The sequence below is a fragment of the uncultured Acidaminococcus sp. genome (genome assembly GCA_900538365.1).
Lineage (GTDB): Bacteria > Bacillota > Negativicutes > Acidaminococcales > Acidaminococcaceae > Acidaminococcus.
In genome coordinates this window covers 1-50350 of record UPXT01000012.1, presented here as the reverse complement: position 1 = coordinate 50350, position 50350 = coordinate 1, and the positions used below count along the sequence as shown (strand labels likewise).

General features: G+C 50.5%; 43 protein-coding genes, 1 other RNA gene and 2 pseudogenes. 44 read left to right on the top strand and 2 right to left on the bottom strand.

Annotation, left to right across the window (positions count from 1 at the left end):
- The first annotated feature begins 148 nt into the window (after nt 1–148).
- The 41 genes and pseudogenes from lpxB (at nt 149) to QZQ08_RS09745 (ending at nt 46845) form a co-directional block, all read left to right on the top strand.
- A complete protein-coding gene (lpxB, locus tag QZQ08_RS04105) occupies nt 149–1282 on the top strand; it encodes a lipid-A-disaccharide synthase (RefSeq protein WP_296328257.1) in 1134 nt (377 codons plus the stop codon).
- A complete protein-coding gene (locus QZQ08_RS04100) occupies nt 1279–3048 on the top strand; it encodes an ABC transporter ATP-binding protein (protein ID WP_296328254.1) in 1770 nt (589 codons plus the stop codon). The genes lpxB and QZQ08_RS04100 overlap by 4 nt, the downstream gene beginning before the upstream one ends.
- A 47-nt stretch (nt 3049–3095) precedes the next feature.
- Nucleotides 3096–5627: a tetraacyldisaccharide 4'-kinase gene (lpxK, locus tag QZQ08_RS04095; protein ID WP_296328252.1), complete on the top strand. Its 2532-nt coding sequence runs from the start codon at nt 3096–3098 to the stop codon at nt 5625–5627.
- Complete coding sequence (kdsB, locus tag QZQ08_RS04090) at nt 5624–6403, top strand: 3-deoxy-manno-octulosonate cytidylyltransferase (RefSeq protein WP_296328248.1); 780 nt, start codon at nt 5624–5626, stop codon at nt 6401–6403. Before lpxK ends, kdsB begins: the two co-directional genes overlap by 4 nt.
- A gap of 2 nt (nt 6404–6405) precedes the next feature.
- Nucleotides 6406–7227, top strand: a complete 822-nt coding sequence (gene kdsA / locus QZQ08_RS04085) for a 3-deoxy-8-phosphooctulonate synthase (protein WP_296328244.1) — start codon at nt 6406–6408, stop codon at nt 7225–7227.
- 4 nt (nt 7228–7231) lie between these two features.
- Nucleotides 7232–8197 (top strand): SIS domain-containing protein, encoded by a 966-nt coding sequence (locus tag QZQ08_RS04080; RefSeq protein WP_296328241.1) that lies wholly within the window; start codon nt 7232–7234, stop codon nt 8195–8197.
- Nucleotides 8198–8740 carry an HAD family hydrolase gene (locus QZQ08_RS04075; protein WP_296328238.1) on the top strand — a complete coding sequence of 181 codons (543 nt, stop codon included), beginning with the start codon at nt 8198–8200 and terminating at the stop codon, nt 8738–8740.
- A complete protein-coding gene (locus QZQ08_RS04070; RefSeq protein ID WP_296328232.1) occupies nt 8740–9609 on the top strand; it encodes a lysophospholipid acyltransferase family protein in 870 nt (289 codons plus the stop codon). Before QZQ08_RS04075 ends, QZQ08_RS04070 begins: the two co-directional genes overlap by 1 nt.
- A 16-nt stretch (nt 9610–9625) precedes the next feature.
- Nucleotides 9626–10174: an LPS export ABC transporter periplasmic protein LptC gene (gene lptC, locus QZQ08_RS04065; protein WP_296328231.1), complete on the top strand. Its 549-nt coding sequence runs from the start codon at nt 9626–9628 to the stop codon at nt 10172–10174.
- Complete coding sequence (locus tag QZQ08_RS04060; RefSeq protein WP_296328229.1) at nt 10175–11023, top strand: LptA/OstA family protein; 849 nt, start codon at nt 10175–10177, stop codon at nt 11021–11023.
- Nucleotides 11024–11037: 14 nt separating this feature from the next.
- Entirely contained in the window at nt 11038–11757 is a 720-nt protein-coding gene (gene lptB / locus QZQ08_RS04055) for an LPS export ABC transporter ATP-binding protein (RefSeq protein ID WP_296328226.1), read from the top strand.
- 8 nt (nt 11758–11765) lie between these two features.
- Nucleotides 11766–12854: an LptF/LptG family permease gene (locus QZQ08_RS04050; protein WP_296328222.1), complete on the top strand. Its 1089-nt coding sequence runs from the start codon at nt 11766–11768 to the stop codon at nt 12852–12854.
- 365 nt (nt 12855–13219) lie between these two features.
- Nucleotides 13220–13486 (top strand): YdbC family protein, encoded by a 267-nt coding sequence (locus QZQ08_RS04045; protein WP_296328220.1) that lies wholly within the window; start codon nt 13220–13222, stop codon nt 13484–13486.
- Nucleotides 13487–13844: 358 nt separating this feature from the next.
- Complete coding sequence (locus QZQ08_RS04040) at nt 13845–14786, top strand: D-2-hydroxyacid dehydrogenase (RefSeq protein WP_296328216.1); 942 nt, start codon at nt 13845–13847, stop codon at nt 14784–14786.
- Between the two features lie 91 nt (nt 14787–14877).
- Complete coding sequence (locus tag QZQ08_RS04035; RefSeq protein WP_296328213.1) at nt 14878–15240, top strand: lipopolysaccharide assembly LapA domain-containing protein; 363 nt, start codon at nt 14878–14880, stop codon at nt 15238–15240.
- A gap of 11 nt (nt 15241–15251) precedes the next feature.
- Nucleotides 15252–17588, top strand: coding sequence for a single-stranded-DNA-specific exonuclease RecJ (recJ, locus tag QZQ08_RS04030; RefSeq protein WP_296328212.1), 2337 nt, complete (start codon nt 15252–15254; stop codon nt 17586–17588).
- 13 nt (nt 17589–17601) lie between these two features.
- Nucleotides 17602–19824: a bifunctional (p)ppGpp synthetase/guanosine-3',5'-bis(diphosphate) 3'-pyrophosphohydrolase gene (locus tag QZQ08_RS04025; protein WP_296328210.1), complete on the top strand. Its 2223-nt coding sequence runs from the start codon at nt 17602–17604 to the stop codon at nt 19822–19824.
- Between the two features lie 9 nt (nt 19825–19833).
- A complete protein-coding gene (dtd, locus tag QZQ08_RS04020) occupies nt 19834–20283 on the top strand; it encodes a D-aminoacyl-tRNA deacylase (protein ID WP_296328208.1) in 450 nt (149 codons plus the stop codon).
- A gap of 13 nt (nt 20284–20296) precedes the next feature.
- Nucleotides 20297–20920, top strand: coding sequence for an MBL fold metallo-hydrolase (locus tag QZQ08_RS04015; RefSeq protein WP_296328206.1), 624 nt, complete (start codon nt 20297–20299; stop codon nt 20918–20920).
- 12 nt (nt 20921–20932) lie between these two features.
- Nucleotides 20933–22003 (top strand): AI-2E family transporter, encoded by a 1071-nt coding sequence (locus tag QZQ08_RS04010; protein ID WP_296328204.1) that lies wholly within the window; start codon nt 20933–20935, stop codon nt 22001–22003.
- Nucleotides 22004–22094: 91 nt separating this feature from the next.
- Nucleotides 22095–23357, top strand: a complete 1263-nt coding sequence (hisS, locus tag QZQ08_RS04005; protein WP_296328202.1) for a histidine--tRNA ligase — start codon at nt 22095–22097, stop codon at nt 23355–23357.
- Between the two features lie 6 nt (nt 23358–23363).
- Complete coding sequence (gene aspS / locus QZQ08_RS04000) at nt 23364–25154, top strand: aspartate--tRNA ligase (RefSeq protein ID WP_296328197.1); 1791 nt, start codon at nt 23364–23366, stop codon at nt 25152–25154.
- Nucleotides 25155–25464: 310 nt separating this feature from the next.
- Nucleotides 25465–25646: non-coding RNA, 6S RNA (ssrS, locus tag QZQ08_RS03995), on the top strand.
- Between the two features lie 46 nt (nt 25647–25692).
- The gene (lspA, locus tag QZQ08_RS03990) at nt 25693–26148 is read left to right on the top strand and encodes a signal peptidase II (RefSeq protein ID WP_009015580.1); all 456 of its coding nucleotides are present in this window, start codon (nt 25693–25695) and stop codon (nt 26146–26148) included.
- The gene (locus QZQ08_RS03985; protein WP_035224064.1) at nt 26100–27056 is read left to right on the top strand and encodes an RluA family pseudouridine synthase; all 957 of its coding nucleotides are present in this window, start codon (nt 26100–26102) and stop codon (nt 27054–27056) included. The genes lspA and QZQ08_RS03985 overlap by 49 nt, the downstream gene beginning before the upstream one ends.
- A 12-nt stretch (nt 27057–27068) precedes the next feature.
- On the top strand, nt 27069–27623 hold the full coding sequence (gene pyrR, locus QZQ08_RS03980; protein ID WP_296328186.1) for a bifunctional pyr operon transcriptional regulator/uracil phosphoribosyltransferase PyrR: 555 nt from the start codon (nt 27069–27071) through the stop codon (nt 27621–27623).
- A gap of 15 nt (nt 27624–27638) precedes the next feature.
- Nucleotides 27639–31199, top strand: coding sequence for a chromosome segregation protein SMC (gene smc, locus QZQ08_RS03975; RefSeq protein ID WP_296328184.1), 3561 nt, complete (start codon nt 27639–27641; stop codon nt 31197–31199).
- Nucleotides 31196–32110: a signal recognition particle-docking protein FtsY gene (ftsY, locus tag QZQ08_RS03970; RefSeq protein WP_296328181.1), complete on the top strand. Its 915-nt coding sequence runs from the start codon at nt 31196–31198 to the stop codon at nt 32108–32110. The genes smc and ftsY overlap by 4 nt, the downstream gene beginning before the upstream one ends.
- A 394-nt stretch (nt 32111–32504) precedes the next feature.
- Nucleotides 32505–32831 (top strand): co-chaperone YbbN, encoded by a 327-nt coding sequence (locus QZQ08_RS03965; protein ID WP_296328178.1) that lies wholly within the window; start codon nt 32505–32507, stop codon nt 32829–32831.
- 90 nt (nt 32832–32921) lie between these two features.
- Complete coding sequence (locus QZQ08_RS03960) at nt 32922–33416, top strand: Rrf2 family transcriptional regulator (protein WP_296328173.1); 495 nt, start codon at nt 32922–32924, stop codon at nt 33414–33416.
- A gap of 230 nt (nt 33417–33646) precedes the next feature.
- Nucleotides 33647–34369: an SIMPL domain-containing protein gene (locus QZQ08_RS03955; protein WP_296328170.1), complete on the top strand. Its 723-nt coding sequence runs from the start codon at nt 33647–33649 to the stop codon at nt 34367–34369.
- Between the two features lie 3 nt (nt 34370–34372).
- Nucleotides 34373–35116, top strand: coding sequence for a 5'-methylthioadenosine/S-adenosylhomocysteine nucleosidase (locus QZQ08_RS03950; RefSeq protein ID WP_296328168.1), 744 nt, complete (start codon nt 34373–34375; stop codon nt 35114–35116).
- 677 nt (nt 35117–35793) lie between these two features.
- Nucleotides 35794–39207, top strand: a complete 3414-nt coding sequence (locus tag QZQ08_RS03945; RefSeq protein ID WP_296328166.1) for an autotransporter outer membrane beta-barrel domain-containing protein — start codon at nt 35794–35796, stop codon at nt 39205–39207.
- Between the two features lie 246 nt (nt 39208–39453).
- Complete coding sequence (locus QZQ08_RS03940; protein ID WP_296328163.1) at nt 39454–42633, top strand: autotransporter outer membrane beta-barrel domain-containing protein; 3180 nt, start codon at nt 39454–39456, stop codon at nt 42631–42633.
- 166 nt (nt 42634–42799) lie between these two features.
- Nucleotides 42800–43312 carry a nitroreductase family protein gene (locus QZQ08_RS03935; RefSeq protein ID WP_009015528.1) on the top strand — a complete coding sequence of 171 codons (513 nt, stop codon included), beginning with the start codon at nt 42800–42802 and terminating at the stop codon, nt 43310–43312.
- A 17-nt stretch (nt 43313–43329) separates the two neighbouring features.
- Complete coding sequence (locus QZQ08_RS03930) at nt 43330–43809, top strand: flavodoxin (RefSeq protein WP_016459678.1); 480 nt, start codon at nt 43330–43332, stop codon at nt 43807–43809.
- A 16-nt stretch (nt 43810–43825) separates the two neighbouring features.
- Entirely contained in the window at nt 43826–44455 is a 630-nt protein-coding gene (locus QZQ08_RS03925; protein WP_296328155.1) for a flavodoxin, read from the top strand.
- Nucleotides 44456–44639: 184 nt separating this feature from the next.
- Nucleotides 44640–45326 (top strand): aspartate/glutamate racemase family protein, encoded by a 687-nt coding sequence (locus QZQ08_RS03920; protein WP_296328152.1) that lies wholly within the window; start codon nt 44640–44642, stop codon nt 45324–45326.
- 585 nt (nt 45327–45911) lie between these two features.
- Nucleotides 45912–46343 carry an 8-oxo-dGTP diphosphatase MutT gene (gene mutT, locus QZQ08_RS03915; protein ID WP_296328149.1) on the top strand — a complete coding sequence of 144 codons (432 nt, stop codon included), beginning with the start codon at nt 45912–45914 and terminating at the stop codon, nt 46341–46343.
- A gap of 24 nt (nt 46344–46367) precedes the next feature.
- Nucleotides 46368–46616, top strand: a pseudogene (locus tag QZQ08_RS03910) (ATP-binding protein); the annotation flags it as partial.
- A gap of 55 nt (nt 46617–46671) precedes the next feature.
- The gene (locus QZQ08_RS09745; RefSeq protein WP_366140925.1) at nt 46672–46845 is read left to right on the top strand and encodes an ATP-binding protein; all 174 of its coding nucleotides are present in this window, start codon (nt 46672–46674) and stop codon (nt 46843–46845) included.
- Nucleotides 46846–46982: 137 nt separating this feature from the next.
- On the opposite strand, the gene QZQ08_RS03905 is transcribed toward QZQ08_RS09745, so the two are convergent.
- Together QZQ08_RS03905 and QZQ08_RS03900 are read right to left on the bottom strand one after the other, a co-directional pair.
- Nucleotides 46983–47609: a MunI family type II restriction endonuclease gene (locus QZQ08_RS03905; RefSeq protein ID WP_296328146.1), complete on the bottom strand. Its 627-nt coding sequence runs from the start codon at nt 47607–47609 to the stop codon at nt 46983–46985.
- Nucleotides 47610–47629: 20 nt separating this feature from the next.
- On the bottom strand, nt 47630–47836 hold the full coding sequence (locus QZQ08_RS03900) for a helix-turn-helix domain-containing protein (protein WP_296328143.1): 207 nt from the start codon (nt 47834–47836) through the stop codon (nt 47630–47632).
- Nucleotides 47837–47964: 128 nt separating this feature from the next.
- Between QZQ08_RS03900 and QZQ08_RS03895 the strand changes: the two genes are divergently transcribed.
- The 3 genes and pseudogenes from QZQ08_RS03895 to QZQ08_RS03885 form a co-directional block, all read left to right on the top strand.
- Entirely contained in the window at nt 47965–48780 is an 816-nt protein-coding gene (locus QZQ08_RS03895) for an MT-A70 family methyltransferase (RefSeq protein WP_296328139.1), read from the top strand.
- A gap of 506 nt (nt 48781–49286) precedes the next feature.
- Complete coding sequence (locus tag QZQ08_RS03890; RefSeq protein WP_296328136.1) at nt 49287–49490, top strand: excisionase; 204 nt, start codon at nt 49287–49289, stop codon at nt 49488–49490.
- A gap of 64 nt (nt 49491–49554) precedes the next feature.
- A pseudogene (locus QZQ08_RS03885) lies at nt 49555–50295 on the top strand (integrase DNA-binding domain-containing protein); the annotation flags it as partial.
- Nucleotides 50296–50350: the final 55 nt, after the last annotated feature.

Genomic DNA, 50350 nt, shown 5'->3' with positions numbered 1-50350 from the left:
AATTAAGCTGCAACACAATCTTATAGGGGTCTCCCGAGAAAATGTTGACACATACCCCATACTCCAAAGCTACAGCAAAAATTCCTCCAATATGATATAATAAACTGTCAAACTGTCATTTAATCCTACGTGAGGAGGGTTCCATAGGATGCGTATCTTCATCTCAGCCGGCGAAGCCTCCGGCGACCTGCATGCCGCAGCCCTGACGAGGGAAATCCTTTCCCTTGCGCCTGATGCCGAAGTGTTTGGCATGGGCGGCGATGCGCTCCGGTCTGCTGGCGGAGAGGTTATTTTTGATTATAAAGACAACAGCGTCATGGGTTTTGTTGAGGTCCTCCGGAAGCTCCCAGCCCTGTTTCGGCTCCGGGATGCTTTTCGCCAGGTTATGGTGGAACGGAAACCGGATATTTTTGTGACTGTCGATTATCCTGATTTTAATATGCGTGTGGCCAAGGTCGCAAAGCAGTTGGGCATTCCCGTTTTCTGCTTCATTCCGCCTTCGGCGTGGGCCTGGCGGCGGGGGCGGGCCAAGATGGTGGCTCGTCTGGCAGCCCGTGTGGCCTGCATCTATCCTTTTGCTTATGAGGTCTATAAGGAAGCCGGCGCCCCTGTTGAATTTGTGGGCAATCCCCTTGTTGATATCGTAAAACCTACGATGAGCCAAGCTGAAGCCCAAAAGGCGGTCGGTAAAAGGACTGGCCATCCGCTCATCCTGCTGCTTCCGGGAAGCCGCCAGGGTGAACTTCGAGGCGTCCTTCCCGTGATGCTTGAAGCACTGCCGCTTATTAAAAAGGCCCGGCCTGATGCGGATTTTATCCTCCAAAAGGCGCCCAATGTGGACCGCCGGAAGCTTGAAGCAGCCCTTGCTGCGTCCAAGGTTCCCGTCCCCATTGTCGAAGATCATCCCTATGACACCATGGGTGCCTGCGACGCGGCCCTTGCTACAAGCGGAACGGTCGTCCTGGAAGCGGCCCTCATGAATCTTCCCAGCGTCATCTGCTACAAGGCAAGTCCCCTCAGCATGGCCATTGCTAAAGCTCTCGTCAAAGTGAAATATGCAGGTCTGCCCAATCTTTTGGCGGGTCGGGAAATCCTGCCCGAACTCATTCAGGAAAAGATGACACCCGAAAATATGGCCCGTCACGTCCTGCGCTTTTTGGATCCTTCCGAAGGGACCAAGGTTCATCAGGATCTTCGGGAGGCCATCTGTAAACTCGGAGCTCCGGGCGCTGTCAAGCGGACAGCTGCCCTTATACTTGAAACTGCCAAGGAGAAGAAATGAACCTATATCTTAGAATCCTTAAATTCATCCGTCCATACCTGGGGCGCCTCATTGCTGCCGGTTTCTGTACGGTCATGACGGCCGCTGCCAACCTTTATGTGCCGTGGATTGTCCGCGACGTCATCGATAAGGTTTTCCAGAATAAGGACAGTGATCTCCTCAACTTGATTTCCCTTGGAATCGTGGTTATTTTCTTTGCTCGCGGCATTTTCTACTATGGTCAGAGCTACCTCATGAACTATGTCGGCGAAAGCATCGTCATCGACGTGCGGGGAATCGTCTACCGCAAGCTCATGACCCTGTCGACTCATTTTTTTGACACGAACAAGCTGGGAACCATCATGAGTTATGTCACAAACGATGTGGCAGCCCTCCAAGGCGCCATGGTGGCCAATTCCATTGAAATCATCACGGAAACGAGCGTCCTTATCGGGAGCGTCGGCGCTATGGTCTACCTCGACTGGAAGCTGACCCTTTTCACGTTCTGCACGTTCCCGGTGGTTCTTTTCTTCATGGATTTCTTCGGCAAGAAGATCCGCAAGAGCGGGCACCGCATCCAGCAGGCAACGGCGGATATTACATCCATCCTGCAGGAAACCTTGGCTGCTACACGGGTTGTGAAGAGCTTTGTCCGTGAACCTTATGAAATTGCCCGCTTCGATCAGCAGAACAAGGCCAATTTCTATGCCAATATGAAAAGTGCCAAGCTCATGGGGACCTTGTCTCCTGTCATTGAGTTTATTGCGGCCCTTGGGGTAACGGCTATCATTTGGTTTGGCGGCCGTTCCGTTATCGACGGTGACATTACGGCTGGGTCCCTTGTAGCCTTCCTCGTCTATGCCATCAATATTTCCAACCCCATCAAGCGGATTGCCCGTGTCATGGGAAGCATCCAAAAGGCGCTTGCTGCGGCTGAACGTGTCTTTTACATCATGGACCTGACAGATACGATTCCGCAAAAGCCGGATGCCATCACGCTGCCCAGTGTTGAGGGAAATGTGGAATTCCGTCATGTATCTTTTGCCTACAATAAAGGCGAGACCATCCTCCACGATGTGAGTTTTTCTGCAAAGCCCGGTCAAGCCATTGCCCTTGTGGGGCCTTCCGGCGCCGGTAAGTCAACGGTAGCAAGTCTGTTGCCCCGTTTTTATGACGTGACGGAAGGAGCCATCCTTGTTGATGGTCACGATGTTCGGGATGTGACGCTTGCGAGCCTGCGCGAACAGGTCGGCATTGTACCCCAGGAAACAAACCTCTTTAACGATACGGTCTATAACAACATTCTTTACGGACGGCTGGATGCAACGCGGGATGAGGTCATTGCAGCGGCCAAAGCCGCAAATGCCGATGAATTCATCCAGCAGCTGCCCAAGGGCTATGACACGCAGCTTGGCGACCGGGGCGTCAATATTTCCGGAGGTCAGCGCCAGCGTATTTCTATTGCCCGGGCCATCCTCAAGAACCCGCGTATCCTGATCCTTGACGAGGCAACAAGTGCCCTTGATACGGAAAGCGAACGCATTGTCCAGGAGGCCTTGGATCGCCTGATGGTGGGCCGCACAAGCTTTGTCATTGCCCACCGGCTGTCGACGATCCAAAACGCTGCCAAAATCATTGTCCTTGACAAGGGCTCCATTGTAGAAGAAGGAACCCATCAGCAGCTCATGGCAAAACATGGTCTTTATGCCCATCTGCATGATATCCAATTCAAGGAGAACCAGACGGCATCCGGCACTTTTGGGGATGACGCAAGTGAAGACGCCTAAAAGGCACGGGAGATAGGTTTCCCGATAAAGTGAAACGAGGGTGACTCATGTATTATCTGTATAACTTCCTGGCAGTGATGCTGCTGATCTTTTTTGTACTGCCTTATTTCATCTGGCGCTATTTCCGGGAAAAGGGATTTCCCCGCCGCTTCCGCCAGAGCATGGGCTTTATCCGTGACGATGAAATCGCAGCAGTCGCGCACCAGAACTGTATCTGGATCCACGGGGCCAGCGTGGGTGAAATTGTGGCCACAAGCCCCCTTGTAAAGGAAATCCGCAAGGCTATGCCTGATGCCAAGATCCTGGTTTCCGCCGTGACGACGGGGGGCTACAACATGGCCCACCAAATTATTCCCGAAGCGGATGCCATCATCTATTTCCCGCTTGATATGCCTTTTGTATCGGAGTCCTTTGTCAAGCGCATCATGCCGCGTATCTTTATGCCTGTGGAAACGGAGCTGTGGCCGAATTTCCTGCGTGCCATCAAGCGCCGCCGCATTCCTGTCATGATGGTAAACGGCCGTATTTCCGATAAATCAGTCAAAAGTTACCGGTACCTTTACGGCATCCTTGACGATATGATGGGAAGCGTGACCCGTTTTTGTATGCAAAGCTCCATTGACGCTGAATATATTGAGCATTTGGGCGCAGAAAAGCGCCGCATCTACATAACGGGCAATACGAAATTTGACCAGACCTATGCGGAAGTGACGCCGAAAGACCTTAAGACCTACAAGGAAGAACTCGGTCTTTACGATGATTATCCAATCATTGTTGCAGGCAGTACCCATCCGACGGAAGAAGAAAAGCTTTTTGAAGCGTTTACTGAAGTCCAAAAGGAATTTCTTAAGGCAAGGCTTCTCATTGCCCCGAGAAAGCCGGGACGGACGCATGAAATCACGCGTCTTGCTGAACGTTTCGGACTCACAGTGGGCCTGCGCTCCGTCCTTCGCGACGAAAAAGGCCAGCGGCCGCGTTACCCTGTCATCCTCATCGATACGATTGGGGAATTGGGGCGCATCTATGCCGTAGGTGATGTCGTCTTTGTCGGCGGCAGCCTCATCAACCATGGCGGACACAATGTCCTTGAGCCGGCGGCTCACGCCAAACCAATCATTGTGGGCCCGAGCATGTCAAACTTCAAGGATTCCTTCTCCCTTTTGAGCAAGGTGGGGGCCTGTGTCCAGATCCGGGATACCAAGGAACTGACCGCTATGATCCTTAAGATCCTGCGTGATGACGCACTCCGCAAAAAGATGGGCGACGCGTCCATCCAGGTCATCCGCGAAAACCGCGGTGCCGCCGTCCGTACCATTGGTTATCTTAAGGAGCTCCTGCGGCTTACCGCCACAGAGAGTATGGTCAATACCCACTATAAGATCAGCACGCGCAACATCAACGACGAGGTATCGCCCCGCATGCGTCCAGGAGATGCAGTGACGCAGTATTTGATCCAGCTTTCCCATGGCGAGGACAATACTGTGCTGGACTGGTTGGTCCTTTCCTTGCTCCGCGTCCTGTCCGTACTTTACGAAGTGGGGGTCCGCCTCAAACTGAGCTGCTACAACCATCATCTCCTGCCGACGACCAAGCTGGACTGCTGTGTCATCAGCATTGGCAATATTACGGTTGGCGGAACGGGAAAGACCCCAACTGCCCAGAAGGTCGCTCTGATGATCCGCGACATGGGTTACCGTGTTGTCATTTTGAACCGTGGCTATCGGTCCCACTGGCAGGAAAAGATTGGTGTCGTTTCCGACGGCAAGAAAATCTATATGACCGCTTACGAAGCCGGTGACGAAGCCTTCCTCATGGCAAAACAGCTGCCTGGCATTCCCGTTGTCATTGGGAAGGAACGCGCCATTACAGGTCAGTATGCTGTCGATAAATTCAAAGCTGAAGTCATCATCCTCGATGATGGCTACCAGCATTGGCAGCTCCACCGGGATCTGGATGTGGTCCTTGTGGATACGCTCAATATGTTTGGCAATGGCAGCATCCTGCCAAGAGGCACCCTGCGCGAACCGCTGAAGAACCTCAGCCGCGCTGACCTCTTCCTGCTTACCAAATGCGATCAGAGCTCACCCATTTCCCGAGCGACGCTCTGCGACCAATTGCATCGCTACAAACCCAATGCGCCCATCGTGGAAAGTATCCACAAACCCTGTGCGTTCATTGAGATTGCCGATTGGTATAAAAATGATGGTTCCAAGACACTTCCCCTTGAAGCACTCAAAGGACAGGAAGTCATGGTCTTTTCGGCCATTGGCAACCCGTCAAGTTTTGAACAGACCATGGCTGGTGAAGGGCTTAAGATTGCGGAAGCGATCCGTTACCCGGACCATCACGACTATGGCATGGTGGAAATGCAGTACATCATGGAACGGGCCATCAGCAAACGGGTCACGGCCCTTGTCACAACAGGCAAGGACGCTGTTAAGATCCCGACAGAATTCATCTACCTCCATCGTGAGGTCCCCCTCTATGTCCTAGACATGGAAATCCAGATCACCAGTGGGGAAGAGGCGTTTGTAAAAACGATCACCACTGCCATCGAAAAGGAGAACAAAAGACAATGAAAGTTTTATGTGTGATTCCGGCGCGTTATGCTTCTACCCGTCTGCCGGGGAAACCTCTTGCAAATCTGGCCGGTAAGCCCATGATTCAGCGTGTCTATGAACGGGCAGCCCAAGCCAAGATTCCTGATGAGATCATTGTTGCTACCGATGATGAACGCATCAAGGAAACCGTGGAAGGCTTTGGCGGCAAGGCGATGATGACGGCAGCTACGCATCCGTCCGGTACGGATCGTCTTGCCGAGGTGGCTTTGAGCTACGATAAGATAGATGTCATCATCAATGTCCAAGGGGATGAGCCGATGATCCCGCCGGAACTGATTGATTCCCTCTGTGAAGCGTTCGAAAACAACGACCAACTCCAGATGGCGACGGCAAAGACCCTTATGGATCCGTCCGAATATGACGATCCCAATGCAGTCAAAGTGGTTACGGACCAAAGCGGTTATGCCATCTATTTCTCCCGCAGCCTGATTCCGTATCCCCGTCATAAGACGCCGGAGTTCAAGGTATATAAGCACATCGGCATCTATGCCTACCGTCGGGACTTTCTTTTGAAATTTGCGGCACTGCTTCCCACGCCCCTTGAACAGATTGAAGGCCTGGAACAGCTGCGTGCCCTAGAAACCGGTGCCAAGATCAAGGTCCTCACGACGGATTTCAATGGCATTGGTATCGATACGCAGGAAGATCTGGATCGGGCCAATAAGGTCTTTGAATTGGAAGAAGAAAAGAAACGTCAGGAAGAAGCGGCACGAGCTGCCGAGGAAGGAAAGTAAACATGAAGACCGTAGCGATTGGAAAGTACGAAGTCGGTGCCGGGCATCCGCTTCTTGTCATGGCCGGTCCCTGTGTCCTGGAAGGCTATGAGCGGAGTCTCATGATCGGAAAACGGGCCAAGGCCATTTGTGAAAAGGTTGGCCTGCCCTATGTCTTCAAGGCATCCTTTGATAAAGCAAATCGTTCGAGCCTTACGGCTTTCCGCGGACCGGGACTGGAAGAAGGACTCGAAATCTTGAAGCAGATCAAAAGGGACCTGGGCGTCCCTGTTGTATCCGATGTCCATGAAACCGACCAAGTCGAAAAAGCAGCGGAAGTCCTCGATATCATCCAGATACCGGCTTTTCTCTGCCGCCAGACGGACCTGCTCGTGGCAGCAGCCCATACGGGCCGCGTGGTGAATGTCAAGAAGGGCCAGTTCCTGGCTCCGTGGGATATGAAAAATGTCGTCAATAAGCTCGTTGGATCTGGAACGGAAAAGATCATGCTGACAGAGCGCGGGGCCAGCTTTGGCTACAACACGCTTGTAACGGATATGCGGAGCCTTCCCATCATGCGTGACTTCGGCTATCCGGTCATTATGGATGTGACGCACAGCGTCCAGATTCCTGGCGGCAAGGGCACAAGTTCCGGTGGCCAGAGCCAGTACGCGCCCCATATGGCCCGCGCGGCTGCAGCAGTTGGTGTCGATGGGCTTTTTATGGAAGTCCATGACAACCCGGCAGAAGCCCTTTCCGACGGACCTAACATGATTGCCCTTGACAAGATGGAACAGGTTCTCCTGGACGCTAAAGCCATTGATGCCATTGGGCGTAGGGAGTGATACCATGTTTGAACGCGCTAAAGAAGCCCTCCAGATCGAGGCGGATTCCATCATGGAGCTGATTCCCCGTGTCGATGCACATTTTGGAGCCGCTCTTGAAATGATCCTTCACTGTCCCGGCCGCATCATTGTAACGGGAATGGGAAAAAGCGGCATCATTGGACGCAAGATTGCAGCGACCCTTGCCAGTACAGGGACGCCGTCCTTTTTCCTGCATCCTGCCGAAGCCATTCACGGCGATCTCGGCATGGTGACACAAAGTGACGTGGTCCTTGCCATTTCAAACAGCGGGGAAACAGGCGAGGTCCTTCATATCCTGCCCAGTATCCGCCGCATTGGGGCCCGCATCATTGCTATGGTGGGAAAACCGGAGTCGACCCTTGCCAAGAATGCGGATATCGTCCTTGATGTAGGGGTCAAGAAGGAAGCCTGTCCCTTGGGCCTTGCACCTACAAGCAGTACGACGGCAACCCTTGCTTTTGGCGATGCCCTTGCTATGGAACTGCTGTCGGCCCGCCATTTTACGGAAAATCAGTTTGCCATTTACCATCCCGGCGGAAGCCTGGGCAGAAAACTCCTCCTTACGGTTGGGGATATCATGCACAAAGGGAACGAAAATCCGTTGGTACCCTCTGACATGACCGTAAAGGATGCCCTTTTTGTCATTACCGACAAGGGGCTTGGTGCTGTTTCCGTCGTTGATGGAAAGGGCCGCCTTGAAGGGCTCCTCACGGATGGCGATATCCGCCGCGGCTTTGCAAGGAGCCTTGACTCTCTCAATAAACCGGTTTCTGAGCTTATGACAAAGTCGCCAAAAACCATTACAGCAAGAAAACTGGCTGCAGAAGCCCTTCACCTCATGGAATCGAACAAACCGCATCCCATTACGGTCCTGCCCGTTGTGGATGAAGAAAAGAGAGTCGTCGGCCTGCTCCATATGACCGATCTTGTGCATCAGGGAGTGGTATAAATGATGAAAGACGAAGATTTTGCTAAGATCCGTCTCCTTGCCCTCGATGTGGACGGCGTCATGACCGATGGATCCATCATCATTGGTCAGGAAGACGAACTCAGTAAACATTTCAATGTGCGCGACGGCCTGGGCATCAGCCTTGCCATGAGAAATGGTGTCCAAGTAGCCCTCATCACGGGGCGTCACAGTGAGATTGTGCTGCATCGCGCCATGGAACTTGGCATCAGCAATGTCTATGAAAATGTTGTCTATAAAGGAAAGACCCTCGTTGAAGCGGCCCAGCGTCTGGGTATCCCGATGGAAGCCGTGGCTTTCATGGGGGATGATCTCAATGACCTGCCGGCCTTTAGCCGCGCGGCCTATTCCTTTGCCCCCAAGGATGCGGCGCCTGAGGTGGCGGCCCGTGCCAATTATGTATGTGAGAAAAAAGGGGGAGAAGGCGCTGTCCGCGAAGTCTGCGAGAAGATTCTCAAGGCTAAAGGCCTCTGGGATGGTATCGTGGAAGGGTATCTGGTAAAAGGGTACGGTGACAGACAGTAATGCTTTATGCGATTCTCAAAGGGATGAGCACCTTCGTTTCCTGGCTTCCTTATAAAATCGTGGTCCGCCTGGGACGAAATTGTGGTAAACTATACTATCATATTGCTAAAAAGCAGCGCATCCGTGCGGAAAAGACCATCATGGAGCGAATGGGCATGGAGGAAAAAAAAGCCAAGGAAACGATTTACCGCCTCTTCCTCAATCTGGGCATGACCTTTATGGAAATGCTCTATATGCCTGCCCTCAATAAGGACAACATCCGCGGCCTTGTGACCTTTGATCGGCCCGAAGTTCTTTGGGAAGCCCTCAGTAAGAAAAAAGGCGTTGTTATGCTCGCCTGCCACATGGATAACTGGGAATGGCTCGGGGCGGCCCTGGCTCTTAATGGATTCCCCCTCAGTGCGGTGGAAAAACCTCAGCCCAACCCGGTCTACAGTGATTTCATGAATGAACTGCGCCGCGGTGTCGGGCAGGAAATCTTTGCCCGTGGGACCAATGAAATCCTCGGCTGTGCCCGAGCGATGAAAAAAGGTCGGATGCTGGGCCTGATTGCCGATCAGGACGGGGGCTACAATGGCATCTTTGTTCCTTTTTTTGGCAAGATGGCTTCGACGCCGGAAGGTCCGGCGTACTTTGCCCGCAAGTTCAAGGCTCCCATCATTCCCATCTTCATCATTCGCAGGAAAAATGGCTGCGGCCACCGCGTCTTTGTGAAGGATCCCATTTATTATGAGGACACAGGGAACCGTAAAAAGGATGATTACAACGTGACGCTCAAGATGACCCAAGAAGTGGAAGCCATCATCCGCGAATATCCGGACAACTGGATCTGGTTCCAGCACCGGTGGAATACACCTTATGAAGGATAAGAAAGGAAAGCGATTCATGCGCTCTGATAAACGGACAATCATGGTGGTCATTGGTGCCGTGCTGCTCATGGGCGGTGTCATTGCCTGGCTCCTGTCGAGTAAGCCTACGGCGGGAACGGTCAAAAAAGCCAAGGAAACCGACCCTCATCAGGTCATTGGGTCCACCATCGAAGAAAACAAGGATGGCCGTAAGGTATGGTCCCTGACGGTGGAATCCATGATCTACGATAGGAAGGCGCAGATTGATCATATGAAGGGCATCAAAGGCACCTTCTATGATGAAGATGGCTCAACGATGACCGTTACGGCTGATGAAGGGGATGTGGATGTAAAAACAAAGAGCGTCATCCTTACCAAGAATCCCAAAGGCACGACCAGTACCAATGGGACCGTTACGGCTGATAAGATTACTTGGAACAACCAAAAGCAGATTGTCATTGCCGAAGGCCATGCACGGCTGACCAAGGATGACGTTGTTGCCACGGGAGGCAAGGCGACCTTCAATGTGCCCATGGAGCACGCCACGCTGGAACAGGATGCACACGTACAGAAGGGAGAATTTTAAATGAAAATGAAAGCACTTTTCCTCACTTGTCTCATGACCGGCCTTCTGTCCATGGGCGCCGTGGCTTTTGCCGCTTCAAGCGTCAGCGGGGACAAGGTGGAATATGATTTTAAGAGTGGTCAGGCTGTGGCCGAAGGAAACGTGGAAATTCGCCATGATAAAGGCCGCGCCATGGCTAGAAAAGCAGAATACAACACCAAGACTGGGGAAGGCAGCCTTGAAGGCTCTGTCGTTGCCGATCAGGAAGATGCTCATCTGACGAGTGCCTCCCTGATCATCAAGAATAAGGGCGATTATCTTTCTGCCATTGGCAATGCCGTCCTTAAAAAGGCCGACAAGACCCTGCGCGCGGAACAGGTCAACTACGACTCGGCTGCAAAATACGCTGAAACCGTCGGCAGCTGGGCCCAGCTCACCATGGATGACGGGTCAAGCCTTGACGCGGCCTCGCTCACGTACAACATGGAAACAAACAAAGCTTTTGCTGACGGCAATGTACGCCTTATCAGTCCGCCTCGGGATCTTACGGCTCGAGCGGATTCGGCTGAATATGACCTTAACGAATCCGATGGGACCATCCATCTGAACGGCCACGCGACCGCGACGCAGGAAGGCAATACGGTCAGCGGCGATACGCTTACAATCCGCGGTGCCGGCGGCAAGATTGCCCAAGGCGACGGTGATGTACGGATGGTCATCATTCCGCGCAAGAAGGAAGAGGCGCCCGGCGAGGAAGTGCCGACCTTCCAGATTGCAGGGCGCGAAGGCGTGCCTGATTCGGTCTATAAATTTTACAACTGGCCCGGTGAGCCTGTAACCATCGGCTCTGTTGATACGGAGCTTGCTTAAAGGAGAAGGAACCTGTGAAAATTCGTGCAAATGATCTGGTAAAGGAATATGGGGGGCGCGTCGTTGTTGACCATGTCAGCCTCGAAGTGGCCCAGGGGAGCATTGTTGGCCTGCTCGGTAAAAATGGTGCCGGCAAGACAACAACCTTTTATATGATCGTCGGTCTGGAGCATCCAGATCGGGGCACGGTCCATTTGGATGAGCTTGAAGTGACGCACCTGCCCATGTATAAACGGGCCCTTGCAGGGATTGGGTATTTGCCGCAGGAAGCATCGATCTTTCGGAAATTGACGGTAGAGGAAAATCTCCTTGCCATCCTTGAGGACGTAGAACCGGATGGAAAAAAACGCCAAGAAAAGATGGAGGCCCTCATTGAAGAGTTCCATATTGGACACATCCGCAAGAGCCTGGGAACGGCCCTTTCCGGCGGTGAGCGCCGTCGTGTGGAAATCGCCCGTGCCCTTGCAACGGAACCGGCCTTTATTCTTCTTGATGAACCTTTTGCAGGCATTGACCCCATTGCCGTGGCTGATATCCAAGTTCTTGTCAAACATCTGGCCAAACGCGGCATTGGCGTTCTCATTACGGATCATAACGTGCGTGAAACGCTCAGCATTGTTGATAAGGCCTACATCCTGAACGAAGGCAAGATTATGGTCGAAGGCCCCAGTGAGAAGGTCGCTGCCGACCCGATTGCCCGGAAGTACTACCTTGGAAAAGACTTTAAGATGTGAGGCGTGCCATGAGGATACTTGATAAATACATTTTAAAACAGATGCTGCAGCCCTTTGCTTTTGGGGTAGCTGCCTTTTCAACCATCTTTGTGGCCAGCTCCTTCCTTTTCCGCGTGACCCAGTACATTACGCAGTATGGGGCGTCCTATTCATCGCTTTTCCGCCTCTTTCTGTGCCTCATGCCGGAAGTCATCAACTATACCTTCCCCATGAGTATGCTGCTCGCCTCTTTATTAACAATGGGACAGCTGTCCGGAAACAGCGAAATTACGGCGATGCGCAGTGGAGGAATGAGCTTCCGCCGCATTGCCATGCCAATCCTTGCCGCCGGATTCGTCGTCAGCCTTTTTTCCGTGGTCTGGGCTGAAAAAGTTGTGCCGCCGGCGAAAGCTGAGTACGAACGGATCATCCAGCAGGAAATCAAGAACAACACAAAACCCCGTACCCAAGACCATATCCTATTAAAGAACATCTCCAAGGGTCAGCTGACGCGTCTTACCTATGCTCGGACCTTTGATGAAAAAGCTGGTGTCATGAAGGATATCACCATCGAGGACTGGGATAAGGGCCGTGTCGTCCGTATCCAGCGCACGCCTGAAGCCAAATGGCAGAATGGGTTGTGGATCATGGAAAAGGGAACCATCACGGAAATCACGAACGAGGAAGGGCTCACACGGACTATGACTTTTGATAAGCAGGTCCTTCCCATTACGGAAACTCCAAAGACCATTACCCTTGATCAGAAAGACCCTGATGAAATGACCATCGGAGAATTGAAGATGTACATTGGCATTTTGGAGCGGCAGTACCAGCCGACGAGCAAATACGTCATGGAAATCTACAGCCGCTTTACCGTGCCCCTTGCAAGCTTCTTCTTTGCTCTCATCGGTGTACCGCTGGGCGTTCAAAGTCAGCGGGCAGGAACCAGTATGGGCCTGGGCTTTTCCGTAGTCATCATCTTTATTTATTACTCCATCATGACTTTCATGACCGGTCTTGGCCAGGGCGGCGTGATTCCGCCTTTTATCGCGGCGGCCGTGCCAAACTTCCTGTGCGGATGCGCAGGGGCCTATCTGATCTGGCAGAAAAATCACTGAAGGCTGCATAGGTAGGAAATCATTCCCGTTTCCTGCAGCAGCGTGCCTCCATTGCTTACTTCCTTTCTTTTAAGGATGCAATGGAGGCATTTTTATTTCCACAAGGGTTCCTTCCTCAAGATGGATCCTGCCCTTATGGACGGCCCTCTTGCGGAAAAGGCTGTAAAGGGTGCTTTTTTCACACACTCCTTTTTCCTAAAAAGGGACTTTTTTATCAACGCCTCCTTTTCTGTGCTGAAAGGCCGTTTTCACGCAATAATCGGGAAACATGGTTTTCCTGATTTACGGTATAATATGGGTAGGCCTACGACGCTGCAGCAAGATATAGATCCAGCACTAGAAATCGACAAAAAGGAGTATGTATCATGCAACAGAAACAGAACGGTTCCGACAGCGATTTTTCCTTTGACATCAAGCGTCATATCGGTGTTCTTTCGACGACGCCCCGAGGGTGGACGAAAGAGCTCAATATTGTTTCCTATAATGGCGGCCGCAGCAAGCTTGATATCCGCCTGTGGAGTGAGGATCATCAGAAGATGGGCAAGGGAATCACCTTGGTACGGGAAGAAGCCGATATTCTTTACGCCCTTTTGACGAATATGCGGGATAAACAGACCCAAAAGCGGGGATAGCGGTAAGCAATCCCAAGATTCAGTTTCATAGAGAAAAAGGTGCTTCAGTCCCTTGTTCCGGAAAAGGGCTGAGGTTCCTTTTTGCGTTTGGAAATGGCAGCTCGGCTTTTATCACTGACAGGGCAACGGCTTTTGACCAGATGAATATGCTCCTTCTCGTTGATAGACGGGCTTTTTAACGCAATCGGGCTTTTTCATCAAGAAAATCCAGCGTCATGTCTTAGGCATGATTTCATCCCTCAAAGGAGGCTGGATGAAGGGCTGGCAATCGTCCATTCCCCATTGCTCAAACCCCTTTTTTTCGCTACAATAAAGGTGTAACAAACAGTCTGAAAAGACGTCAGAGGAGGTTCATATTGTGAAGGTTTCTGTTGTTATGCCTGTAACAGATACACATAAAGCGGCTCTTAAAAAGGCCGCTCCAAACGCTGAATTTACGTTTGGAAAGAATGAGGCGGCCCTCAAGGAGGCCGATGTCATCATTGGAAATATTGCGCCTCAGAAGGTCAAAACCCTGCCCAAGCTGCGTTTCCTGCAGCTGAATTCAGCTGGGGCCAATACCTACTGCGAACCTGGCATCCTGCCAGACGGTGTGGCTCTTACCAATGCTACAGGTGCCTATGGAATTGCCATCAGTGAACATATTCTGGCGACGCTTCTTTTTCTCATGAAGCACCTTCCGACTTATTATGATCAGGGTAAGGCGCATTGCTGGAAAGACGCCGGTCCAGTGAGAACGCTCTACGGATCTACGGTCGCTGTCATTGGTTTTGGCGATATTGGCCGCCATTTTGGCCGTATTGCAAAAGCCATGGGAGCCTACGTCCTTGGTGTCAGACGTCGCTCATCAGACCTAGTCCCAGAAGCTGATGAAATGGGGACCTTTGCCTTGCTGGGGGATATTCTTGCCCGGGCTGATGTGGTCGTCTCCTGTCTTCCTGACACACCGGCTACGCAGGGGCTGTATACGGAAAAGCGTTTCTTTGGGATGAAGCAAGGGGCTCTTTTTGTCAACATCGGCCGCGGCAATGCCGTGGATCAGGACGCACTTAAGATGGCCCTCCAAAGTGGGCATCTTGCCGGCGCTGCCATTGATGTGGCAACGCCTGAACCGCTTCCTGAATCAGATCCCTTGTGGGAGGCACCGAACCTTCTTGTGACGCCGCACGTGAGCGGCGGTTACCATGCCCAATCGACATGGGACGCAATCATTGCCATAAGCTGTCGCAACCTCGAGCACTTCATCAAGGGGGAACCTCTCGAAAATATTGTCGACAGGGAGACGGGCTATCGCAAATAGCCACTATTTTTTGGGATTTGCCTAAAAAATTGCAGGCCAATCTATGATATAATATTTTGTTCACTATGATAAGTTGAGAGGAGGCAGTACCATGTTTTATATGATTATCATGGGAATCCTTTCCCTGTGTGTGGCCATTTTTGCTGTCCAAAACGCTGTGAGCGTGGAGGTTTCCTTCCTCTTCTGGCATTTTTCCATGAGTCTTGCCCTGATTATCATCGGCTCCCTTCTCATTGGTCTTGTCCTGTCAGGCCTCATTGCCCTTAAAGTAAAGGCCGGGCACTTCATGAAAGAACGACGCCTCAAGGGGCAGATTAGGGCCCTTGAAGAGGAAAATGCCGAGAATCGGCGCAAGATGGGAACGGTTCCTCATTTTAAGGCAAGACCCAAGGTCTCTGACGCACCCCAAAAGGATACTGATCCCATCATCAAACCATTTGAACCAGGAAAGTAGGGATTTTATCCATGATCTGCAGTAAAATCAGTCACAAGGTGGGGCCCCTTGATCCCGACCTTTTGAAAACGGGAAAGGCCTTGGGCCTTTCTCCTGTTCTTATGGGGATTCTCAAGAGAAGGAACCTGACGGACCCTGAAGCCATCCGGACCTTCCTTGACGGCAGCCCCGAGCCTTTTCATGACCCCTATGGGCTGCTCCATATGGAGCGGGCCGTCACGAGGATCTGTGAAGCCCTCAGCAAGGAGGAGAAGATCACAATCTACGGAGACTATGACGTAGACGGAACTTCTGCCAGCTCCTTGCTCTTTCTCTTTTTAACAAAAAATTTGGGCGCCAAGGCTGCCGTTTATATTCCCCGCCGTGATACAGAAGGGTACGGACTCAACCTAGAGGCCCTTGAAAAAATCTACGGCGGTGGGTCGACCCTTGTCATTACTGTCGACACGGGAATCAGCGGAGCGGACGTAATCAAGAAGGCACCTGCAGGTCTTGACGTCATCATAACGGACCACCATCTGGCCCCGCAGGAGCTGCCGGCGGCCTACACGGTCGTAAATCCCAATCAGCCTGGCGATACATACCCTGAAAAGGGCATCTGTGGCTGTGGAGTGGCCTTTAAGCTCTGCCAGGCCCTGTGGCATCATTTTCATCCCGAAAGCGCGCTTTGGACAGAGTTGATTGAGCTTGCTGCCGTGGCAACAGTAGCGGATGTAGTGCCCCTTGTAGGGGAAAACCGTGAGATTGTTCGCAGGGGACTCAAGAAAATCGCCGATACGCCCCTTGTGGGACTGCGCGCCCTGGTCCAGTCGGCGACGCGGGAAGGCTCACCCATTACGACCGATACCATTGGTTTTGGTCTTGGGCCTCGCATCAATGCCGCTGGACGTCTGGATGATGCCATGCTTGCCGTAAAGCTAATGACAACAAGTGACAGCGAGGAAGCGAGCACCCTCTCCCGCGAGCTCAATGACCTTAACGCCAAACGCCAGGAAATCAGTCAGCGCATCTTTGAAGAAGCCGAAGCTATGCTGACGGCCTCGGGCAAGATCCCGACTTGGGGCATTGTCCTTGCCAAAGAAGGCTGGCATCCTGGTGTCATCGGTATTGTGGCATCCCGCCTGACCGAAAAATACCACCAGCCAACGATCCTTATGTCCATCAAGGATGGCATCGCCAAGGGGTCCTGCCGCAGTATTCCCCCGGTCCATCTCTATCATGTCCTGGAAGCCTGCCGCCCTGCCTTGATCCAGTTTGGCGGTCATGCCCAGGCAGCAGGCCTGACCATGGAAAAAGATAAAGTAGATGACCTGCGCCGCCTCTTTACGGAGGCCGTGAAAACGGCCCTTCATGGCGAAATCTATGAACCAGAAGTGGAACCAGATTATTTCATTCCCGAAGGGGAGGCCGTGACGGAAAAAATTGTCCATGAGCTCGAACGGCTCCAACCATTTGGCCAGGATAATCCGGCCCCCATCTTGGGGTTTGAAAAGGCTGTCATCACGGGTGTGCGCACCATGGGAAAAGAGGGCAGTCATCTGCGGCTTGATCTTTCAAGCGGCGGTTATGGCTATAAAGGTCTTTTATGGCAGGAAGGCCCGCGGAGCCATTACTTCTACGAGGGGGAAGAGGCAGCTGTGGCCTTTGCGCCCCGCCTCAACACCTTCCGCGGCGTGACCACGGTGGACCTTGAGGTCAAGGCTGTCGATACGGCACAGACGATCGTCGATTGGCGTCACAGCAACCTGAGTAAGGAAGCTATTTTAAATACTATTTTACAAAAAGAAGAAAAAACAGTACTATATAAGCAAGAAAGTGAAACAGAGCTGTCCTTTCTTCCTTGGGTCGATGTCCTTCCTTACGGGGCGCCCCTTCCCAGTGGGGTCAAAACGGTTATTTTCTATGATGCTGGTGCGTCTATCCTTATGGATGAGGCTCATTTTCCCCTGAAAGGAGCAGGTGTGCTCCATCTCCTGTATCATCGCGACGAGATGGTGGCCGCCCGGGAAGCCCTTCTTGCTTCCTATCCGGATGTCATGGGCTTACGCCGCTGCTATGCCCATATCCGGAGCGTCCTTGCATCGCGTCCTTGTGTCACAAAACAGGACCTTTTGGGATCGACACGGGATGGGTACCGCATTACGGAACGCGTCCTGAAGCTCTTTTTTGACTTACACTTTTTTCTGGAAAAAGATGGCGCCATCGTGCCGCAGCAGGTACAGCCCATCGACATGGCGGAAAGCCCCGCCTACCAGGAATTTTGCGCTGAGCGGGACCGTAAGGAAAAACGCCTGACCGCCGCTTGGCAGATGAAAGCTGCAGCCATTGCAGCCTTATGGAATAATTAGAGGGGGTGAGAAGATGGAACAGTTAGATGCAACACCAATCAGTGCAGAGGAATTTTATGCGAGAATTGGGAAATACCTGACCCCTCGCCAAGTGGAATTCGTCCGGGAGGCCTATAATTTTGCGGCGGAGCAGCATGCCAGCCAGAAACGGGCCAGCGGTGAACCCTACATCATCCATCCGCTGGGGGTAGCCAGCATCCTGGCCCAGCTTCATATGGATGATACAACCCTTGCCGCCGCCTTTCTCCATGATGTAGTGGAAGACACGGATGTGACCCTTGATCAGCTGACCGATATCTTTGGCCTTGAAGTGGCGGGTCTCGTCGATGGCGTCACCAAACTCGGCAAGATCGAATATATTTCCCGCGAAGAGCAGCAAGTCGAGAACTATCGGAAGATGTTTCTTGCCATGGCAAAGGATATCCGCGTGGTCCTCATTAAGCTCGCGGACCGCCTGCATAATATGCGGACCATGAAATACATGCCGCCTAATAAACAAAAACGGATTTCCAGCGAGACCCTTGAAATCTACGCACCCTTGGCGCATCGCCTAGGAATCTATGCCATCAAATGGGAACTGGAAGACCTATCTTTCCGCTACATGGAGCCGCAGCATTACTATGAGCTCGTGGAGCAGGTCAAGGTCAAACGGCACGAACGGGAAGCCATGGTCCAGGAGGCTATGGACGAACTGAGCCGTCTGTGCAGTGAAAGCGGGATCAAGTGTGAAATTCAGGGCCGTCCCAAGAGTTTTTACAGCATCTACAAGAAGATGCAGAAGGACAACAAGAGCATCAATGAAATCTATGACCTTCTTGCAGTCCGCGTCCTTGTTGACAGCGTAAAGGACTGCTACGGCGTCCTGGGCATTGTCCACGGCAAGTGGCGTCCGATTCCGGGCCGTTTCAAGGATTATATTGCTGTCCCCAAATCAAATGGCTATCAGTCCCTTCATACGACTGTCGTTTCTTCGAGCGGGCAGCCGCTTGAAATCCAGATCCGCACCTTTGAAATGCACCGCATTTCCGAATACGGTGTTGCCGCCCATTGGCGTTATAAAGAGTCCGGTGGATCCAATATGCCGAGCTCGTCTGACAAGTCGGCCGATGAAAAGATGGCCTGGCTGCGGCAGCTCCTTGATTGGCACCGCGATATGCGTGATCCCCACGAATTTGTTGATACGGTCAAGATGGACGTTTTTTCTGATGAAGTCTTTGTCTTTACGCCTCAAGGTGACGTCATTGACCTGCCTTTTGGCAGCGTGCCCATTGACTTTGCCTATCGTATCCATACGGGCGTGGGCAATCGCTGTGTCGGCGCCAAGATCAACGGCAAGATTGTTCCCCTTGACTATAAGCTCAAAAACGGCGATATCGTGGAAATCATTACCTCCAAGACGAGTCCCGGACCAAGCCGCGACTGGATCAACATCGTTGGGTCGAGTCAGACCAAGAATAAGATCCGTCAGTTTTTCAAGAAGGAACGGCGGGAGGAAAATATTGTCAATGGACAGGATATGCTTGAGCATGAATGCCGGCGCCTAGGCTATGATACGGCAAAGCTTTTGACGAGCGAAAACCTCAGGGAAGTGGCCACGCGGTCCCATTTTGACGGCAGTGAGGAAAACTTGCTGGCTGCCATTGGCTACGGCGGCGTCCTTGTGAGCACCGTCATGGTCAAGCTCATTGAGCTTTATAAAAATGCCCAGAAGCAGAATCAGACCAAGAACCTGTCCCAACTCCTTAAGGAACTTAAACCGCGGGTATCCAAACCCCATAAAGGAAGCCATGGCATCCTTGTCAAGGGTGAAGATGATATCATGGTGAAGCTTGCCCGCTGCTGCAACCCCATTCCGGGCGATCCGATTGTGGGCTATGTCACTCGCGGTCATGGGGTGTCCGTCCATCGCGTTGACTGCCCCAATGTCCTTGCCAATAAAGAGGAATCGGACCGCATGATTGAAGTGTCGTGGAACATCGACACGGACGAATCCTACAAGGTTGTCCTGCGCATGAGCTGCATCGATCAGACGGGCGTCATGGCCAACATCATGACCGTGGCCAGCGAGACAAAGGTCAATATCAATTCCCTCAATGCCCATACAAATCCAGATAAAACGGCTTATGTGGATCTGGGCCTTGACATTACAAGCCTTGAACAGCTAAACTACATCATTGGCCGCATGCGCCGCATCAAGGGCGTCTACAAAGTCGAACGCAAGACCAGCGGCCTGTAAAGGAGCATCATGAGAGCAGTTGTCCAGCGCGTGTTAAGCGCCAGTGTCAGTGTCAACCAAGAAGCTATCGGCCAGATCCAAAAGGGTTTTCTGATCCTTTTGGGTGTCGAAAAAGGGGACACGGATAAGGACCTCCACTACATTGTGGATAAGGTGGCCGGTCTCCGTGTCTTTGATGATGAAGCGGGCCGCATGAACCGATCCCTTGTGGATATTAAAGGAGAGCTCCTTGTCGTCAGCCAGTTCACCCTCTTAGGGGATGTGCGCCATGGCAAACGGCCTTCCTTTACCCAGTCGGCCCCGCCTGATGAGGCAAAAGGGCTTTATGAAAGGGCAGTGGCCCTTTTTCGGGAAAAGGGCATCAAGACCGAAACGGGACAGTTCCAGGCTCATATGGAAGTATCCCTCATCAATGATGGTCCGGTGACCATCCTTATCGACAGCCTCAAAACATTTTAGGAGAAACCCATCTATGAAACTCTATCGCATTGTTGTAGGCCCCATTCAAGAAAACTGTTACCTCATCAAAAATGAGGAGACAGGGGAGGGCATCATCGTCGATCCTGGTGATGAAGCGCTCAAGATCATGGAGGCTGTTAAAAAAGCCGAAATCAAAAAAATCACGGCCATCTTTATCACCCACGGTCATGGCGACCATATTTCAGCCTTGGACGAGGTCAAGAAGCTGACCGGTGCCAAGGTCTATATGAGCCGCGAAGATGCGCCTATGCTCCGCGTTTGGAACAGCAGCCTATCGTATTCGACGGACCGGGATAAGACGTTTGATCCGCCTGACGTCTATTTTGAAGACGGCATGACCGTTACGGAAGCCGGTCTGACCTTTACCATTGCTGCAACCCCGGGCCATACCCGCGGCGGTGTGTGCATCATTGGCGACGGCGTTGTTTTTGTCGGGGATACGATTTTTCTTGAATCCATCGGCCGTACGGATCTTCCCGGCGGTTCCTACGATGATATCCTCACTTCCATCAAGACAAAACTCCTGACCCTCCCCGATGAGTATCGGCTGTTTCCTGGTCATGGACCGGATACGACCGTGGGCTGGGAAAAACGGAGAAATCCGTTCCTGCAGTAAGAGGCGGTTTTTATGACGACACAAAAACCTTGGGGAATGCTTGTCAAGTCGGCTTTTGCGCTGTTTGGTTTTGCGGCTTTTTGCCTGGTTGCCGACTTCCTGCTTCCCGTCCTGATTTCCATTGCTTTTTCTTATTTGCTGTATCCCATTGTCCGGGCGCTTGAAAAGATCACGTGGGGACGGGACCGCCGTATGCCGAGTGCGGTGGCCGTCCTCCTGTCATTTGTCATCTTTCTTCTGTTTATGAGCGCTGCCCTCCAGATTCTCATGGTGCCTTTGGTGACCCAGGTCAATACCCTCACCAAGGCCCTGCCGGGATTTGCCGCACAGGTGTCAGCGACTATGAACTGGTTCTTTGGCCCGGAGGCCCGTGCTGCGCTTCCTGCCAATGTGCAGGCCCTCATCAATGAAGCCCTGACCACGGCGGGCCGCAACGTCATGGCTCTTTTTCAGGACCTCATCTCATCGACTTTCCGTGTGGCCCGTTCCATGGCGAGCATGGTCCTCGTTCCTTTCCTGACCTTTTATTTTTTGAAGGATTGGCGGACCCTAAAGGCCATGGCGGTGAAGGTCTTTCCTTATGATCGGCAGGCGCTTGCCGAGAAGGTCCTTGAAGATATTGGCAGCATGCTTTGTACCTATGTGGACAATATGCTGAAGCTTTGTCTTGTGGCAGCAGGCTGCCTGACCATTGGCAATTATGTCCTCGGCGTGCAGTACACTTTGGTCCTTGGTCTTCTTGCCATGCTGACAGAGCTCATTCCGCTCGTGGGTTCTGTTGTGGGGACCTTAGTTGCCGTATTCGTTGCTCTTTTGCAGCGGCCGGCCTTGGCGCTTCAAGTCCTGATTTTTTATCTTGTCTACTACCAGGTCGACTCCCAGGTCATCATGCCCACCCTTGTGGGAAAAGCCATTACCCTGCACCCGGTCCTCATCATCCTGGCTGTCATCATCGGCGGAAAACTGGCCGGTGTCATTGGCCTGATCTTTGCTGTGCCGGTGCTGGCCATCATCAAGATTCTTTATAGCTATTTCTGGCATTGGGGAGAGCCTCTTCCCAAAGAGGGAGATACGGCAATTTAGGCCGCTTTATATTGAAATCACCTAGTATCTTGTGGTAAACTAAAGTGATTTACATGAACTTTTTTATTGAAGGAAACGGAGGGGATTATTTATGTTAACAACGGCACCCCGTGGTACCAAGGACATTCTGCCCGGCGCGGTCAATGGCTGGCGGTATGTCGAATCCGTCTTGCGCGACGTTTGCCGCGAGTTCAATTACCAGGAAATCCGCACGCCAATCTTCGAGCATACGGAACTCTTCCAAAGAGGCATCGGTGACGGCACGGACGTTGTTGATAAGGAAATGTATACGTTCAACGACCGCAGTGGCAGAAGCATTACGCTTCGCCCCGAAAACACGGCTGCTGTCGTACGTTCCTTCGTCGAAAATAAACTCTACGCTGAGCCCATGCCGCTGAAGGTTTTCTATATTGGACCCATGTTCCGGTATGACCGTCCGCAGGCTGGCCGTATGAGACAGTTCCATCAGTTCGGTGTCGAAGCCATGGGCTCCCAGTCCCCAGTGGTCGATGCAGAAACCATCCTGCTTGCCATTACGGTCCTCAAACGGCTCGGCCTCAAGGACCTCAAACTCAAGATCAATTCCGTCGGCTGCCCAAAATGCCGCCCCCAGCACCGCACCCTGCTGCAGGACTATTTCCGTCCGCATCTTAGTGAACTGTGCGAGGACTGCCAGAGCCGCTTTGAACGAAGCCCCCTGCGTATCCTTGACTGCAAGGTCGACCATGATAAACCCTTCATGGCTGGGGCTCCAAAGATTACTGATTCCCTGTGCGAAGAATGTCATGACCATTTTGAAATGGTCAAGAAACTTCTTGATGAAGCAGGCGTGGACTACGAAGTCGACAGCACCCTCGTCCGCGGCCTTGACTACTATACGAAGACGGCTTACGAAGTCCAGTATTCCCCGCTTGGAGCGCAGAGCGCCATTGGCGGCGGCGGTCGTTACGACGGCCTTGTTGAGGAACTGGGCGGACCTTCCACACCGGGCGTTGGCTTTGCTATGGGGCTTGAACGAATCATTCTGGCCCTTGAAAAGCAGGGACTCCTCAAGACTGAAAAAGAAGCCATTGATGTCTTTGCCGTTGTGCCTGACGCAGGCGGCACGGCAGATGCATTCAAAGCTGTCATGGACCTGCGTGAAGCCGGCTTTTCCTGTGACATGAACCAGATTGAACGCAGCATGAAAGCACAGATGAAACAAGCTGACCGCACAGGTGCTCGCTTTGCCCTCATCTTTGGGGAAGAAGAACGCAGCCGCGGTGCCGTGACGGTCCGCAACATGGCTGACAGCAGCCAGGAAGAAATCAAACGATCCGAGATTGTATCCTATATGAAAAAGGCAGAGGTGTAAAACAAGATGAGTTTTGAACGCAGTCACCACTGTGGTGAGCTTAGAAAACAAGACGCCGGCAAGAACGTCACCTTGTGCGGTTGGGTCAGCAAACGGCGTGACCATGGTGGAATTATCTTCATTGATCTACGTGACCGCTCCGGTCTGGTCCAGGTCGTTATTGATCCGGCCCATGATGACAAGGATTTCCATAAGGCGGAAACGGTCCGCAGCGAATTTGTCCTGCAAGTCAAAGGTACGGTCCGTAACCGTACGGAAGAGACGGTGAACCCGAACCTTCCGACAGGTGAAGTGGAAGTCGTAGTCAAGGGCCTTAACATCCTGAACCCGGCCAAGACGCCTCCTTTCTACATTCAGGACGGTGTGGACGTCGATGAAAATGTAAGACTGCGCTATCGTTATCTTGACCTGCGCAGACCGGAAATGCAGCGCAACCTCATCCTCCGTCATAAAGTGACGAAGCTTGTCCGTGACTTCATGGACAACCAGGGCTTCCTTGAAATCGAAACGCCAATGCTCTGCAAGAGCACTCCGGAAGGCGCCCGTGACTATCTTGTCCCGAGCCGCGTCAACCCTGGTAAGTTCTATGCCCTGCCGCAGTCTCCGCAGCTGTTTAAGCAGATTCTCATGGTAGCCGGCATGGAAAAATACTTCCAGATTGCCCGCTGCTTCCGTGATGAAGACCTGCGCGCCGACCGTCAGCCTGAATTTACCCAGCTTGATATGGAAATGTCCTTCATCGACGAAGACGATATCATGACGCTGACAGAAAACCTCATTGCCTATGTCTTTAAAAATGCTCTTGGAAAGGAACTGCAGGTTCCTTTCGGCCGCATGACCTGGGATGATGCCATGGATCAGTACGGTTCGGATAAGCCGGACCTGCGCTTTGGCATGAAGCTTGTCAACATGAACCAAGCCCTTGAAGGGACCCAGTTCAAGGTCTTTAAGGACATCATCGAAAAAGGCGGTCTTGTCAAAGCCATCAACGTCAAGGGCTACAGCGCCATCCCGCGCCGTGAACTCGACGGCCTTGTAGACTTTGTCGGTATCTATGGTGCCAAGGGCCTTGCTTGGATTATTGTCAACGAAGACGGTTCCATCAAGAGCCCGATTGCCAAATTCTTCAGCGAAGAAGAAATGAAGCGCATCCTGGAAACGGGCAAAGCTGAAAAAGGCGACGTCCTGCTCTTTGTGGCTGATAAGAATCCCCTTGTCGTGGCAGCCGCGTTGGGGGCCCTTCGTCTTGAAATGGGCAAACGCCTGAACCTCATCGATCCCGATAAGCTTGCCTTTACGTGGGTTGTGAAATTCCCTATGTTCGAATACAGCGAAGAAGAACACCGTTATGTCGCTATGCACCATCCGTTTACGTCTCCCTGCGATGAAGATGTGGATAAGCTTCTCACCGATCCAGGTCATGTCTATGCCAAAGCCTATGACATGGTCCTTAACGGCGTAGAAATTGGCGGCGGTTCCATTCGTATCCATGACCGCACTGTTCAGAACAAGGTCTTTGAAGCCATTGGGCTTACAGATGAACAGGCTCAGGAAAAATTTGGCTTCCTCCTGAATGCCTTCGAATTTGGCGCGCCTCCTCATGGCGGCCTTGCCTTTGGCCTTGACCGTCTCATCATGCTCATGGCGAAACGTCCGTCCATCCGTGATGTCATTGCTTTCCCGAAGACGCAGAGTGCTGTGGACGTCATGAGCCAAGCTCCGAACATCGTCGACGAAAAACAGATGCGCGAACTGCATATCAGGAGCACGGTCGTAAAGAAGGAAAAAGAAGAATAACCCCATTGACTGCGAGCTGAGGAGAAATCCTTGGCTCGTTTTTGTATGACGGGGAAGTCTCAAAGGTAAGGGTAAAAAGTCGGAAAGTTGAGCTGCGAAGGTGCGAGCCAGCAAGCGGGCACGTAAGGCGAAAAGTCAAGAGGGCAGCAAAATAAGCCCCATGCGGGAAGCCGTCATGCATTTTCTTGTTCCTTCTGTTTTTGCGCAGCGGGGAATCGTTCATTTTGCCAATCAGTCCGCTTTTTGAACTGGCTGATTCTCCCTCAAACCTTGCACCCATCCCCATTTCTTGCTATAATACAGGTAAAGAGCAACCCTCCGATGTACGAAAAAGTCCTATAGGTTTTGAGCCAACACTCTTTATAAGGGAGCCCGAAAACTCCGGCCGCTCATGGTATGCCCCCCTGAGGGGACATCAGCAGTGACAGGGAGGGCACCCACCTGCTCATGCAGGTTCAAAACAAGGGACGGAAACGGCATTGTAGGGCTCTTTCTTTTTTATATCAATTCATTCACGTTCGAAGGAGTCCGAAGCGTTATGCCTCTTGTTCTCATCAGTTTAGCCGTCATTATCCTGGACCGCGTGACGAAAATCCTGGTTCAATCCCATCTGGCAGAGGGAGAGAGCATTCCCGTCGTGCCAGGGGTCATGAGCCTGACTTATATTCTTAACCCCGGTGCTGCTTTTGGAATGCTGGAGCACCAGCGGCTGTTTTTCATCTTGATGACGGTTGCCGTCATTGCCGTCCTGATTTATTTCTGGCGCAGGATCAAAGAAGAAGCGATTGTCGTCCAATTGGGTGCAGCCTTTTTCCTGGGCGGGGCCGTGGGAAACCTCATCGACCGCATCGAAACGGGCTTTGTCATTGACTTTTTTGACTTTTATTTTTGGCCCATCTTCAATGTGGCCGATATCTTTATTTGTGTAGGAGTGGGGCTGATTGTATGGAATATTGTCATGGACGAATGCCGGAAGACGGAACCACAAAAGTAACTGAGCCCGCTGCAGAAAAGGATCAAGGGCTTCGCGCGGACTGCTATCTTGCTGACGTCCTGGATCTTTCGCGTTCAAGCCTGCAGCACGATATGGAAAAAGGACTTGTCACCAAAGAAGGAAAGCCGGTCAAGGCAAGTTATAAGGTCAAGTTGGGGGATGTCTTTACGGTTGTCATTCCGCCTGCTGTGAGCCTTGAGGCAGAACCTGAGCCCATTCCTTTAGCTATCCTCTACGAAGATGAGGATGTGATTGTCGTCAATAAGCCGCGGGGCATGGTTGTCCATCCCGCGGCGGGAAACTATACAGGGACCCTTGTAAACGCCCTTTTATATCACTGCAAGGATTTATCAGGAATCAACGGCGTTGTCCGGCCCGGCATTGTGCATCGCCTCGATAAGGATACTAGCGGCGTCATGGTCTGTGCAAAAAACGATAGGGCTCATCTGTCGCTTTCCCAACAGATCAAGGACAAGGAAGCCAAACGTACCTACATTGCTGTTGTGCGGGGCAATATCAAGGACGACCGGGGCCATATTGAGACCCTCATCGACCGAGACCCCAAGGACCGCATGCGTATGGCTGTTGTGCCTTCCGGCGGCCGCCTTGCCGTGACCGATTATGAGGTCCTTGAACGTTACGGCCGCTTTACGGTCGTGCGCTGCCGCCTCCAGACTGGAAGGACGCATCAAATCCGCGTCCATATGACTTATCTGGGACATCCCCTGGTGGGAGATCCCAAATATCAACCGCAAAAGACCTGTTTTTCGATTGACGGACAGGCCCTTCATTCTGAGACGTTGACGTTCCGCCATCCCCGGACGGGAAAAATCATGTCCTTTACAGCACCTCTTCCCAGCGATATGGAAACGATCCTGACGCGCCTGCGCCATGGCCAATTTCACTAAGGAGAATCCATCATGAGCATTTCAGTGAAAAAGAAAACAATAATGGATGAAGATGCAATGCGCCGCGCCCTTGTGCGGATTTCCCACGAAATTGTGGAACGCAACAAAGGTGTGGAGCACGTAGCCCTTGTCGGCATTACGACCCGCGGTGTACCGCTTGCCAGACGCGTTGCAAAGACCATTGAAGCAATCGAAGGCGTCCAGGTCCCTGTTGGCTCCCTGGATATTACGATGTACCGGGATGACCTTTCTACCTTGGGGTATAATCCTGTCATGGGAGAAACGGATATCCATTTTGACCTGAACGGCCGAACGGTCGTTCTCATCGACGATGTTCTTTTTACGGGCCGGACCATTCGCTGCGCCCTTGATGCACTCATCGACATGGGCCGTCCCAAGGCCATCCAACTGGCTGTTATGGTCGATCGGGGACATAAGGAATTGCCAATCCGGGCGGACTATGTTGGAAAGAACGTCCCGACGAGCACCCATGAAACAGTGAACGTCACCATCAAGGAAATCGATGGGATTGATGAAGTCGCTTTGGCAGATGTCAAAGCAAATTAAGAAGGATGGACCTACGTGCGATTAAAGTCATTTGAAGCCCACGGCTTCAAGTCCTTTGCCGATAAGGTCAATGTCAATTTCGAAAACGGGATTACGGCCATCGTTGGACCAAATGGCAGCGGCAAGAGCAATATTTCCGATGCCATCCGCTGGGTCATGGGTGAACAGAGCATCAAGTACCTGCGCGGAACCAAGATGGAAGATGTCATCTTTGCCGGCAGCAGTGCCCGCCGGCCCTTGGGTATGGCCGATGTGACCCTTGTTTTTGACAATAGTGATCATGATCTTCCGGTGGACTTTGATGAAGTCAGTATCCGCCGCCGTGTATACCGCAGCGGTGAAAGTGAATATGCCATCAATGGCAAGAACTGTCGGTTAAAGGATATTGTAAATCTCCTTGCCGACACGGGTCTGGGGCGCGGATCGCTTTCCATCATCGGCCAGAATAAGATTGATGAGATCCTAAACAGCCGTCCCGAAGACCGGCGTACCATTTTTGAGGAAACGGCAGGTATTGCCAAATATCGTCTCCGTAAAAAAGAAGCCATGAGAAAGCTCGATGATACGGAAGGAAACCTTCTGCGCATCCACGATATCCAGACAGAGATTTCCGGTCAGCTGAAACCTCTTGAAAAAGCAGCGGAAAAGGTTCGTACCTATAAGGAACTTGATGCTCGCTATGAACGGGTGCGTGTAACACAGCTTGTGCGCCGGCTGGACCACCTGGAAAAGGAAAAGAGCGATATTGAGGCGCGTCTTGAAGGGTGGGGGAAAGAGGAAAGGCGCCTTGATGAAGAGGCCGCTCAGCTCCAATCTGAAATCGACGCCAAAAATAAGGAACTCCGAGACCATGATGCTTCTTTTGGAGCCTATCAGGAAAGCGTGCGCAAAAAACAGGAAGCGCGCAGCCAGTGCGTCAGTGAGGCGAGCGTTTACCGTGAGCGAATGCGTCAAGGTAAGATCCAGATTGAGCAGATGCAGGGCGTCGTGGCACGCCTTGAAAAGGACCTCGAAGCAAACCAGGAAAACCTGGCCCTCCTTACGGGCACCTATGATGAGGAAGAAGCAAAGTATCAGGCTGTGAAGGCGTCCCTTTCCCGTACGGAAAAGGAAAAGGACGAACTGACGCGCCTTGTGGCAGCAAGCGAAAAGCGCAGGGAAGAGGCCCAAAACGAGAATTTTGAGCGTATGCGGGAACTTGTAACGCTGCGCAATGAGCTTAACGCTGCCCATCAGGAAGAAGAACAGCTTCATCGCCGCTTGGCCCAGATGAAGGAAAAAATGGACCTTGCCGAAGATGAGGTAAAAAGCGCGGCAGAACGCCTGGAAAACGGCAGTTCAGCTCTTACAGACGCAAAAAACCAGCAGGAGCGTGTCAAGGAAAAGGGCACGGCAGCCAAAACACGTCTTGATGAGCTCGTCGCTCACTTGGAAGAAGCCAAAAAGGCCGTAGCCGGCAAGGAAAGGCAGCTGAGTGAAAAGAAAGCCCGCATCCAGGTCATCCAAAATATGGAACGGGACCATGATGGCTTCAGCCGCGGGGTCAAGACCATCCTTCAGTCAAAAGCAGGCTGGCGCAGCGGAATCTGCGGCGTTGTGGGCGAGCTGCTCCATGTCGAAGGCCGCTATGTAACGGCCATTGAAACGGCGCTTGGCGGGGCTCTGCAGAACATCATTACCCGTGATGCCCAAACGGCCAAGGAGGCCATCCGTCACCTTAAGAGCCAAAAAGGAGGGCGGGCGACTTTTCTGCCCCTTGATACCATCCGGCCCCGCAGCCTTTCCCCTAAGGAAAAAGAAGCCCTCAAGGCACCTGGTATCATCGGCCTTGCCTCAAGTCTCGTTTCGGTCGATGCGGACCTTATGCCGGCCGTGGATTTTCTTCTGGGACAGGTTCTTGTGGCTGAAACCCTGGATCAGGCCCTAGATGCGGCTAAACGGGCCGATATGCGCGTTCGCGTCGTAACCCTTGAAGGGGACGTCATCTATTCCGGTGGGTCCCTTGCAGGCGGTGAAAAAGAAAATCGCAGGAGTTTCCTTTCCCGCCATCAGGAACTTGAAACGCACCAAAAGGAACGGGCCCAATTGGAAAAAGAGTTGGCAGCTCTTAACCAAGCCCTCCAGGAAGTCCTTCATCAGGAACAGGATGCAGTCATTGACCGCAATCAGTGTGCCGATACCTACCAGAAACTGGCTGTTTCCATGGCAACCCTGTCCGCCCAAGTGGAACAGGCCCAAAAGGAATTGGGTGAAAAGAATGAAAGTCTTCTCCTTCTTTCCGATGAAAAAACGGAGGCAGCGAAGGCCTATCTTGCCATAACTGAAAAAATCAAGAGCCTTGAACCCCAGGTAAAGACCCTTGAGGAGGCAGATTCACAGAAGCGGGAAGAAGCCCGCAGCCAGGAAGAAACCCTCCAAAAGGACAAGCTTCGCCTTGAGACGTTGAACCAAAAATATCAGGATGTCATCGTTTCCTATAACACCCTCAAAACGCAGATCACGTCCCTTGAAAGCCGCATGGCAGAAATCGACGAGCGCAGTGCCAAAGCCGAAAAGGATCGCCTGAACGAAGTGGCTGAAATCGAAAAGACCGAAGCCATGCTGAAAAAATCAGAAGGGACCATTGCGTCCCTTGAGGAAAAAATCAAGGCCTTTGACAAGAGTCTTGAAGGGACGGATGAAAAGACCCAGGCCTTTATAAAGACGCGAAAGGGCTATGAAGAGGGCCGTGACATCCTTCTTGAAAATGCCCGCAAGCTTCAGGAACGCCTGGAAGGCCTCAAGGAAAAGCGTCATCAAGTCGAGATGGACAGCGTAAGAAAAACCTCTGAAATGGAAAGCACGGCAGGAATCTTAGCTGATAATTTCAAGCTGTCCGTGGAGGAAGCCCGGGAAAAAGCCCTGACTGATATCGGGGAAGGAGCCCTCAAGAAAGAAGAAATTCTCCTTGCTCAAAAGATTGAGGACCTGGGGCCTGTGAACCTTGCGGCTGAAGAGGATTACCAAGCGGCAAAGGAACGGTATGAATTCCTCACCAAACAGTACGATGATATGGTGACTGCGAAAAAGCAGCTTGAACTTGTCATCAGTGGAATCAATTCAGATATGACCAAACGATTCCGAGAAGCCTTTGACAAAATCAACGAGTATTTTGGCAAGTGCTATGAGAAGCTCTTCGGCGGTGGGAAGGCACGTCTTGTCATCCAAAATGAAGAAAACCTTCTCGAAACGGGCATCGACATTGAAGCCCAGCCGCCAGGGAAAAAGATGCGGAACCTATCCCTTTTTTCTGGCGGGGAGCGGGCCCTTACCGTCATTGCCTTGCTTTTTGCTCTTCTTTCCTATCATCCGGCGCCTTTTGTCATCCTTGATGAAATCGACGCGCCTCTTGACGAAACCAATATCGATCGTTTTGCTGAGTTCCTTCGGGACTATGGAAAACGGACCCAATTTATCATCATCACCCATCGTAAAGGCACGATGGAAGCTGCGGACACGCTGCACGGCGTCACCATGAGTGAATCCGGCGTCTCCCGTGTCCTATCCGTTAAACTATCGGAGGTGGCCGCTTCATGAGTTTTGTTGAAGAGTTACGTCAGGGCCTTGAAAAGACCCGCAAGAATTTTACAGAGCGCATGGAAGACCTGGTCGGGATCAGTGTTGATCTGGACGAGGACTTCATGGATGAGCTCGAAATGATCCTCGTTGCAGGCGACGTAGGCATCAAGACGACGGAAAAGATTATGCAGGCTTTGAGAAAAGCGGCAGCGACGCGAGAAATCAAGTCCCCCGCTGAAGCCCTGCCTTTTATCAAACAGTACATCGCTGACATGCTCACTGTTAAAGGCCCGCGCATGAACTTTAAAGGGCATCCCACCATCGTTCTTGTTGTTGGGGTAAACGGCGTGGGCAAGACAACGACCATTGGAAAACTCGCCAACTATTATCGCCTCATGGGCTATAAAGTTATGTGTGCGGCTGCCGACACGTTCCGTGCTGGTGCTGTGGAGCAGCTTAAGATTTGGGGCGAAAAGGCGCAGGTTCCTGTCATCAGCCATGGGGATATCGGGGCAGACCCGGCTGCTGTCGTCTATGATGGTGTGAAAGCAGCCCTGGCCCGCCATACGGATGTCCTTTTTGTCGATACGGCAGGCCGTCTCCATAACAAGACGAACCTCATGAAAGAACTTGATAAGATGTACCGCGTTATCCGCAAGGAAGTGCCCGACGGACCCCATGAAACGCTTCTTGTCCTAGACGCAACGACCGGACAGAACGCCATTACCCAGGCTAAGATTTTTCTCGAGACCGCGCATGTTACAGGTGTTGTCCTAACGAAACTTGACGGTACGGCCAAAGGTGGCGTCGTTGTTGCCATCAAAGAAGAACTGGGTCTTGACGTCAAGTGGATCGGTATTGGAGAAGGCATGATGGACTTCCGGCCCTTTGATCCAAAAGTCTTTGTGGATGCGCTCTTTGATCGGTGATAAGGGCCATGAGCCTCGCCAGCACAAGGAAACGGATTTGATACAGGATGTGAGCCCATTGCGTTAGACAAGTACTTGCTATCGCAATGGGCTCTTTCTTATCCAATGGAACGCTCCGCCTTAGGGGCTAAGGGACGCTCGGATGCTTTTCTTTTTCCTTCCTTTCTTTTGATTTATTTGACGTAGGTAAGTGACAAAGAAAGAGTCGGGTGGATTCCTGCTGCACCGAAGCAGACCGCGTTCACTCCGATTGCGTAGAAGGCTGCCGCTTCTTTTCAGCAGCTGCAAAAATGCAATCTTGACAAACTAAACTGTAGTAGATAAAATTACAGTAATCAAAGAAATCATTCTCCATCGGTCCTTATGGATCTCTTGTCATAAAGGAGTGTTTGATATGGCATTTAACATGATTACTGGTGAAACTTTTGAAAACGAAGTGGTAAAGAGCAAGAAACCCGTTGTTGTAGGTTTTTCTGCTCCTTGGTGCAAATACTGTGCAAAACTGAAACCTGCTTTAGGCGAGCTTGCCATGGAAATCGATGATAAGGTCGATTTTGCTGGTGTCAATATCGATGAAGACGAAGCCTTGGCCCGTCAATTCCATATTGAAGTCATTCCGAGCCTGATGCTCGTCAACAAGGGAACCTATAGTGAACTTCTCGTCAACCCACCGACAAAAGAAGCTGTCGCTGACTGGCTGAAGGAAAAAGGGGTTCTCTAAGGTATTCCTGTTCTGGTAAAAAAGCGGTCCGACGGGCTGCCTGAGGGGATGGAGTGTCCATCTCCTTTTTGTATAAAAGGAGTCATGTGAGTGAAAAGTGATTTCATTGTTGCTGTTCATGCCTTGGTTTACCTGACCCATTTGGGCACCTTGGTCTCCAGTGATGAACTGGCACGCAATATCTGTACGAATCCCGTCCGGGTCCGTAAGATCATGGGAAAATTAAAGAAATTGGGCCTTGTTGAGACCAAGGAAGGTCATGTCGGCGGCTACGCTGCTGTATCGGGTACTGAAAAGACGACCCTGCTTACCATTGCAGATGGTCTCGGCATTTCCTTTGTCGATACCAAATGGCGGAGCGGGACAGAAGACATGGACTGCTTTATATCAAGCGGTATGTCCCTTGTCTTTGACCGGCTTTATGAAAAGATGAACTGCGCTTGCCGGGAAGAATTGAAGCACATCACCCTCGAATCCATTGCCCAAGAAGTTGTCGATCGTCAACGAGCCCGCATGGAAAAATGTCATGGTGAGCGCTGCCATGACTGCCCCGCGTGGGACCGATATAAACGAAACCGTTCCTGATCCAAATCGCTTGAATTGAATCTGTCAAAACGCCCCTATGAACGATATGGAATCGTTTATGGGGGCTTTTGCTTTTTGAAAAAAGTTGGGCGATCCAAAGAGATTCAAAGGGAAAAATCCGTGCTCAGGAATTTTGTCCTTTTGTTTCAACCATCCTGGTTAAAGAGTTCACCCTCTTTTCACTCCCTCATGGTATAATAAGATCATTAAATGTAATGAGGTGAATCAAAGTGAAAAAATTCTTAGCATCTGCCGCACTTTTTCTCTGTGTTTTCAGTACTGGCCTTCCCACGGTCCATGCCGAGCAGCCTCTGGATACGGTTGCCGTGACGGGAACGGCCCGCAAAATGGTGGCTCCCGATATGGCAGCGGTTACGTTTTCCTATGAAACCACGGGAGATACGGTTGAAGCCGTCCGTGCCGGCGGCGCCCAAATGTCAACAAAGGTCCTTGCCAAACTTACGGCCTTGGGAATTTCCAGTGCTGATATGGCAACGACGCGCTACACCGTTGCACCGACCTATACCTATGAAAAAAATGGCCGCCAGAAACTAACGGGCTATCGCCTTTATGCTTCTTGGTCCGCCAAGGTCAAGAACCTTAATGAATTGGGTACTGTTGTTGACGGTGTCCTTTCAACCGGTGTGAACCGGGTGGAATCTCTTTCCTATGGTCTCCAAAATGAGTCCGTCTATCGCCGTCAGCTCATGACGGAAGCGGTTGCAAATGCCCGCCAGAGTGCCCAGACGATCGCCAATGCGGGGGGACGGGGACTTGGCGTCCTGCGTCAGGCCAGTGTCAGCGAATCGAACTTTACCCTCGGTGCTTCCCCCCGTCTTCTCATGATGGCAAAAACTGCAAGCGACAGCACCGCACCGGAGACAAACTTTGCACCCCAACCTTATGAAGTGAGCGTTACGGTCAATACAGTCTTTGCCATGACCTTGGAGTAACCCATGTCTGATGCCAGGCTTACGCCTTTAGAAGACGGGAAGGGACCGATTGTTCTCCAAGGCGCCATGGAAATGGAAGTGGCTCCTTTCATCAAGCGCCTCAAAGGGGCTGAACTTAACGTGTACGGAGATTTTTCCTTTTGGCGAGGAACCTTTGGCACGCGTCCCCTGATCATTTCTAAGACCGGCATCGGCACGGCCGCGGCTGGTGCAGCAACGGCTCTTGCCTGCGCTCTTTATCAACCTTCCCTTATCGTGAACCAAGGTACGGCCGGTGGTTACGGCGACCTTGCTGTAGGTGACGTGGTGGTAGGAAGCGCTCTTTATAACGCCAACGCTCGCTATCTGGGACGTGATGGCCTGCGTTTTATGGAGCTTGGCGCCCTTGAACATGAGTCCGTGGCTGCCATGGACTTTCCCGATGTGCCGCCGCTTCTTGAGACGGATGAAAGGCTCCGAAACATACTGAAGGCCTTTCTCAAAAAAAGCGGCACTTCCTACCGCACGGGTATCATCGCCTCAAGTGACCAATGGAACGAGGCGCCCGAACAGATTAAATGCATTCGGGAAAAAACGGGGGCCCTCTGCGAAGAAATGGAAGCCGCTGCGGTTTGGATGACCGCCAAACGTTTCCATGTTCCCTGCACTTTTGTCCGCATCATCTCCAATAATAATGAACGGGGCCTATCCTTTGATGCCTCCGTTTGTGAGACTTTATCTCGCATATTGCAGAATTTCCTTATGTAATCAATGGTTAGCTAATCAACAGCCTTTTCCTTCGAATCGGGAGAGGCTGTTTTTATTATGTGGGCTGGGTGACGCCGATTAGGTAAAATGCAGCCTGCAAGGCCTATTTCGACCTTGAACGGGGCACTGTTCCAGCTGCAATGAGAAATGGAGCCAGGATGTGGAACTTGGCTGGAGCTTCTATCCCCTTCGCCTATAGTTGCTGCGGATAGGGAATCATCCTTTGGGAAACAGGAAAATAATCGTGATTTATGTAACAATAATTACATAAATCGAAAAAATGGCAATCTTTCTTACATAAAAATCTTATTTCTTATAGGGTAAAATAATCATTATATGGTAAAATAACGTTGAATATGGGAATAAATAGAAAAAATAGATAAAACAAAGAATCTATAATGAACCAAACTTGCCATGTCCTCTTACGAGATTGTTTTTTGGAATGTCTGGAGAAAGGAAAGGCGTTTTCTTTTTTGCTGGGTTTTTGGTAAAAAAGAGGCCTTTCTCCTGTAAAGATATAGGCTTGTTGGAAAGGCGGTGCGGTAAAATCCCATTTTATTCAGCCCCCCTTTTTCCCTTGGGGGCACGGACACCATATAACAACAGGTTGCATGATGCCCTATCGCTTTGTTTGGTGATCTGTTTTCTCTTATCTCGGCAGAACTGCTCAAGGAGGAATGATGATGATTTACTTATCCCATAAAAAAAAGGTGCTTTTATCGGCAGCTGTCCTATTCGCGTTATCGTCAGGGGAAGCTTCTGCAATTTCTTATACTGGAGGAATCTCCAACGTTACTTCTTCCAATGAAACACTGGACGAACTATATGCAGCAAATAAGGCGACGGTCACCGTGACAGGGAGCGGTACGATTACTTTTACCCCATCAGGAACCGCCGATGGAAAGGGAGCGATCGATGCCAGCGGGGAATCGGCCGTGACGATTGGATCTATTTCTTCACCTTATGACAGCTTGACGGCAAATGGGGAAATCCTTGCCGAGAATAAGAGTACAGTGAATCTCTATGCAAAAGAAATGAGCATCAATAAAGGGGACGATTATGCAGCGGTAACAGCAACCAACGGATCGACCATTAACATAGGGACTGCAAATACAACTTCCCTAAAAGGACCGATTGGAGCCGTTGATTCTGGCAGCCGCATCACTGTCGATGGTTCCACGATTTCCCTGACCCATAATACCGTTGGAGAAGAGGGCGTCACCTATAATTATGACCTCGAAACGCGGGGGATTCATGTGGAAGACGGCGCTTCCGTTCGAATCGGCAGCGATCATACAACGTCCCTTGCAATCGATGTGAAAAATGGCAGCGATGATTCGTCCATTTTTGTTGATGGGGATGATTCCAAGCTGGAGCTTTATGGAAAAAACATTTCCGTCACGGCAGAAGACGGTATCTATAATGGTGGTATAGGAGGAGAAGGCGCCCCTACTCATTTTGGCGGCGGCAGCTTAGTGATTGGTTCGGACAGTACGGATTCCTTGACCGTAAATGGCAGGATCATAACTGGGGGGATAGATGATGGTTATTGGCAGCCCCCTGCAAAAACGGGCATCACCAATACGAAGCTTGAGGGGTCTTCCATTGTTGTAAATGACCGTGCTGAGGTTTATCATGGTGGATCTTTGGCAATTGGGTCCGCACGCACGGAATCTGTTAAGACAAAGGGCCTTGTGGCTGACCGTTATAGTGAAATAACGGTTCTCGGTCATACCATTACCGTTGGCGGGTCAGAAGACTATTCAAGGAAGGCCGAGGACAACGTATCTATTCATGTGAATTATAATGGGAATGTCAATATTGGTGATGATGATACAGATACGGTTCAGATTCCGGGTAAGATTATTTTGGGAGATACTAACGGATCTGAACTGACCGTAAGAGGCAATGAAATCCGCATCGGTACAAATGGGGAAACAAACGATATTCACATTTTTGAGAATGATGCGGGCTCCAAATGCAGCATTGGTGATGAGAATACGGAATCAGTCATTATGACTGGACATTTGTCAAATGGTGAGCAATCCGTACTTACTATTGTCGGAGATACGGTGACACTCGAAGGGGATGTCTATAACGTTTTGCCAGGGACTTTCCTTACAGTGGATGGTACGACAATATCGCTGACGTCAGATAAGGCTGTCTTAGAAGGGTATCCGTACACAGTTATGGCAGTCGAGGGCGGTGTCATGACCCTGGGAAGCAGCAGGACCGAGTCCCTTACCCTTGTTGGTATGGTTGCCTCATTAGTGGAGGAGGAGCCCGATACCAAAGTCTCTCTTGATGGCTCGGCGATTACCTTAGAGAACGGTGCTGTTGCTACGGGAAATGGGGCTGCACTTACGATTGGCAGCGCCGGGGTGACAAAGACCCTTACAGGTGACCTTACGGCCACGGATAAAGGCGTTGTTACGGCGACGCTCTCCGGAACTTATACGGGAGATGCTGTGGCTAGTGATGCCGGTACGCTCAGCCTTAGGGCAGGATCTTCTGAGGGTAACCTGACTTCCAAAGGTTCCGGCAGCACGCTTTCGGCAACTGTTTCGGGAACTGCCGTGGGAGATGCCTCGGCTGCGGATAGTGGCAATTTGACCTTAACAACAGGCTCCCTTACAGGCAATCTCACGACTTCTGATAACGGCACACTTGCGGCAACTGTCAGCCATACCTTTACGGGTAAGACGACAGACGATGCCGATACAATGACACTTACCCTCAATAGCGGCGCCACGTGGAACCTGACGGATTCTTCTACTGTCAGTACCCTGAACGCAGAGGGGGCAAATATTAACCTTATGGACGGCACGCTGGGCGAGACCCTGACGGCAGATTCCTTTGCCGGTGACCGTGCGACCGTATCCCTCGATGCCGATGGCACAACGAACACGGGCAACGACCATGTCTACGTCACGGGAAGCCATACGGGAACGACGGCCCTGCACCTTCGCAGCACGTCCAATACCTGGGAAGGGGCTCTGGGCACCGTATTGGCCAGCGTAGGGGATGAAGAAGGAGCCTTTGTGAGCGACGCAGAGATGGAAGCAGCTCTCCACTACTACGACCTGAAGCTGGACAGTACGACAGATAACGTAACCGATGGCTACGGCACCGATTGGTACCTCAAAGGCGTCACAAAGACTCCGACAAATGACGAAGGGCACCACACGACGGTGGTCCGGAACCTCGGCGGCATTACGGGAGGCAACTACCTTCTTTGGAGAAGTGATATGGATACGCTCTTCCGCCGCATGGGCGAAGCGGACGGGTCCCTTACGGACAATACGGATAACGGGATCTGGGCTCGGGGCAAGGGTAAGAAATTCAGCCGCGTGAGCGACTTCCTTGTTGACTCCAAGTATAATGAGTACGAAGTGGGCTACGACTGGCTCCATAAGAAGACGGAAACGAAGGAGCACGTCATCGGTGTGGGCTTTGCCTACCTTGATGGCGATGCAACCTACGTGTCAGGGAAAGGGGACCTCAAGGGCTATACCCTAGGCCTTTACGATACGCAAGTCTGGAAAAACGGGCAGTACCTTGACCTCAGCCTCAAAGGGTCACGGTATGAAAATGAATTTGGTTATACCGGTCTTGGCCGATTCATTGACGGTCAGTCGAACAGTACGGGCTTTTCCTTCGGAGCCGAATATGGCTACAAGAAAAAGGACGAAAAGGGCTGGTTTGTGGAGCCGCAGGCCCAGGTTGTCCTGGGACACTTCCGGAACGATGCCTTCACCGATTCGAACGGGGTGCACGTGGAAGGCGAAAGCCTGAACACCGCCCTGGGACGGATTGGAGCCCGGGCTGGGTATGAAAGTCCGCGTTTTGCGGTCTATGCAAAAGCCAACTGGTACCATGACTTTGGCGGCAACCATGTGACGGTCATGTCCGTGGATACGGACCGGCTGCGCGTCCATGAAGATTATGGCGATACCTGGTTCTCCTATGGACTGGGCGGCGCCTACAAAGTCAATGACAGCCTGCAGGCCTATTTCGACCTTGAACGGGGCGACGGTTCCAGCTATGATGAAAACTGGAGCTGGGACGTGGGACTGCGCTGGAGCTTCTGATAAGTACCCTATATGGGCATGTGGATCCTTTGCGGTTCACATGCCCATCTTATTGTTTGTACTGCCCTTCCTTTTCTAGTTGGGAAGCAGTAAATTAAGACGCGGGAAATCATATACTTAAGAAAAATTTTTCTTGATTAACTCAATATGTTATAATAAAAAAGTAGATAAATGGCAGAAATGGGTAAAAAATAGAGAAAATTGGATATCTTCATAGTGACCTATTGCTGCTGAGGAGGAAGATAAATGCAGGGAAGAACTGGAAAAAGGGGAACATTGCTGACCTTTGCTGTTTTGCTGACCCTATCATCAGGGACTGCGTATGCGGCTGATTCTATAGAAATCAAAGAAACGACAGGCATACAGGTAAAAGAGGGTGCGTCCTATAGCCGCGGCAGTGATGAGACAGAGTTCCTTACGATAGCTGTAGAAAATTCGGATAATGGGGCTGCTATTGCAGTTGATGGTTCGTCCGCGGCTGGTGGCTCAAAAGCGTCCCTGACCCTTTTCGGCAAAAACATTGCCGTTACAGTACCAAAAGGAATCTTTAATGGAGATACGGAAGGTGGGATCATCCCGTCGGAAGAAACCGCTACGGACTATGCAGGCGGCACGGTTCAAATCGGTTCGGAAAGTACGGATGTTGTCAAGGTTTCCGGAGAGCTTCGCACCGTTGGAGTAGGAGCTGCCACAACGCTTCGGGGTTCCCAGATTACAACGGATGCGGTCAATACATATAATGAGGGGGAGACAACCCTCGGTACGGAAGAAACCCGTCTCGTTACCCTTAAGAAAACAAATACGCTAAATCATGCTTCCTTGACCGTGCTGGGAAAACAGATTGTTTTTAAGGATGCCGCAGCAACAGACAGCGGCACGACAAATGAGCAAAAATTTCAATATATCAGTGCAAGTAATGGAAGCTCCGTAACGATTGGCAGTGACGCAACAGAATCCGTTCAGGTGGGGGACGGGATTTCAATCCAAGGGTCAGATTTTACAGTCAAGGGCCAGCATATTGTTCTTGGTACAAAAAACCTCGATTATTATCATCACTGGGGTGGAAAGGCCATCATCGGTGGTTCAGGGACAAGTTCTGTAGAAAGTCATGGCCCGATTCGGGTATGGTCTCATCCATCTACACCGAAATTTCTTGAGACAACGATTACCGCTGATACCGTGACCTTAAATAGCAAGGTAGATGCTTATGGAAGCATGGCATCCCTCATCGTGGATGGAGTAACCATATCCCAGACGGAAGAAAAACCGTGGGATTCTTTTATGTCTCCCGTGAGAGCTTCATTCGGAGGCTTACTGGTCCTTGGCAGCAGCCGAACAGAGTCCCTTTCCGTGGCAGGGGAGGTCCAATCCAGCGACTGGTTCAGCAGTACCGTAAATACCAAAGTGAAGCTTGACGGCAAGGAGATTACCTTAAAAAATGGAGCTAAGGCAGAAGGAAAAGGATCGCTGGTCGCTATCGGTACGGCTGGAGTGACAAAGACCCTGACAGGTGACCTTTTGGCCGATGCTGGTACGGTAACGGCTGTTGTTTCAGATGTCTATACGGGAAACGCGACGGCCAAGTGGGACAGAAAACCTAAAGAGATTACAAAAAGTGCGGGCACCCTTTCGCTCACAGCAGCTTCTGCCAAGGGAGACCTTAGTGCAGAAGGTCCAGACAGCACATTGACAGCAACTCTTTCGGATTCTCTTGATGGGAACCTTAAAGCAACGGATAGCAGTCACATCAAGGCTTCAATCGGCGGGACGCTGACAGGCGATGTAAGTGCCATTGACTCTGATATTACCCTTACTGCGGGCTCTGTCATCGGCAATCTCTATGCCGAAGATGATTCACCTGCTTCCATTACGGCAGACGTAGGAAACTTAACGGGAACCGCTACGGCTGCAAGTACGGGAGCAAAGATTACGCTTACAGCAGATACGGTAACAGGTCACCTCGCGACAGTAAAGGGAGGTACCCTTACGGCGTCCATTGCCAATACGTTTATGGGAACAACTTCGGATGACTCCATCGAAGATCTGGCGACAAACGACCTCGTCTTGAATCTTGCAGGCGGCGCCACGTGGAAGTTGACGGATTCTTCTACTGTCAGTACCCTGAACGCAGCGGGGGCAAATATTAACCTCATGGACGGCACGCTGGGCGAGACCCTGACGGCAGATTCCTTTGCCGGTGACGGTGCGACCGTATCCCTCGATGCCGATGGCACAACGAACACGGGCAACGACCATGTCTACGTCACGGGAAGCCATACGGGAACGACGGCCCTGCACCTTCGCAGCACGTCCAATACCTGGGAAGGGGCTCTGGGCACCGTATTGGCCAGCGTAGGGGATGAAGAAGGAGCCTTTGTGAGCGACGCAGAGATGGAAGCAGCTCTCCACTACTACGACCTGAAGCTGGACAGTACGACAGATAACGTAACCGATGGCTACGGCACCGATTGGTACCTCAAAGGCGTCACAAAGACTCCGACAAATGACGAAGGGCACCACACGACGGTGGTCCGGAACCTCGGCGGCATTACGGGAGGCAACTACCTTCTTTGGAGAAGTGATATGGATACGCTCTTCCGCCGCATGGGCGAAGCGGACGGGTCCCTTACGGACAATACGGATAACGGGATCTGGGCTCGGGGCAAGGGTAAGAAATTCAGCCGCGTGAGCGACTTCCTTGTTGACTCCAAGTATAATGAGTACGAAGTGGGCTACGACTGGCTCCATAAGAAGACGGAAACGAAGGAGCACGTCATCGGTGTGGGCTTTGCCTACCTTGATGGCGATGCAACCTACGTGTCAGGGAAAGGGGACCTCAAGGGCTATACCCTAGGCCTTTACGATACGCAAGTCTGGAAAAACGGGCAGTACCTTGACCTCAGCCTCAAAGGGTCACGGTATGAAAATGAATTTGGTTATACCGGTCTTGGCCGATTCATTGACGGTCAGTCGAACAGTACGGGCTTTTCCTTCGGAGCCGAATATGGCTACAAGAAAAAGGACGAAAAGGGCTGGTTTGTGGAGCCGCAGGCCCAGGTTGTCCTGGGACACTTCCGGAACGATGCCTTCACCGATTCGAACGGGGTGCACGTGGAAGGCGAAAGCCTGAACACCGCCCTGGGACGGATTGGAGCCCGGGCTGGGTATGAAAGTCCGCGTTTTGCGGTCTATGCAAAAGCCAACTGGTACCATGACTTTGGCGGCAACCATGTGACGGTCATGTCCGTGGATACGGACCGGCTGCGCGTCCATGAAGATTATGGCGATACCTGGTTCTCCTATGGATTGGGCGGCGCCTATAAGATCAATGACGGTCTGCAGGCCTATTTCGACCTTGAACGGGGCGATGGTTCCAGCTACGATGAGAACTGGAGCTGGGATGTGGGACTGCGCTGGAGCTTTTGATCAAGAAATCACCCTGCCTCTTTGGCAGGGTGATTTTTTTTGCGTTTTGAGCATGAAAGACTGAGCTCAAAAGGTATGGCGCGGCATCTTGACCCTGCCTAAAAAGCGTGACATACTGTATTTGCTAACAGTGCGTCAGGATTGATTCCAAAGGAGTGCGATAGCCATGGAATTCTTGAATCTCATAAAAGAGCGATATTCCTGCAAAAAGTTTGATGGCCGTCCCATCGATGAGAGTGTCCTTACAGCCATCCTTGAGGCGGGGCGCCTAGCCCCAACGGCAAAAAATGCCCAGGCTCAGCGCGTTTACGTCCTTACTTCCCCCAAGGCCCTTGCGGCCCTTGACAGCATAACGCCTTGCCGTTATGGGGCTCCTGTTGTCCTTGCCGTAGCCTATGATAGGAACAGCGTCTTCCATTATCCTGGAGATACCCGCGATTCCGGGGCCGAAGATGCCTCGATTGTGGGCGTCCATATGATGCTTGCGGCAAAAAATGTGGGAGTCGACAGCTGCTGGGTCAATTTCTTTGATCCAGAAAAACTCAAAAAGGCCTTGACCCTTCCGGAAAACGAAGACCTTGTGCTCCTTCTTGATTTAGGCTATAGAGGGGAAGGCGGCGGACCTCTTTTGAATCATACATCAAGAAAACCTCTTGTAGAAACTGTTAGGGTTTTGTGAGAAGGAAGGTGCTTTCCATGAAAAAAATCCTCGTTGCCTATTTCAGTGCAACTGGAACGACACGAAAGGCTGCCAAAGCCCTTGCTGAGGCTGCTGACGCGGATCTTTACGAAATCCGCCCCAAAGTGCCCTACACGGCCAAGGACCTTGACTGGATGGATCCTCGTTCACGGTCATCTTTGGAAAAAAAGGCCGGGGCGCCTTTACCGGAACTTTTGGACCACAATGCTGCGCCCGCGTCCTATGATGTCATTTTTTTGGGTTTCCCGATTTGGTGGTATGAAGCTCCAAAAATCATCACGAGTTTCCTCAAGGCGTACGATTTCAGCGATAAGAAAATCATCCTATTTGCCACAAGCGGCGGCAGTGGTTTTGGAAAGACGTTGGAAAAGTTGAAGCCTGCCGCAGGGCCGCATGCAGACCTTATGGAAGGACGGATCCTTAATGGCCGTGTCGGTGAGGGCACACTGAAAAAGCTTCTGGCAGCTTCTGTATAAGAAAGGACGGATCATCATGAACCGAATCATGAAACTAGCAGGCATCCTCTTAATGGGCTTTATTCTGGCCTACATGGGCGGCTGTGCTTCAGCCGGCGGCGAAGAAAAGGCGGCCTCCAAGAAGGCAGGCGCAGAGCAGGCAGCTTCACCCAAAGGGCGTCCGGACGTTCTTGTTGCCTATTTTTCCCAGACGGGAAATACGCGGACCGTGGCCCAAAAAATTGCGGCCCTAACGGGCGGCACCCTTTACGAAATTACGCCGGAAATTCCCTACAGCAAAGATGACCTTGACTACAATGTCAAGGACAGTCGGGCCAATCGGGAACAAAACGATGCCTCCGCCAGACCTAAACTGCGGGGAACGCCTGAGCATTTCCAAGATGTGAAAGTCATTTTCCTAGGGTATCCAATTTGGTGGGGGATTGAGCCGCGCAGCATCGATACCTTCAGCGAAAGTCTTGATTTTACGGGAAAGACGATTGTTCCCTTCTGCACAAGCGGTTCCAGCGGTATCGAAAAAAGTGAGGAAAATCTTGCTTCCCTGATTCCTGGTGCCAAATGGAAAAAAGGCAGACGATTTGAAAAGACGGTGAGTGAAGAAGACCTCAGAAAATGGATCAAGGACCTGGATCTTTCCCTTCATTGAGCACAAAGGGCCCTTCTATGATTGTCTTGGACCGTCTATGGTTCTTAAAAACCGTCATGCCATGGGCCCTTATGCTTATTCTAACTTCATAAATGATTGATGCGTTGTGAACGTACCTTCCCCTATAGAGGGAGAGACTTTTTACAGGATTGGTTAACAAATATCAATAAAAAGGAAAAAGAACATGAAAAAATTAGGCCTTATTGGAGGAACGGGTCCTGAGTCAACCCTTATCTATTACAAAACGATTACCTCCCAGGTTGAGAAAAAAACGGGAAAATTTCCCTATCTGACGATAGAGAGCCTGAGCGTTTTTGACGTTCTTCAGTATGCCTCTTCAAATGACTGGGGAGGTCTCAGTGAATATCTTCTTGAGGGATTTGAGCATCTTGCTGCGGCAGGCTGTGAATTTGCGGCCCTTACAGGAATCACGCCTCATGCAGTTCTTGATGAAATCAGGAAACGGGCACCCATCCCCGTCATTAGTATGATTGATACGACGGCCCAGGCGCTAAATAAACAAGCAATTTCATCTGTCCTTTTACTGGGAACGAAACCGACGATGTCAGGCACGTTCGTAACAAAACCACTGGAACGCCAGGGTATCCGTGTCTTTGTTCCGGAGCCAGATATCCAGGAACAAATCAATGACCATATTGAAAACGAATTGGAAATTGGCCTTGTAAAGGAAAGTACCCAGGAATTTTTTAAAACCTATTGTCAGGAAGCGCTGAAAAGGTACCCTGTCCAAGCCATTATCCTTGGCTGTACAGAACTGCCCCTGGCCTTTAAGGATCTTTTTCTTCCCGTCCCCACTGTGGATGTGATGGATGTCCATATCCGCACGCTTATCGATATGCTTCTTGCCTGAGATGAGGCATTTTGAACCCCGCTGGAAGATGCCCGCAGCAGCATCATTTCATGGGATTCATGCTGGTGGTAACAGACGGTCATTGGAAGCGTGTGAAACGGGCGCATGGCGGATGATGATGCTGCCGCAAGATTGTTCCGTGGACCTTGATGGGTAACCGTCCCAGCAAGGTCTTTTTCATTGCCTTGATAATGATAATCGTCCGATTTTCTGCTACAATAGGAAGAAACGACAGCGGAAGTAAGAAAATTTCCTTTCGTATCCTCAGGAGGACTTTCAAAATGGCTCTAAAAATCCTGTTTGTGTGCCATGGCACTACCTGCTTTGATCTTTGAAAACCCGCATAAACAGGGGATCTGCGGCAGTTTGTGAAGGGATCATACTACTGTTTTACTACCGATACCACAATATATTGTGGTTAACGTAAAAATTAAATACACAATGTGTAGTATGACGTTTGACTTTTAAAAGAGCCGTGACGGGATCGTTGAAGATCCTGCCATGGCTTTTTTGTTGTCCGGATTTTCGAACACTGTCTATGGTATAATAAAGACAGTCCAACTTTGGATAAAAGGAGAGATGGCTTTGAAAACGGTACAGGTCGTGGCAGCGCTGATCATCAACCAAGATAAGGTTTTCGCCACCCAGCGGGGTTATGGGGAATTCAAAGACGGTTGGGAATTTCCTGGTGGAAAGATCGAACCTGGAGAAACTCCGGAGCAGGCCATCAAACGGGAGATTCAGGAAGAACTGGCCACGGAGATCCGGGTAGAGAAGCCCCTGACCACCGTGGAATATGACTATCCCACATTCCATCTCTCCATGCAGTGCTTTATTTGTAAGGTGGAACGGGGCAAGCTGACTCTGCTGGAACACGAAGCGGCCCGGTGGCTTTCCTATGACGAATTGGATAATGTGAATTGGCTGCCGGCTGACCGAGTTGTGGTGAGAGATTTTCGGAAGTATCTGGTAACAGATACAGGAGCTAAGTTCGATGGCTTTTGTGGAGCGGTCTGAGAACCTGATCCTTTTGGGCCACCGGGCGTTGGAAAAACACACTTGGCTACGGCTTTTGCTGTAGATGCACTGCAGCACGGGATGACCGCATACTTCACTACGCTGTCTCACTTGATGGATAACTTAGAAAAGCGGAAAGCAAAGGGAATGCTGGCGAGACGATACAAATTTTATGCCCGCCCGGATCTTTTGATTATTGATGAAGTTGGATATATGCAACTGACCAGGCAGCAGGCAGAGCTGCTCTTTCAAGTTATCTGTTCGCGGTTATAAGCGGGGCAGCGTGATTATGACCAGCAACAAATATTTCAGCGATTGAGATGAACTTATGAGTGACTCAGTGATAGCAACAGCCATTTTGGACAGACTGCTGCACAATGCACATGTGGTAAATATTAAGGGAGAAAGTTACCGCTTAAAAGATCGACTGCGTGCCGGCCTGAATCCGGCCGTTGTTTCTTCTGGCCTTGGCCATTCCGGCCAGGGAAAATGCCGGCCTTAAAAGTGCAAGAACTGGGAAACCACCGTTTTATTGGGTCACTTTTAACCGGCCAAATGGGTCAAAAATATTCCGGTCTTGACAAGTGCTTTTAGGCAATTACATTATATGATAATGTAAAACAACATTTATTACACAGTTCAATCAAGTGCTTTACATAGATATTTATAAAAATGATCAACTAATGGTTGTCCACCCATTCCAGGACGCCACATAAAATAATTTTTTTCATAACCATCAAACCAAAAGGCAATTTCTCTATTTCTTTTTGGATCTCGTGTAATGTCTCCCTCAAGGACAACCCAAAATGGTAAAATATTAGGGTCAGTTATTCCTCCTATTTTTCGGTAAGCATGCAATAGACCAGGAGTGAATAACTTACACATTCGTTCATGCGCATTTCCTCGACCTGCGCTAGGATCTTTTCCTTCAACCCATCCATCCTGTCTTTTGATTTCTCCAAACAGAATTTTACCTGTTTTTATATTCGTAATTGCAAAGTCAGGAGAAATCCCCCAACCTCTACTCTGCGCGTGACGCATAGTTTCTTCATCTGGATTATATATTTGTGCTAGAGTTTCTGGTGATAATTGGACATTTTCATAAAGGTGTTTTAAATTGGTTGGATGATCAGAAATAATATAATCTGTACCACGAAAAGCCTCACGGAATACACTATACAAGTTTTGTTCAGCTTTTCCAGCTTTACCACCAGGGCCTGATTCCGTTTGCCAGTTACTACGTTCTTGCAGTTCATGTCTTGCCATTAAATGATGAACTCCTTTCTTTACAATCCTTGAAACAATTCTTCAAGAGTTATGTCAAGGCCATCTGCTATTTTCTTAATATTTTTTAATGAAATGTTTCTTTTTCCAGCTTCAACAGAGGCATAATAAGTTCTATCCATATCAATTTTTAAAGCAAATTTTTCTTGGCTAAAACCCTTATCACATCTTAAGGCTCTAATGCGTTGTGCAAAATCATTTAATATCATTTGCATCACCCTTGGAAAGTGTAACGAATTGATGCTTTTAAAACAACGGATTATAAGTAACATTTCTTGACTGTTTTTCGATTTTCGGGTATTCTTGTAAAGATAGTAAAGGAAAGGAATGATTTTATATGGCAGAAGATAATAAAACAGGCACCATCACTGCCTATTCAATCTATAGTATTGAACAGAAAAAAAGAACCAAAATTAATCCCCTTAAAGATGTTTATCCGCCTTTACCACAAAAAAAGTATGAAGTAATATATGCTGACCCTCCGTGGGATTACGGTGGGAAGATGCAATATGATAAGACAACAATCAAATCAGAAAATAAAGATTTCGAAAGAAAAATATTTTTGAGCTCGGCTGCTTTTAAATATCCAACGCTTAAATTAAAACAGCTAAAAGAGCTTGATGTCCCGTCTATCACGGCGGAAGATTGCCTACTTTTTATGTGGACAACGGGCCCCCAAATGGCTAATGCTATCGAACTAGGGAAAGCATGGGGCTTTGAATATAAAACCATTGCGTTTGTATGGGACAAAATGGTGCATAACCCTGGCAGATATACTCTTTCGCAGACTGAATTTGTTCTTGCGTTCAAGCATGGTAGGTTTCCTCAACCACGCGGAGCACGGAATGTACGCCAGATGGTAGAAATACACCGTGGAAAACATAGTGTAAAGCCAGTAAAGGTAATTGACGGCATAACAAAGATGTTTCCAACACAAAATAAGATTGAACTATTTGCTCGAAATAATTATGTTGGTTGGGATAATTGGGGACTTGAAATACCAGACGAAAAAATCGAAATAAAAACAGCAGAAGAACTTGAAAAAGAACTTCGCGAAAACGGTAATCTTGATTTTCAAACAGATAAAGAAAAACAAATTCAACAAAGATTTGACTTAAAAGCAAGCTTGAATATTGAAGACGCTTTATTTTAAACTTATAACAGTAGGTGTATAAAAATACGCCTGCTGTTTTTTATTACAATATTTATTTGAATTATTAGTAAAATAGTCATACTTTTCTGTTTATATATGTAAGGTTAAACATTTTTGGTGAACTGCAGATCATCAACAACAGATTACAGAAGAAATACAGTATGAAGAAGAAACAAATGTCGGAATTGCTAAAAGCCAGGGAACAGTCCAATCGGCTCGGAAATTTATTGAAAGAAATAGAAATGACCTCGATCAGGCAGGAAGAAAGAATCTTTAAGGAGTGCCAACGCATAATTAGAACTGTACGAGAAAGCAATTAATAGAACACAGAAACGGCTGAAGGCACAATGGAATAGGCACGGTTCTGTTGGTGGCTTTGGTGCGGAAATGAATGTAGCCATGGTGGGAAAAATCCTGCCATGGCTTTTTTTCGTGTAAAAAGTACTTATGGCCCCCATTTCTGTCCTGTTACCAGTAGAAATAGACAGAACAGGAGGTTTGAAATTATGGAAAGCAAAGAGATTCCCTCTAACCAGCGGTATGCCCTGACCGTGAAGGAGGCCCGCCAGTATTTCCACATTGGGGAAAAGCGGCTGCGGCGGATTGCGGTGGAACACCCTGGAGCGGAGTTTTTGGTCTGGAATGGACGGAAGGTGCTGATCATCCGGGAGGAGTTTGAAAAGTTCCTCCGCCAGACGTCCTGTATTTAAGTTGACTTATTTGACATTTGGAGTGATGAATTAGGATGCCAAACAAGGAGAAAGGGGAAAACCAATGAAAAAAATCCATATGCGGGGCCGTGTGCGCCGGGACAAGAAGAGAAGGATCTTACGGGCGGGAGAGTCCGTGCGGATCGATGGAAAGTATCAGTTCAAATATATGGTGAACGGGCGGCCGAAATTCCTGTACAGCTGGAAGCTGGAGCCTACGGATCCCTTGCCGCCGGGACGGAAACCCTGCCTATCCCTCCGGGAAATGGAAGACAGCCTGGAAGTGAAACTGGTGATCTGCCCCAATGCCCATTCGGATTCCATGACCGTCCTGGAACTGGTCCAGCGGTACCTGATGCTGAAAAAGGGTGTCAAACCCAATACCCTGAGCAACTACAAGTTCGTGGTCAATGCCCTGAAGAAAGAACGCTTTGCCCAGAAAGCCATTGGGAAAGTGAAAATGTCCGATGCCAAATTATGGCTGATCAAATTGCAGTCCGAAGGAAAGGGATACAGTTCCATTCACAGCATCCGGGGTGTGGTGCGGCCCGCATTCCAAATGGCTGTAGATGATGAAATCTTGTGGAGAAATCCCTTTAATTTCGAAATGAAAGAGGTCTTGATCAACGATAGTGTGAGAAGGGAAGCTCTTTCCAAAAGAGATATGCGGATTTTCCTGGATTTCATAAAGAATGACGAGTATTATTGTAGATATTATGAGGGAATTTTCATCCTGTTCCATACTGGGCTGCGGATCTCGGAATTTTGCGGATTGACGGTAAACGATATCGACTTGGAAAAAAGAGGTTCTTCACGTATTTTTGGGGGATTCCAAATCATACGTAGGTAAAGACAGGTAC

Bases quoted from the DNA above. Each gene is read 5' to 3' on its own strand.
- lpxB (WP_296328257.1), top strand. From the start codon at position 149: ATGCGTATCTTCATCTCAGCCGGCGAAGCCTCCGGCGACCTGCATGCC.
- QZQ08_RS04100 (WP_296328254.1), top strand. From the start codon at position 1,279: ATGAACCTATATCTTAGAATCCTTAAATTCATCCGTCCATACCTGGGG.
- lpxK (WP_296328252.1), top strand. From the start codon at position 3,096: ATGTATTATCTGTATAACTTCCTGGCAGTGATGCTGCTGATCTTTTTT.
- kdsB (WP_296328248.1), top strand. From the start codon at position 5,624: ATGAAAGTTTTATGTGTGATTCCGGCGCGTTATGCTTCTACCCGTCTG.
- kdsA (WP_296328244.1), top strand. From the start codon at position 6,406: ATGAAGACCGTAGCGATTGGAAAGTACGAAGTCGGTGCCGGGCATCCG.
- QZQ08_RS04080 (WP_296328241.1), top strand. From the start codon at position 7,232: ATGTTTGAACGCGCTAAAGAAGCCCTCCAGATCGAGGCGGATTCCATC.
- QZQ08_RS04075 (WP_296328238.1), top strand. From the start codon at position 8,198: ATGATGAAAGACGAAGATTTTGCTAAGATCCGTCTCCTTGCCCTCGAT.
- QZQ08_RS04070 (WP_296328232.1), top strand. From the start codon at position 8,740: ATGCTTTATGCGATTCTCAAAGGGATGAGCACCTTCGTTTCCTGGCTT.
- lptC (WP_296328231.1), top strand. From the start codon at position 9,626: ATGCGCTCTGATAAACGGACAATCATGGTGGTCATTGGTGCCGTGCTG.
- QZQ08_RS04060 (WP_296328229.1), top strand. From the start codon at position 10,175: ATGAAAATGAAAGCACTTTTCCTCACTTGTCTCATGACCGGCCTTCTG.
- QZQ08_RS04050 (WP_296328222.1), top strand. From the start codon at position 11,766: ATGAGGATACTTGATAAATACATTTTAAAACAGATGCTGCAGCCCTTT.
- QZQ08_RS04045 (WP_296328220.1), top strand. From the start codon at position 13,220: ATGCAACAGAAACAGAACGGTTCCGACAGCGATTTTTCCTTTGACATC.
- QZQ08_RS04035 (WP_296328213.1), top strand. From the start codon at position 14,878: ATGTTTTATATGATTATCATGGGAATCCTTTCCCTGTGTGTGGCCATT.
- recJ (WP_296328212.1), top strand. From the start codon at position 15,252: ATGATCTGCAGTAAAATCAGTCACAAGGTGGGGCCCCTTGATCCCGAC.
- QZQ08_RS04025 (WP_296328210.1), top strand. From the start codon at position 17,602: ATGGAACAGTTAGATGCAACACCAATCAGTGCAGAGGAATTTTATGCG.
- dtd (WP_296328208.1), top strand. From the start codon at position 19,834: ATGAGAGCAGTTGTCCAGCGCGTGTTAAGCGCCAGTGTCAGTGTCAAC.
- QZQ08_RS04015 (WP_296328206.1), top strand. From the start codon at position 20,297: ATGAAACTCTATCGCATTGTTGTAGGCCCCATTCAAGAAAACTGTTAC.
- QZQ08_RS04010 (WP_296328204.1), top strand. From the start codon at position 20,933: ATGACGACACAAAAACCTTGGGGAATGCTTGTCAAGTCGGCTTTTGCG.
- hisS (WP_296328202.1), top strand. From the start codon at position 22,095: ATGTTAACAACGGCACCCCGTGGTACCAAGGACATTCTGCCCGGCGCG.
- aspS (WP_296328197.1), top strand. From the start codon at position 23,364: ATGAGTTTTGAACGCAGTCACCACTGTGGTGAGCTTAGAAAACAAGAC.
- lspA (WP_009015580.1), top strand. From the start codon at position 25,693: ATGCCTCTTGTTCTCATCAGTTTAGCCGTCATTATCCTGGACCGCGTG.
- QZQ08_RS03985 (WP_035224064.1), top strand. From the start codon at position 26,100: ATGGAATATTGTCATGGACGAATGCCGGAAGACGGAACCACAAAAGTA.
- pyrR (WP_296328186.1), top strand. From the start codon at position 27,069: ATGAGCATTTCAGTGAAAAAGAAAACAATAATGGATGAAGATGCAATG.
- ftsY (WP_296328181.1), top strand. From the start codon at position 31,196: ATGAGTTTTGTTGAAGAGTTACGTCAGGGCCTTGAAAAGACCCGCAAG.
- QZQ08_RS03965 (WP_296328178.1), top strand. From the start codon at position 32,505: ATGGCATTTAACATGATTACTGGTGAAACTTTTGAAAACGAAGTGGTA.
- QZQ08_RS03950 (WP_296328168.1), top strand. From the start codon at position 34,373: ATGTCTGATGCCAGGCTTACGCCTTTAGAAGACGGGAAGGGACCGATT.
- QZQ08_RS03945 (WP_296328166.1), top strand. From the start codon at position 35,794: ATGATGATGATTTACTTATCCCATAAAAAAAAGGTGCTTTTATCGGCA.
- QZQ08_RS03940 (WP_296328163.1), top strand. From the start codon at position 39,454: ATGCAGGGAAGAACTGGAAAAAGGGGAACATTGCTGACCTTTGCTGTT.
- QZQ08_RS03935 (WP_009015528.1), top strand. From the start codon at position 42,800: ATGGAATTCTTGAATCTCATAAAAGAGCGATATTCCTGCAAAAAGTTT.
- QZQ08_RS03930 (WP_016459678.1), top strand. From the start codon at position 43,330: ATGAAAAAAATCCTCGTTGCCTATTTCAGTGCAACTGGAACGACACGA.
- QZQ08_RS03925 (WP_296328155.1), top strand. From the start codon at position 43,826: ATGAACCGAATCATGAAACTAGCAGGCATCCTCTTAATGGGCTTTATT.
- QZQ08_RS03920 (WP_296328152.1), top strand. From the start codon at position 44,640: ATGAAAAAATTAGGCCTTATTGGAGGAACGGGTCCTGAGTCAACCCTT.
- QZQ08_RS09745 (WP_366140925.1), top strand. From the start codon at position 46,672: ATGAGTGACTCAGTGATAGCAACAGCCATTTTGGACAGACTGCTGCAC.
- QZQ08_RS03905 (WP_296328146.1), bottom strand. From the start codon at position 47,609: ATGGCAAGACATGAACTGCAAGAACGTAGTAACTGGCAAACGGAATCA.
- QZQ08_RS03900 (WP_296328143.1), bottom strand. From the start codon at position 47,836: ATGATATTAAATGATTTTGCACAACGCATTAGAGCCTTAAGATGTGAT.
- QZQ08_RS03895 (WP_296328139.1), top strand. From the start codon at position 47,965: ATGGCAGAAGATAATAAAACAGGCACCATCACTGCCTATTCAATCTAT.
- QZQ08_RS03890 (WP_296328136.1), top strand. From the start codon at position 49,287: ATGGAAAGCAAAGAGATTCCCTCTAACCAGCGGTATGCCCTGACCGTG.